Source organism: Nocardiopsis oceanisediminis (genome assembly GCF_048595525.1).
Classification (GTDB): domain Bacteria; phylum Actinomycetota; class Actinomycetes; order Streptosporangiales; family Streptosporangiaceae; genus Nocardiopsis_A; species Nocardiopsis_A oceanisediminis.
The window spans coordinates 6,370,897-6,425,631 of record NZ_JAFMZJ010000001.1; the positions used below are offsets into that span (position 1 = coordinate 6,370,897).

At 72.7% G+C, this 54,735-nt stretch carries 64 protein-coding genes (2 of these 64 cut by a window edge); 9 read left to right on the forward strand and 55 right to left on the reverse strand.

Annotated features, from left to right (window positions below):
- The 6 genes from J0910_RS27725 to groES all read right to left on the reverse strand — a co-directional run.
- Positions 1–514 carry the 5' portion of a lytic transglycosylase domain-containing protein gene (locus J0910_RS27725; protein ID WP_420161471.1) on the reverse strand. It extends 320 nt beyond the left edge of the window, so 514 of the gene's 834 nt are visible here — the first part of the coding sequence; the start codon lies at positions 512–514; the stop codon falls past the left edge of the window.
- Positions 515–664: 150 nt separating this feature from the next.
- Positions 665–1,771 (reverse strand): GuaB3 family IMP dehydrogenase-related protein, encoded by a 1,107-nt coding sequence (locus J0910_RS27730; RefSeq protein ID WP_420162111.1) that lies wholly within the window; start codon positions 1,769–1,771, stop codon positions 665–667.
- A 122-nt stretch (positions 1,772–1,893) separates the two neighbouring features.
- Positions 1,894–3,387 carry an IMP dehydrogenase gene (gene guaB / locus J0910_RS27735; protein ID WP_420161472.1) on the reverse strand — a complete coding sequence of 498 codons (1,494 nt, stop codon included), beginning with the start codon at positions 3,385–3,387 and terminating at the stop codon, positions 1,894–1,896.
- A 209-nt stretch (positions 3,388–3,596) separates the two neighbouring features.
- Entirely contained in the window at positions 3,597–4,217 is a 621-nt protein-coding gene (locus J0910_RS27740) for a sigma-70 family RNA polymerase sigma factor (RefSeq protein WP_420161473.1), read from the reverse strand.
- A gap of 154 nt (positions 4,218–4,371) precedes the next feature.
- Entirely contained in the window at positions 4,372–5,988 is a 1,617-nt protein-coding gene (gene groL, locus J0910_RS27745) for a chaperonin GroEL (RefSeq protein WP_420161474.1), read from the reverse strand.
- A gap of 122 nt (positions 5,989–6,110) precedes the next feature.
- Positions 6,111–6,422, reverse strand: a complete 312-nt coding sequence (gene groES / locus J0910_RS27750) for a co-chaperone GroES (protein ID WP_184392486.1) — start codon at positions 6,420–6,422, stop codon at positions 6,111–6,113.
- A 191-nt stretch (positions 6,423–6,613) separates the two neighbouring features.
- Between groES and J0910_RS27755 the strand changes: the two genes are divergently transcribed.
- Both J0910_RS27755 and J0910_RS27760 read left to right on the forward strand, forming a co-directional pair.
- Positions 6,614–7,882, forward strand: a complete 1,269-nt coding sequence (locus J0910_RS27755; RefSeq protein ID WP_420161475.1) for a THUMP-like domain-containing protein — start codon at positions 6,614–6,616, stop codon at positions 7,880–7,882.
- Between the two features lie 397 nt (positions 7,883–8,279).
- Positions 8,280–10,655 (forward strand): coiled-coil domain-containing protein, encoded by a 2,376-nt coding sequence (locus tag J0910_RS27760; RefSeq protein ID WP_420161476.1) that lies wholly within the window; start codon positions 8,280–8,282, stop codon positions 10,653–10,655.
- 1,193 nt (positions 10,656–11,848) lie between these two features.
- Here J0910_RS27760 and tsaD read toward each other — a convergent pair.
- From tsaD to J0910_RS27795, 7 genes are all read right to left on the reverse strand, one after another.
- Positions 11,849–12,889: a tRNA (adenosine(37)-N6)-threonylcarbamoyltransferase complex transferase subunit TsaD gene (tsaD, locus tag J0910_RS27765; RefSeq protein ID WP_420161477.1), complete on the reverse strand. Its 1,041-nt coding sequence runs from the start codon at positions 12,887–12,889 to the stop codon at positions 11,849–11,851.
- 205 nt (positions 12,890–13,094) lie between these two features.
- On the reverse strand, positions 13,095–13,589 hold the full coding sequence (gene rimI, locus J0910_RS27770; protein WP_420161478.1) for a ribosomal protein S18-alanine N-acetyltransferase: 495 nt from the start codon (positions 13,587–13,589) through the stop codon (positions 13,095–13,097).
- Positions 13,577–14,263 (reverse strand): tRNA (adenosine(37)-N6)-threonylcarbamoyltransferase complex dimerization subunit type 1 TsaB, encoded by a 687-nt coding sequence (gene tsaB, locus J0910_RS27775; RefSeq protein ID WP_420161479.1) that lies wholly within the window; start codon positions 14,261–14,263, stop codon positions 13,577–13,579. Before tsaB ends, rimI begins: the two co-directional genes overlap by 13 nt.
- Positions 14,264–14,274: 11 nt before the next feature.
- Entirely contained in the window at positions 14,275–14,748 is a 474-nt protein-coding gene (tsaE, locus tag J0910_RS27780; protein WP_420161480.1) for a tRNA (adenosine(37)-N6)-threonylcarbamoyltransferase complex ATPase subunit type 1 TsaE, read from the reverse strand.
- Positions 14,749–14,895: 147 nt separating this feature from the next.
- Positions 14,896–16,023: an alanine racemase gene (gene alr / locus J0910_RS27785; RefSeq protein WP_420161481.1), complete on the reverse strand. Its 1,128-nt coding sequence runs from the start codon at positions 16,021–16,023 to the stop codon at positions 14,896–14,898.
- Positions 16,024–16,074: 51 nt separating this feature from the next.
- Positions 16,075–18,297 (reverse strand): PrsW family intramembrane metalloprotease, encoded by a 2,223-nt coding sequence (locus tag J0910_RS27790; protein ID WP_420161482.1) that lies wholly within the window; start codon positions 18,295–18,297, stop codon positions 16,075–16,077.
- 129 nt (positions 18,298–18,426) lie between these two features.
- The gene (locus tag J0910_RS27795; protein WP_420162112.1) at positions 18,427–19,410 is read right to left on the reverse strand and encodes an endonuclease/exonuclease/phosphatase family protein; all 984 of its coding nucleotides are present in this window, start codon (positions 19,408–19,410) and stop codon (positions 18,427–18,429) included.
- A gap of 190 nt (positions 19,411–19,600) precedes the next feature.
- Between J0910_RS27795 and J0910_RS27800 the strand changes: the two genes are divergently transcribed.
- Positions 19,601–20,098 carry an NUDIX hydrolase gene (locus J0910_RS27800; protein WP_420161483.1) on the forward strand — a complete coding sequence of 166 codons (498 nt, stop codon included), beginning with the start codon at positions 19,601–19,603 and terminating at the stop codon, positions 20,096–20,098.
- On the opposite strand, the gene J0910_RS27805 is transcribed toward J0910_RS27800, so the two are convergent.
- Together J0910_RS27805 and J0910_RS27810 are read right to left on the reverse strand one after the other, a co-directional pair.
- Positions 20,037–21,536, reverse strand: a complete 1,500-nt coding sequence (locus J0910_RS27805) for an NAD(P)H-hydrate dehydratase (protein ID WP_420161484.1) — start codon at positions 21,534–21,536, stop codon at positions 20,037–20,039. The genes J0910_RS27800 and J0910_RS27805 overlap by 62 nt on opposite strands.
- A 4-nt stretch (positions 21,537–21,540) precedes the next feature.
- Positions 21,541–22,224, reverse strand: a complete 684-nt coding sequence (locus tag J0910_RS27810; RefSeq protein WP_420161485.1) for a Uma2 family endonuclease — start codon at positions 22,222–22,224, stop codon at positions 21,541–21,543.
- A gap of 170 nt (positions 22,225–22,394) precedes the next feature.
- Between J0910_RS27810 and J0910_RS27815 the strand changes: the two genes are divergently transcribed.
- Positions 22,395–22,925: a DUF4913 domain-containing protein gene (locus J0910_RS27815; protein WP_420161486.1), complete on the forward strand. Its 531-nt coding sequence runs from the start codon at positions 22,395–22,397 to the stop codon at positions 22,923–22,925.
- Positions 22,926–22,998: 73 nt separating this feature from the next.
- On the opposite strand, the gene J0910_RS27820 is transcribed toward J0910_RS27815, so the two are convergent.
- The 3 genes from J0910_RS27820 to coaA all read right to left on the reverse strand — a co-directional run bounded on the left by J0910_RS27820 (position 22,999) and on the right by coaA (position 25,655).
- Positions 22,999–24,165, reverse strand: coding sequence for a glutathionylspermidine synthase family protein (locus J0910_RS27820; protein WP_420161487.1), 1,167 nt, complete (start codon positions 24,163–24,165; stop codon positions 22,999–23,001).
- Positions 24,166–24,175: 10 nt separating this feature from the next.
- The gene (locus J0910_RS27825; RefSeq protein WP_420161488.1) at positions 24,176–24,556 is read right to left on the reverse strand and encodes a hypothetical protein; all 381 of its coding nucleotides are present in this window, start codon (positions 24,554–24,556) and stop codon (positions 24,176–24,178) included.
- A gap of 154 nt (positions 24,557–24,710) precedes the next feature.
- Complete coding sequence (coaA, locus tag J0910_RS27830) at positions 24,711–25,655, reverse strand: type I pantothenate kinase (RefSeq protein ID WP_420161489.1); 945 nt, start codon at positions 25,653–25,655, stop codon at positions 24,711–24,713.
- Between the two features lie 268 nt (positions 25,656–25,923).
- On the opposite strand from coaA, the gene glmS reads away from it, so the two are divergent.
- Positions 25,924–27,777: a glutamine--fructose-6-phosphate transaminase (isomerizing) gene (glmS, locus tag J0910_RS27835; RefSeq protein ID WP_420161490.1), complete on the forward strand. Its 1,854-nt coding sequence runs from the start codon at positions 25,924–25,926 to the stop codon at positions 27,775–27,777.
- Between the two features lie 214 nt (positions 27,778–27,991).
- Positions 27,992–29,497 (forward strand): M1 family metallopeptidase, encoded by a 1,506-nt coding sequence (locus J0910_RS27840; RefSeq protein WP_420161491.1) that lies wholly within the window; start codon positions 27,992–27,994, stop codon positions 29,495–29,497.
- Between the two features lie 103 nt (positions 29,498–29,600).
- On the opposite strand, the gene glmM is transcribed toward J0910_RS27840, so the two are convergent.
- From glmM to rplM, 3 genes are all read right to left on the reverse strand, one after another.
- Positions 29,601–30,944: a phosphoglucosamine mutase gene (gene glmM / locus J0910_RS27845; RefSeq protein ID WP_420161492.1), complete on the reverse strand. Its 1,344-nt coding sequence runs from the start codon at positions 30,942–30,944 to the stop codon at positions 29,601–29,603.
- A gap of 171 nt (positions 30,945–31,115) precedes the next feature.
- Positions 31,116–31,622 carry a 30S ribosomal protein S9 gene (rpsI, locus tag J0910_RS27850; RefSeq protein ID WP_420161493.1) on the reverse strand — a complete coding sequence of 169 codons (507 nt, stop codon included), beginning with the start codon at positions 31,620–31,622 and terminating at the stop codon, positions 31,116–31,118.
- A 37-nt stretch (positions 31,623–31,659) separates the two neighbouring features.
- Complete coding sequence (gene rplM, locus J0910_RS27855; protein ID WP_026120332.1) at positions 31,660–32,109, reverse strand: 50S ribosomal protein L13; 450 nt, start codon at positions 32,107–32,109, stop codon at positions 31,660–31,662.
- A 1,482-nt stretch (positions 32,110–33,591) separates the two neighbouring features.
- On the opposite strand from rplM, the gene J0910_RS27860 reads away from it, so the two are divergent.
- The 3 genes from J0910_RS27860 to J0910_RS27870 all read left to right on the forward strand — a co-directional run bounded on the left by J0910_RS27860 (position 33,592) and on the right by J0910_RS27870 (position 35,241).
- Positions 33,592–34,512: a hypothetical protein gene (locus tag J0910_RS27860; protein WP_420161494.1), complete on the forward strand. Its 921-nt coding sequence runs from the start codon at positions 33,592–33,594 to the stop codon at positions 34,510–34,512.
- Between the two features lie 118 nt (positions 34,513–34,630).
- The gene (locus J0910_RS27865; protein ID WP_420161495.1) at positions 34,631–34,945 is read left to right on the forward strand and encodes an antitoxin of toxin-antitoxin stability system; all 315 of its coding nucleotides are present in this window, start codon (positions 34,631–34,633) and stop codon (positions 34,943–34,945) included.
- Positions 34,942–35,241 (forward strand): hypothetical protein, encoded by a 300-nt coding sequence (locus J0910_RS27870; protein ID WP_420161496.1) that lies wholly within the window; start codon positions 34,942–34,944, stop codon positions 35,239–35,241. The genes J0910_RS27865 and J0910_RS27870 overlap by 4 nt, the downstream gene beginning before the upstream one ends.
- 15 nt (positions 35,242–35,256) lie before the next feature.
- Here J0910_RS27870 and truA read toward each other — a convergent pair whose 3' ends face one another.
- From truA to fusA, 34 genes are all read right to left on the reverse strand, one after another.
- The gene (gene truA, locus J0910_RS27875) at positions 35,257–36,129 is read right to left on the reverse strand and encodes a tRNA pseudouridine(38-40) synthase TruA (protein ID WP_420161497.1); all 873 of its coding nucleotides are present in this window, start codon (positions 36,127–36,129) and stop codon (positions 35,257–35,259) included.
- Positions 36,130–36,226: 97 nt separating this feature from the next.
- On the reverse strand, positions 36,227–36,727 hold the full coding sequence (rplQ, locus tag J0910_RS27880; protein WP_420161498.1) for a 50S ribosomal protein L17: 501 nt from the start codon (positions 36,725–36,727) through the stop codon (positions 36,227–36,229).
- Between the two features lie 68 nt (positions 36,728–36,795).
- Positions 36,796–37,812 carry a DNA-directed RNA polymerase subunit alpha gene (locus tag J0910_RS27885; RefSeq protein WP_420161499.1) on the reverse strand — a complete coding sequence of 339 codons (1,017 nt, stop codon included), beginning with the start codon at positions 37,810–37,812 and terminating at the stop codon, positions 36,796–36,798.
- A 143-nt stretch (positions 37,813–37,955) separates the two neighbouring features.
- Positions 37,956–38,363, reverse strand: a complete 408-nt coding sequence (gene rpsK, locus J0910_RS27890; RefSeq protein ID WP_017593376.1) for a 30S ribosomal protein S11 — start codon at positions 38,361–38,363, stop codon at positions 37,956–37,958.
- Positions 38,364–38,423: 60 nt separating this feature from the next.
- Positions 38,424–38,804: a 30S ribosomal protein S13 gene (rpsM, locus tag J0910_RS27895; RefSeq protein ID WP_017593375.1), complete on the reverse strand. Its 381-nt coding sequence runs from the start codon at positions 38,802–38,804 to the stop codon at positions 38,424–38,426.
- A 169-nt stretch (positions 38,805–38,973) separates the two neighbouring features.
- Complete coding sequence (gene rpmJ / locus J0910_RS27900; protein WP_017537997.1) at positions 38,974–39,087, reverse strand: 50S ribosomal protein L36; 114 nt, start codon at positions 39,085–39,087, stop codon at positions 38,974–38,976.
- A 69-nt stretch (positions 39,088–39,156) separates the two neighbouring features.
- Positions 39,157–39,378 (reverse strand): translation initiation factor IF-1, encoded by a 222-nt coding sequence (gene infA / locus J0910_RS27905; protein ID WP_017593374.1) that lies wholly within the window; start codon positions 39,376–39,378, stop codon positions 39,157–39,159.
- Between the two features lie 245 nt (positions 39,379–39,623).
- A complete protein-coding gene (locus tag J0910_RS27910) occupies positions 39,624–40,097 on the reverse strand; it encodes a DUF1707 SHOCT-like domain-containing protein (RefSeq protein ID WP_420161500.1) in 474 nt (157 codons plus the stop codon).
- Positions 40,098–40,193: 96 nt separating this feature from the next.
- Positions 40,194–41,036: a type I methionyl aminopeptidase gene (gene map, locus J0910_RS27915; protein WP_420161501.1), complete on the reverse strand. Its 843-nt coding sequence runs from the start codon at positions 41,034–41,036 to the stop codon at positions 40,194–40,196.
- A complete protein-coding gene (locus J0910_RS27920; protein ID WP_420161502.1) occupies positions 41,036–41,686 on the reverse strand; it encodes an adenylate kinase in 651 nt (216 codons plus the stop codon). The genes map and J0910_RS27920 overlap by 1 nt, the downstream gene beginning before the upstream one ends.
- On the reverse strand, positions 41,686–42,999 hold the full coding sequence (gene secY, locus J0910_RS27925; RefSeq protein WP_420161503.1) for a preprotein translocase subunit SecY: 1,314 nt from the start codon (positions 42,997–42,999) through the stop codon (positions 41,686–41,688). The genes J0910_RS27920 and secY overlap by 1 nt, the downstream gene beginning before the upstream one ends.
- Before the next feature lie 252 nt (positions 43,000–43,251).
- Positions 43,252–43,716 (reverse strand): 50S ribosomal protein L15, encoded by a 465-nt coding sequence (gene rplO, locus J0910_RS27930; RefSeq protein ID WP_420161504.1) that lies wholly within the window; start codon positions 43,714–43,716, stop codon positions 43,252–43,254.
- A complete protein-coding gene (gene rpmD, locus J0910_RS27935; protein ID WP_017593368.1) occupies positions 43,713–43,898 on the reverse strand; it encodes a 50S ribosomal protein L30 in 186 nt (61 codons plus the stop codon). Before rpmD ends, rplO begins: the two co-directional genes overlap by 4 nt.
- A gap of 1 nt (position 43,899) precedes the next feature.
- Positions 43,900–44,502 (reverse strand): 30S ribosomal protein S5, encoded by a 603-nt coding sequence (rpsE, locus tag J0910_RS27940; protein WP_017593367.1) that lies wholly within the window; start codon positions 44,500–44,502, stop codon positions 43,900–43,902.
- Positions 44,503–44,553: 51 nt separating this feature from the next.
- Positions 44,554–44,940 carry a 50S ribosomal protein L18 gene (gene rplR, locus J0910_RS27945; protein ID WP_420161505.1) on the reverse strand — a complete coding sequence of 129 codons (387 nt, stop codon included), beginning with the start codon at positions 44,938–44,940 and terminating at the stop codon, positions 44,554–44,556.
- 2 nt (positions 44,941–44,942) lie between these two features.
- Entirely contained in the window at positions 44,943–45,482 is a 540-nt protein-coding gene (gene rplF, locus J0910_RS27950) for a 50S ribosomal protein L6 (protein ID WP_017593365.1), read from the reverse strand.
- A gap of 16 nt (positions 45,483–45,498) precedes the next feature.
- Entirely contained in the window at positions 45,499–45,897 is a 399-nt protein-coding gene (gene rpsH, locus J0910_RS27955) for a 30S ribosomal protein S8 (RefSeq protein ID WP_420161506.1), read from the reverse strand.
- A gap of 254 nt (positions 45,898–46,151) precedes the next feature.
- Positions 46,152–46,337, reverse strand: a complete 186-nt coding sequence (locus J0910_RS27960) for a type Z 30S ribosomal protein S14 (protein ID WP_420161507.1) — start codon at positions 46,335–46,337, stop codon at positions 46,152–46,154.
- A gap of 10 nt (positions 46,338–46,347) precedes the next feature.
- Entirely contained in the window at positions 46,348–46,923 is a 576-nt protein-coding gene (gene rplE / locus J0910_RS27965; protein ID WP_420161508.1) for a 50S ribosomal protein L5, read from the reverse strand.
- On the reverse strand, positions 46,923–47,228 hold the full coding sequence (gene rplX, locus J0910_RS27970; protein ID WP_420161509.1) for a 50S ribosomal protein L24: 306 nt from the start codon (positions 47,226–47,228) through the stop codon (positions 46,923–46,925). The genes rplE and rplX overlap by 1 nt, the downstream gene beginning before the upstream one ends.
- A gap of 3 nt (positions 47,229–47,231) precedes the next feature.
- The gene (gene rplN / locus J0910_RS27975) at positions 47,232–47,600 is read right to left on the reverse strand and encodes a 50S ribosomal protein L14 (RefSeq protein WP_017593360.1); all 369 of its coding nucleotides are present in this window, start codon (positions 47,598–47,600) and stop codon (positions 47,232–47,234) included.
- 101 nt (positions 47,601–47,701) lie between these two features.
- A complete protein-coding gene (rpsQ, locus tag J0910_RS27980; RefSeq protein ID WP_017593359.1) occupies positions 47,702–47,980 on the reverse strand; it encodes a 30S ribosomal protein S17 in 279 nt (92 codons plus the stop codon).
- Positions 47,977–48,231, reverse strand: a complete 255-nt coding sequence (gene rpmC / locus J0910_RS27985) for a 50S ribosomal protein L29 (protein WP_017593358.1) — start codon at positions 48,229–48,231, stop codon at positions 47,977–47,979. Before rpmC ends, rpsQ begins: the two co-directional genes overlap by 4 nt.
- Complete coding sequence (gene rplP / locus J0910_RS27990) at positions 48,231–48,647, reverse strand: 50S ribosomal protein L16 (RefSeq protein WP_017593357.1); 417 nt, start codon at positions 48,645–48,647, stop codon at positions 48,231–48,233. Before rplP ends, rpmC begins: the two co-directional genes overlap by 1 nt.
- 3 nt (positions 48,648–48,650) lie before the next feature.
- Complete coding sequence (rpsC, locus tag J0910_RS27995) at positions 48,651–49,457, reverse strand: 30S ribosomal protein S3 (RefSeq protein ID WP_420161510.1); 807 nt, start codon at positions 49,455–49,457, stop codon at positions 48,651–48,653.
- Positions 49,457–49,810, reverse strand: coding sequence for a 50S ribosomal protein L22 (rplV, locus tag J0910_RS28000; protein WP_017593355.1), 354 nt, complete (start codon positions 49,808–49,810; stop codon positions 49,457–49,459). Before rplV ends, rpsC begins: the two co-directional genes overlap by 1 nt.
- A gap of 73 nt (positions 49,811–49,883) precedes the next feature.
- Complete coding sequence (gene rpsS / locus J0910_RS28005; protein ID WP_420161511.1) at positions 49,884–50,162, reverse strand: 30S ribosomal protein S19; 279 nt, start codon at positions 50,160–50,162, stop codon at positions 49,884–49,886.
- Positions 50,163–50,174: 12 nt separating this feature from the next.
- Positions 50,175–51,014 (reverse strand): 50S ribosomal protein L2, encoded by an 840-nt coding sequence (rplB, locus tag J0910_RS28010; protein WP_026120328.1) that lies wholly within the window; start codon positions 51,012–51,014, stop codon positions 50,175–50,177.
- A 63-nt stretch (positions 51,015–51,077) separates the two neighbouring features.
- Positions 51,078–51,368, reverse strand: a complete 291-nt coding sequence (rplW, locus tag J0910_RS28015) for a 50S ribosomal protein L23 (protein ID WP_017593352.1) — start codon at positions 51,366–51,368, stop codon at positions 51,078–51,080.
- On the reverse strand, positions 51,365–52,036 hold the full coding sequence (rplD, locus tag J0910_RS28020) for a 50S ribosomal protein L4 (RefSeq protein WP_420161512.1): 672 nt from the start codon (positions 52,034–52,036) through the stop codon (positions 51,365–51,367). The genes rplW and rplD overlap by 4 nt, the downstream gene beginning before the upstream one ends.
- 2 nt (positions 52,037–52,038) lie before the next feature.
- Entirely contained in the window at positions 52,039–52,689 is a 651-nt protein-coding gene (rplC, locus tag J0910_RS28025; RefSeq protein ID WP_420161513.1) for a 50S ribosomal protein L3, read from the reverse strand.
- Positions 52,690–52,702: 13 nt separating this feature from the next.
- Positions 52,703–53,011: a 30S ribosomal protein S10 gene (gene rpsJ, locus J0910_RS28030; protein WP_013156110.1), complete on the reverse strand. Its 309-nt coding sequence runs from the start codon at positions 53,009–53,011 to the stop codon at positions 52,703–52,705.
- Positions 53,012–53,229: 218 nt separating this feature from the next.
- Positions 53,230–54,423: an elongation factor Tu gene (gene tuf, locus J0910_RS28035; RefSeq protein WP_420161514.1), complete on the reverse strand. Its 1,194-nt coding sequence runs from the start codon at positions 54,421–54,423 to the stop codon at positions 53,230–53,232.
- 54 nt (positions 54,424–54,477) lie between these two features.
- On the reverse strand, positions 54,478–54,735 hold the 3' end of the coding sequence (fusA, locus tag J0910_RS28040) for an elongation factor G (protein ID WP_420161515.1). Its footprint extends 1,857 nt past the window's final position; the window shows 258 of its 2,115 coding nt (coding positions 1,858–2,115); the start codon falls outside the window, past its right edge — the gene reads right to left on this strand; it ends in the stop codon at positions 54,478–54,480.

A 54,735-nucleotide genomic window follows, 5' to 3' on the forward strand; every position in this document is an offset into this window, starting at 1 on the left:
CCGCGGTCCCGCCGGTCCCGTCCAGCGGGATGCCGATGATGTCGCCGGTGGTGCGGCCGTCCGGGCCGACCCCGCCGCCGTCCAGGGTGCCGTGCCGCGACTCCACCGCGCCGATGCCGGCCAGGGTGGGCCAGGAGACGCCGCACTCCGGGAGCTCCTCGGTGAGCGCCAGCTGCGCGGCGGCGTAGGAGAGCAGGGCGCGCTCGGGGAGGCCGGCCGCCTCGGCGGTCCGGGCCAGCCAGTCGCCGCTGGGCTCGTCCCGGGCCGGGCCGGGGCGGTCGTCGGCGGACTCCCCGGGCTCCGGGGATCCCTCCGGCGCGGCGGAGGCCCCCGGGGCGGCCTTCCGGGGAGCGGTGTCGATCGGCACGTCGGCGGCGCCCGGCGGGATGACCGCGGGTTCACCGCCCGCGCCTCCGGACCCCTGTCCGGCCAGCAGCACCGCCGCGGCGCCCAGGCCCGCCGCCGCGCCGACCGCCGACACGAGCGCGACCCCAGCCGCGACCACCGGTTTCACCCCTGTGCACCCTTCCCTCGGACCATCCGTCGGCAAACGCGGGGCAAACCTACTGGAAGGCCGGCGGCCGCTGCCAGGGGTCCCCCGGAAACGGCGGAGGGCGCCCCGCGGTCTGCGGGGCGCCCTCGGGCCGTTCCGGGCCGGTCCGGATCAGCGGTGCGGGTTGACCACGACCTCCACCCGCTGGAACTCCTTGAGGTCGGAGTAGCCGGAGGTGGCCATGGTCCGGCGCAGCGCGCCCATCAGGTTCATCGAGCCGTCGCTGGAGGAGGCGGGGCCGTGCAGGATGGCGCTGAGGTCGCCGATGGTGCCGACCTCCACCCGCTCGCCGCGGGGCAGCTCGCCGTGGTGCGCCTCGCTGCCCCAGTGGTAGCCGCCGCCGGGCGCCTCGGCCGCGCGGGCCAGCGGGGAGCCGACCATGACCGCGTCGGCTCCGCAGGCCAGGGCCTTGGCGATGTCGCCGCTGCCGGTCATCCCGCCGTCCGCGATGACGTGCACGTAGCGGCCGCCGGACTCGTCCAGGTAGTCCCGGCGGGCCGCGGCGACGTCGCCGACGGCGCTGGCCATCGGCACCGCGACGCCCAGCACGGAGCGGGTGGTGTGCCCCGAACCGCCGCCGAAGCCGACCAGGACGCCGGCCGCACCGGTGCGCATCAGGTGCAGGGCGGCGGTGTAGGTGGCGCAGCCGCCGACCACGACCGGGACGTCCAGGTCGTAGATGAACTGCTTGAGGTTGAGCGGCTCGGCCCGGCCGGAGACGTGCTCGGCGGAGACGGTGGTGCCGCGGATCACGAAGATGTCCACCCCGGCGTCGAGCACCGCCTTGTGGTACTGGGCGGTGCGCTGCGGCGACAGCCGGGCCGCGGTGACCACGCCGGCCTCGCGGATCTCCTCGATCCGGCGGCCGATCAGCTCCTCCTTGATCGGCGCGGCGTAGATCTCCTGCAGCCGCGCAGTGGCCGCGGAGTCGCCCAGCTCGCGGATCTCGGCGAGCAGCGGCTCCGGGTCCTCGTAGCGGGTCCACAGCCCTTCGAGGTCGAGCACGCCCAGTCCGCCCTGGCGGCCGATGGCGACCACCGTCTCCGGCGAGGCGACGCTGTCCATGGGGCTGGCGACCAGCGGCGTCTCGAACCGGTAGGCGTCGATCTGCCAGGCGAGCGACACCTCCTCGGGGTCGCGGGTGCGCCGGGCCGGCACGATCCCGATCTCGTCGAGCTCGTAGGCCCGGCGCCCGTTCTTGCCCAGCCCGATCTCCACCTGAGCCAACGCTTCGATCCCCTCTTACGTGCATGGCGGGCGGCGGGCGCCGCCCGCGGCGAGTGTATCCGCCGGGGCCGGGGGCGCCGCGCGGCCGTCCCGGGCCGCGCGGCGCGCCGCGGCTACTTGCGGCCGCTGTAGTTCGGCGCCTCGACGGTCATCTGGATGTCGTGCGGGTGGCTCTCCTTCAGGCCGGCCGGGGTGATCTGCATCAGCCGGCCCTTCTCCCGCAGCTCGTCGACGGTGCGCGCGCCGGCGTACCACATCGACTGGCGCAGCCCGCCGACCAGCTGGTGGGCGACGGCCTGCAGCGGGCCGCGGTAGGGCACCTGGCCCTCGATGCCCTCCGGGATGAGCTTCTCCTCGGTGGTGACCTCGGCCTGGGAGTAGCGGTCCTTGGAGAACGAGCGGCCGCGCATCGCGCCGAGCGAGCCCATGCCGCGGTAGCTCTTGTACTGCTTGCCGTTGATGAAGATCAGCTCGCCGGGGCTCTCCTCGACGCCGGCCAGCAGGCTGCCGAGCATCACGGCACCGGCGCCGGCCACCACGGCCTTGGCGATGTCGCCGGAGTGCTGCAGGCCGCCGTCGGCGATGACCGGGACGCCGGCCGGACCGGCCGCCTTGGCCGCCTCCATCACCGCGGTCAGCTGCGGGGCGCCCACCCCGGCCACCACCCGGGTGGTGCAGATGGAGCCCGGGCCGACGCCGACCTTGACCGCGTCCGCGCCGGCGTCGATCAGCGCCTGGGCGCCGTCCCGGGTGGCGATGTTGCCGCCGACGATGTCGACCTTGGTGTTGGACCGGAGCTTGGCGATCATCTCCAGCACGCCGGCCGAGTGGCCGTGCGCGGTGTCCACCACCAGGAAGTCCACCCCGGCCTCGACCAGGAGCCGGGCCCGCTCCTCGGAGTCGGCGCCGACGCCGACCGCGGCGCCGACGACCAGCCGGCCGTCGGCGTCCTTGGTGGCGTCGGGGAACTGCTCGCTCTTGATGAAGTCCTTGACCGTGATCAGGCCGCGGAGCCTGCCGTCCGCGTCGACCAGCGGGAGCTTCTCCACCTTGTTCTCCCGCAGCAGGCGCAGGGCCTCCTCGCGGGCGACCCCGACCGGAGCGGTGACCAGCGGCATCGGCGTCATGACGTCGCGCACCCGGCGGCTGTGGTCCACCTCGAACCGCATGTCGCGGTTGGTGACGATGCCGACCAGGCGGCCGTCGGCGTCGGTGACCGGGGCGCCGGAGATCCGGTAGTGGGCGCTGAGCCGCTCGACGTCGGCCAGGGTGTCGTCAGGGCCGCAGGTGACCGGGTCGGTCACCATGCCCGCCTCGGACCGCTTGACCAGGTCGACCTGGGCGGCCTGGTCCTCGGCGGAGAGGTTGCGGTGCAGTACGCCGGCGCCGCCCTGGCGCGCCATGGCGACGGCGGTGCGCGCCTCGGTCACGGTGTCCATCGCGGCCGAGAGCAGCGGGATGCGCAGCTCGATGTTGCGGGAGAGCCGCGTCCCGGTGTCCGCCTCCCCCGGCTGCAGATCCGAATAGGCCGGTACGAGCAGGACATCGTCGTAGGTCAGGCCGGGCGGCAGGACCTTGCCGCCCTCCCCCGTGTAAAGCTGCGTCATAACAATCCCGATCCACTCGCGCGTGTCCCCCCATCCTAGGTGCCTGACCACCGGGTTCACGCCCCGCTCCGGCGGCCTGCGGACGAGGATCACACGGCGGTGGCGGGGGCGGCGCGGCCGGTCACAGCGCGCAGTGCCGCCCGGGGCGGATCCGGGAGGGGCGGCGGCAGCCGCGGGGGCCGGGCCTGCGGGGGGCGTGGCCGGGCCGCTCAGAAGAGCCGGTTCGCCACGGCCACATGCCGAAGCCGAGCAAGAGCTCGGTGCTGGGCAACCCGTACCGCACCGGGCGACATTCCAAGTACATGTCCCGTTTCATCTGCAGAGAGTCCCGCAATCACGCGCATCACGAGCAGCCGCCGCTGCTGCTCTGGTAGTTCGGTGAGCAGGGCGCGCGCCCGCTCCGCTTCGACGCTGCGGACGGCGGCCTCCTCCGGTCCGGGCCCGTCGTCGGGCCGGTCCGGCACCGTATCGGTCGGCAGGTCCGCCCGGGTGCACGCGCGCAGCGCGTCGGCGACCTTGTGCGCGGCGATGCCGAACACGAAGGCGGCGAAGGGGCGGCCCAGGTCCTCGTAGCGCGGCAGGGCGGCGAGCAGCGCGATGCACACCTCTTGGGCGACGTCGTCGGAGTACTGGCCGTAGTACTGGCCGTAGGAGGAGGCGCGGGAGAGCCTGGCCCTGCAGTAGCGGACGACCATCGGGCGGACCTCGCGGATGAGCGAGTCCGCCGCGCCGTGGTCGCCCTGGACCGCCAGAGAGGTCAGCTGATGCAGTTCCGCGTCGTCCGCCGCCTCTCTGACCAGCGTCCCCCCGGCGGCGCGTTGATCCGTCACGCCTCGAATCATGCCCCGCCCCCGGCACCTGTACGTCACGTACCCCGGCTACAGAATGATCACATTCGACGGAAATGCCGGGTAAAGCATGCGTGCCCCGGGCCGGAACCCGGGGCACGCATGATAATGCACGTCGGCGCGGAAGCCGCCGGGATCAGTGCCCGTGGCCGTGCCCGTGGCCGGCCTCGGCGCCTTCCTCCTCCTCCGGCTTGTCCACGACCAGGGCCTCGGTCGTGAGCAGCATGCCGGCGATGGAGGCGGCGTTCTGCACCGCGGAGCGGGTGACCTTGACCGGGTCGATGATGCCCTGCGCCATCAGGTCGCCGTACTCGCCGGTGGCGGCGTTGAAGCCGTGCCCGACCTCCAGCTCCGCGGTCTTGTAGGTGACCACGTAGCCCTCGGCGCCGGCGTTCACCGCGATCCAGCGGGCCGGCTCGACCAGCGCGTTGCGCACGATGGAGACGCCGGTCGCCTCGTCGCCGGAGAGGCCCAGGTCGTCCAGGGCCGACGCGGCGTGCACCAGCGAGGCGCCGCCGCCGGCGATGATGCCCTCCTCGATCGCGGCGCGGGTGGCCGAGATCGCGTCCTCCAGGCGGTGCTTCTTCTCCTTGAGCTCGACCTCGGTGGCCGCGCCGACGCGCAGCACCGAGACGCCGCCGGCCAGCTTGGCCAGGCGCTCCTGGAGCTTCTCGCGGTCCCAGTCGGAGTCGCTGGCCTCGATCTCCTTGCGGATCTGGCGGATGCGGTCCTCGACCTCGGACTGCTCGCCGGCACCGTCGACGACCGTGGTGTCGTCCTTGGTGATGGTGACCCGGCGGGCCGAGCCGAGCACGTCGATCTCGGCGTTCTCCAGGCTGAGGCCGACCTCCTCGGCGATGACCTGGCCGCCGGTGAGGGTCGCGATGTCCTGCAGCATGGCCTTGCGGCGCTCGCCGAAGCCGGGCGCCTTGACCGCGGCGACGTTGAGCGCGCCGCGGATCTTGTTCAGCACCAGGGCGCCGAGGGCGTCGCCCTCGATGTCCTCGGCGATGATCAGCAGCGGCTTCTTCTGCTGGACGATCTTCTCCAGCAGCGGGAGGAGCTCGTTCAGGCTGGAGATCTTGCTCTGGTGGATCAGGATGAGGGCGTCCTCCAGGACGGCCTCCTGGCGGTCGCCGTCGGTGACGAAGTACGGCGAGACGTAGCCCTTGTCGAACTGCATGCCCTCGGTGAACTCGAGGGCGAGCCCCATGGTGGGGGACTCCTCGACGGTGATCACGCCGTCCTTGCCGACCTTGTCGAAGGCCTCCGCGATCAGGTCGCCGATCTGGGCGTCCTGGGCGGAGTTGGTGGCGACGTAGGCGATGTCGGCGCGCTCGCCGACCTCGCGGGCGCGGTCCAGCAGCGCCTCGGAGACCTTCTCCGCGGCCGCGTCGATGCCCTTCTTCAGCGACATCGGGGAGGCGCCCGCGGCGACGCTGCGCAGGCCCTCGCGGACCAGCGCCTGGGCCAGCACGGTGGCGGTGGTGGTGCCGTCGCCGGCGGCGTCGTTGGTCTTGGTGGCGACCTCCTTGACCAGCTGGGCGCCGAGGTCCTCGTAGGGGTCCTCCAGCTCCACCTCGCGGGCCACGGTGACGCCGTCGTTGGTGATGGTCGGAGCGCCGAACTTCTTGTCGATGACGACGTTGCGGCCGCGCGGGCCGAGCGTCACCTTCACCGCGTCGGCGAGGCGGTCGACGCCGCGCTCCAGCGAACGGCGCGCGTCGTCCTCGAACTCCAGGATCTTCGCCATGGCTTCGGGTTTCCCCAATCAGTGCAAGTACGTGGCCGGCGGTCGGCCGGTGAAGAGGAACGCCCCGGCCGGCATCGAGCCGGCCGGGGCGGTGTCACGGGGTGACGGACAGGACGGGAGTCCTACTTCTCGACGACCGCGAGCAGGTCGCGGGCGGAGAGCACGAGGTACTCCTCGTTGTCGTACTTGACCTCGGTGCCGCCGTACTTGCTGTACAGAACGACGTCGCCGACCTTGACATCCAGCGGGATGCGCTTGTCGCCGTCCTCGTCCCAGCGGCCCGGGCCCACGGCCAGGACCTCGCCCTCCTGGGGCTTCTCCTTGGCGGTGTCCGGGATGACCAGGCCGGAGGCGGTGGTCTGCTCGGCCTCGAGCGTCTTGACGACGACGCGGTCCTCAAGCGGCTTCAGGACGGTCTTGGTGGCGGTCGACACGGTTGTGACCTCCCCCTTCAGGTTCGATGATGCAGAACGGCATTCTTGTCAAAAGGGGCGACCACGGCGGCCTGCCGTCGCGGGTGCCAGACCGGCCTCGTCGCGGTTAGCACTCTACCTTCGAGAGTGCCAGTACCGAACACTAGCCCGGCTGCCCGGGTGCGTCAAACAACAGGTCACAGGGGGAAGACTTGCCGGAAAGCGAACCGGTCACGGCCTTTTCGAGCCTGCTCACACCGGCTGGGAGGAGGCTGCTGGAACAGGTCTGCGCACTGCCGGAGGGCGATCCGCTGGCCGCGGCGACCCGGGCCCGCGCCGCCGCGGAGGAGGCCGCCGCGGCCGGGCCCGGCGGCCTGGGGGCGCCGCCCGCCGACGCGGCGGCCGCCGCGCTCTCCCAGGCCCGGCTGCGCGCCCGGGCCCGGGCCAAGTTCGGCGAGCGCGCCGCGCGGATGTTCTTCACCCCGGGCGGACTGGAGCAGGCGACCCGCATCGAGGCCGCCCGGTACCGGGCCGCCGGGTTCGCCGCCGCGCTGCCGGCCGGCACCGAGGTCGCCGACCTGTGCTGCGGCATCGGCGCCGACACCCTGGCCCTGGCCGAGGCCGGAATGCGGGTGCGCGCGGTGGACGCCGACCCGCTCACCGCCGCGGTCGCCGCGGCCAACATCGAGGCGCTGGGGCTGGCCGACCGGGCCCGGGCGGAGGCCGGCACCACCGGGCCGGGCTCGGTCCCGCCCGGTCGGTACGGCGCGGTCTTCTGCGACCCGGCCCGGCGCGGCGCGCGCGGCCGGGTGTTCGACCCGGACGCCTACTCCCCGCCCTGGGGCGTGGTCGAGGAGCTGGCCCGGGCCGCCCCGGCCGCCTGCGTGAAGGCCGCGCCGGGCATCCCGCACGAGCGGATCGGCGGCGCCCGCGCGGAGTGGGTGTCGGTGGACGGCGAGGTGAAGGAGGCGGCGCTGTGGTTCGGGGCGCTGGCCGACGGCCCGGCGCGGCGGGCCGTGCTGCTCCGCTCCGGCTCGGCGGAGCCGCCGGCGGTGCTGGACGGCGGGGCCGAGGAGCGCCCGGCCCCGGTCGGCGGGGTCCGGCGCTACCTCTACGAGCCGGACGGCGCGGTGGTCCGGTCGCACCTGGTCGCCGAGGCGGCCGAGCCGCTCGACGGGGTCCTGCTGGACCCGCGGATCGCCTACATCGCCTCCGACCGGCTGGTGGACACCCCGTTCTGCTCCGCCTACGAGGTGCACGAGGCGATGCCGTTCTCGCTCAAGCGGCTGCGCGCCGCGGTGCGCGCGCGGAGGGCCGGGACCGTAACGATTAAGAAACGCGGTTCGGCCGTCGACGTCGAACGGCTCCGCCGCGATCTGCGCCCCTCGGGCCCGGAATCGGTGGTCGTCGTGCTCACCCGGATCGGCGAGCGCCCGTTCTCCCTGCTGTGTTCCGAGGTCAGCGCCACCCAAAGAACATAAAGAACATTTCGCCGGTTTTCCCGGGGGAGGGTTACCGGCGCGTTTTCCGAACGGGCTTCGGCCGCGCGGAGCCCGTTACCGGAAAGCGATCTTCCGGACTCGCCCGAAGTCGCCGTTGATCTTGTCGTTAAACTGGCCCCGCTGAATCCCGCTCCCTTTCCGCGGATTCGCCCTGCGGCGACCATCGGGGCTGCCGCCCCGGCGCCGGACGACCGGGCCCTCCCCTATCCACCGCCCTCACTCGACGCGCACACCCCCTGTCGGACCGTGAGGGCCTCATGGGCCCCCGACGCCGGCACGGCCCTCCCGCACCTGCCGCCGGATTTTCCGACTTCCCTCCGAACCCCCCGCGCGACTCCCGTCCGCACGGGGGCGCCCGAGCATAAGGAGCACCTCGGTGGACAAGACCGCTAACGACTTCCTCAACGGAGGAGGTCAGACCGGGATCTCCGACCGCATGCGCGACCTGCTCTCCAGAGCCGCCCAGGAGCAGGTCTCCGAGCAGAAATCCCAGGGCGCAGTGACCGAGGAGATGCGCCAGCGCCTGGAGGGCATGGAGTGGCTCCTGCGCGAGATGCGCGAACGCGAGTTCACCGCGCTCTCCGAGTCGATCGCCGCGGTGCAGGGCCGCGTCGACGACCTCACCTCGCGGGCCCCGGAGTGGGCCGAGACCCTCGCCGAGCACATCGAGATGGTCGGCCAGCGGGTCAAGCCGCTCTCCGAGATCCCCGCGCTCCGCTCCGACGTCCGCGGCGTCTCCGACCACGTGACCACCGCCCTGGACCGGATCCGGGCGCTCACCGAGGCCGGCACCCGCACCCACTCCCGGCTGGAGGGCGTCGCCGGCCACCTGGAGCGCCTCTCCACCGCCTCGGAGGAGCGCTTCGAGGCCCTCGGCGCCCGCCTGGACACCCTGGAGTCCACCGTCCAGGAGACGCTGGCCGGGCTGGGCGAGGCGCTGGAGCGCCGGGACGGCGCGTCCTCCGCCGCCGACGCCGAGCGGCACGAGGTGCTCAGCACCGCGGTCGCCGAGGGCCGGGCCGCCCTGGAGCAGGCCGTCGCCGAGGGCCGCACCGCCCTCGCCGAGACCCTGCGCGAGCAGCAGGAGGCGCTGGCCGCGCTGGCCGCCGCCGAGGAGGAGCGGCACACCGCCCTCACCGGTGCCGTCGCCGAGGGCCGGACCGCCGTGGAGCAGGCCGTCGCCGAGGGCCGCACCGAGCTGGCCGAGGCCCTTCGCGAGCAGGGCCGCGAGCAGCAGGAGGCCCTCACCGGCCTCGGCACCGCCGGAGAGGAGCGGCACACCGCCCTCACCGGGACCCTGCAGGAGCAGCGGGAGGCGCTGGCAGCGCTGGCCGCCGCCGAGGAGGAGCGGCACACCGCCCTCACCGGCACCGCGGCCGAGGACCGCGGCGCGCTGGAGCAGGCCGTCGCCGACGGCCGCGCCGCCCTCGCCGAGGCCCTCCGCGAGCAGCAGGAGGCCATCGCCGGCCTCGGCACCGCCGAGGAGGAGCGGCACGCCGCGCTCAGCGCCGCGGTCGCCGAGGGCCGGGCCGCCCTGGAGAAGGCGGCCGAGGACGGCCGCGGCTCTCTGGCCGAGAGCCTGCGCGAGCAGCAGGAGGCGCTGGCCGCGCTGAGCGCCGCCGAAGAGGAGCGGCACACCGCGGCCGCGGCGCGGGCCGCCGAGGACCGCGAGGCCCTCACCGCCGAGCTCGGCCGCGCGCTGACCCGGCTGACCACCCAGGCCGACGAGAACCACGCCGAGGCCGCCGCGGCGGTCGCCGACGCCACCGCCGCCGTCGCCAAGCTCTCCGGGGACACCGAGGCCCGCCTGGGCGACCTGCGCGGGCACCTCCGCGACCGCCTCGCCGAGCTGTACGAGCAGCTCGAGCTGAGCCGCTCCGAGCTGCGCGAGCGGGACGACCGGCAGCGCGAGGACCTCGCCGCCCGGCTGGAGGAGACCGCCGCCGCGCTGCGCTCCGCCGCCGACGGGGACCGGGCCGCGGCCGCCGCGGACCTGGCCGCCCTGCGCACCGCCCTGGACCAGGCCGTCACCGGCCTGGAGGAGAAGGGCGAGGCCCGGAGCGCCGCGCTGACCGCGCTCTACGAGGAGCACCGCGCGTCGGTGGAGGAGCGCATCGAGGCGCACCTGACCGCCGTCACCGGCCGGTTCGAGCACGGCCTGGGCCGGCTCAGCGACCGCTTCGACGGCTTCGAGGGCCACTTCGACGGCGGCTTCGACGGCCTCACCGGCCGCCTGGACGGCCTGGACGGCCGGCTCACCGGCGTCGAGGGCAAGTTCGAGGGCGTGCACGGCCAGCTGGACGGCGTCGACGGCCAGCTCGACGGGGTCGACGGCCGCCTGGAGGCGGTGGACGACCGGCTGGAGGCGGTCAACCAGCGCCTCGCCCAGCTGCCCGCCTCGCTGGAGGTGGCCGAGCTGCACCGGCGCCTCACCGAGCTGGTCGAGCGCCCGGTCGTCGCCGACCACGGCGACAAGCTGGACGCGCTGGAGGAGCGGCTCGGCGGAGCGCTCAAGCCCCTGGCCGAGCTGGACCCGCGCACCAAGGAGATCGCCAAGGAGATCCAGGGCCGCCCGGACCGGCACGAGCTGGAGGAGGCGCTCACCGAGGCGGTGGAGACCTCCCACGACGACATCACCAAGCGCCTCGCCTCGCTGGAGGAGACGATGCTCGCCCTGGCCGAGGCGCTGCTCCGGCCGAACCGGGACGGCAAGAAGAAGCGCCGCCGCGACGACGACGAGGACGACGAGTAACCCGCCGGTCCCACCGGCGTCCGAGGGCCGCTCCCGCACAGGGGCGGCCCTCGCCCATGTCCGGGCGCGGCGCCCCACGGGGTAAGGGTTCAGGCCGGCGGCGACGGCACAAGCAGGGCCGGGGCCGGGCGTCTCGGCCGGGTACGGCGTCTCGCGGAGTCAAGGCCCAGACGGGCGGCGACGGCGGGAAGGGGCACCGGCCGGTCGGTCGGGTGCGGCGCCCCACGGGGTAAGGGTTCAGGCCAGCGGCGACGGCACAGGCAGGGCCGGGGCGGGGCGTCTCGGCCGGGCGCGGCGTCTCGCGGAGTCAAGGCCCAGACGGGCGGCGACGGCGGGAAGGGGCACCGGCCGGTCGGTCGGGTGCGGCAGGGCGGGCCGGGGCGGCCAGATCACCGCGCCCGCGCCGCCGCGGCGCCGAGGCCGGCCGCCCCGGAAACCGCCACCCTCGCCCTGACCTGCATGAATACGCACGGTGATGGTGCTGGGGGGCGCCCTGCGTACCGCGAGAGCACCCCGGTGATTCCGGGGCGCGCATCCCGGGCCGGATCGGCCCGTTCGAGGCCCGGGCGGCCCCGATCAGGCCGGTGATCGGGGGTTGGAGCCGCCTGGAAGGCCGGGAAGCGGGGGGCCGGAATCCGGGGAGGGGCGACACGGGGGCGGTATGTCGCTTTCGTCCTCCCAAGGGACCCTGCTTTCGCCACTCTGGGTAATCGGCGAGGGGGTGGGGTGGTCCTCAGGGGTTACTACTCGCTGGTAGATGTAGTTCGGGGTGCCGCGCAGGTGCGCAGGGCGCGCCCGCCCCGCCCGGCCCCCGCCGGTGACCCGGCATATCGGGCATGGCCCCCTGGGCGGCGCGGGCGGGCCCGGCCCCGCCACCGGGGCGCCGCTTCCTCCCTCCGGGAGTGCGGGCCGGGCCGGCTAACGCGGTGCCCACCCCGCTCCCGCCCTCGCTGCCCGCTTGAACCACGGCCCCGTGGGGCGCCGCGCCCGGCCGAGACGCCCGGCCCCGGTCCTACCTCTGCCGTCGCCGCCGGTCTGAACCCCGACCCCGTGGGGCGCCGCGCCCGGCCGAGACGCCCCGCCCCGGCCCTACCTCTGCCGTCGCCGCTGGCCTGAACCCCCACCCTGTGGGGCGCCGCACCCGACCGGCCGGACTCTCGTTCCTCTTCGTTCCGCCGGTGCTCGCCGGTGCGCTACGGCGCCAGCGGGACGCTCACCGGGAGGGAGGTGTCGGTGGCCAGGTCCAGCCGGGACGGCGGGAGGCCGGCGGCGACCACCTCGGCGCCGAGGGCGGCGATCATCGCGCCGTTGTCGGTGCACAGTTTGGGGCGGGGCACCCGCAGGGTGATGCCGGCCGCGGCGCAGCGCTCCTCGGCCAGCGCGCGCAGCCGGGAGTTGGCCGCCACGCCGCCGCTGATCACCAGGTGCTCCACGCCGTGCTCGCGGCAGGCGTCCACCGCCTTGCGGGTGAGCACGTCCACCACCGACTCCTGGAAGCCCGCGGCGATGTCGGCGACCGGGATCGCCTCCCCCGAGCGGCCGGCGTTCTCGACCCAGCGGGCCACCGCCGTCTTCAACCCGGAGAAGGAGAAGTCGAAGGTGCCGTCCCCCCACTTGCCGCGCGGGAAGCGGATCGCCTTCGGGTCGCCCTCGCGCGCGGCCCGGTCGATCGGCGGGCCGCCCGGGTAGGGCAGGTCCAGCAGCCGGGCGACCTTGTCGTAGGCCTCGCCGGCGGCGTCGTCCACCGTGTCGCCCAGCGAGCGCACGTCGGTGGCCAGGTCGTTGACGAGCAGCAGCGAGGTGTGGCCGCCGGAGACCAGCAGCGCGACCGCGGGCTTGGGCAGCGGGCCGTGCTCCAGCTGGTCCACCGCGACGTGGCCGACCAGGTGGTTGACCCCGTAGAGCGGGACCCCCAGCGCCATCGCGTAGGCCTTGGCCGCGGAGACGCCCACCAGCAGCGCGCCGGCCAGGCCGGGGCCGGCGGTGACCGCGATCGCGTCCACGTCGGAGGCCTTCACCTCGGCGGCGTCCAGCGCGCGGCGCACCGTGGGGACCATCGCCTCCAGGTGCGCGCGGCTGGCGACCTCCGGGACGACGCCGCCGAACCGGGCGTGCTCGGCCACGCTGGAGGCCACGTCCTCGCCGAGCAGCTCGCAGCCGCGGACCAGGCCGACGCCGGTCTCGTCGCACGAGGTCTCGATGCCCATGATCAGGGGGAGGTCGGTACGGCTCATCGTGTTCCTCCGGAAAGGGTCCCGGCGGCGCCGGCCGCCCCCGCCGGAGCGGGGGTCGTGCCGGCCCGTCCGCCGGGGAGCGTGCTGGTCCCTCCGCCGGGGAGCGGCGGGCGGGCCTCCGGGGCCGCCGCGCGGGCGGCGGGCCGGGAGGCGGGGGCGCCGCCGCGCGGGGCGCGGCGCCCGGTGGTCCGGGCGGGGGCGGCGGTCACCGGATCCGCTCCTCCCCCGCGCGCTCGGCCACGGTGGCGGAGCGGCGCATCACGATCGCGTCGGCGTCCCGGTAGTACCGGCGGCGCATCCCGATCTCCTCGAAGCCGAACCGGCGGTACAGCTCCCTGGCGCGCGGGTTGTCCGAGCGGACCTCCAGGAACATCTCGGTGGCACCGCGGTCCAGGGCCTCGCCGAGCAGCCGGGTGAGCAGCGCGGCGCCGATGCCGCGGCCCTGGGCGTCGGTGCGCACCGCGATGGTCTGCACGTCGCCCTCGGGCGGGACCGAGCGCAGCCCGGCGTAGCCGATGACGGTCTCCGGGGCGCCGGGCTCCACCGCGACGTAGTACCGGCGGGTCGGCTCGGCCAGCTCGGAGCGGAGCATCTGCTCGCTCCAGGCGTCCTTGGGGAACAGCGCCCGCTCCAGCTCCATCACCGGGGCGACGTCGGCCTCGGCCATCGGGCGGATCCGGGCGGGTCTCACGCCTTCCACTGCCGCACCTTCTTCGGGGCGCCGGGCTCCACCGCGTCCGGGCGCCGCAGGTACACCGGCCGGGGCGCGGGGAGCTCCTCGCCGGCCAGCAGCCGGCGGGCGGCGAGCTCTCCGAGGGCGGCGGCGGTGGGGTGCAGCGGGGCGGCCGACTCCTCGTCGGCGCCGAGCAGCCCGCCGTAGAGCGCGGCGCCGTGGCCGATCACCGGCAGGCCGCCGGTGTCCAGCTCGGCCGGGCGGTCCACCGCGATGTCGCCGACGCGGGTCGCGGCGTCGGCGTAGCGGGCCCAGAACACCTCCTTGCGGCGGGCGTCGGTGGCCGCGATGAACGGCGTGGTCCGCCCGGAGGCGAACGCCAGCGCGTCCAGGGTGGCCACCCCCACGCACTCGATGCCCAGCGCGTCGGCCAGGGAGAGCGCGGTGGTCAGGCCCACCCGCAGGCCGGTGTAGGGGCCGGGGCCGATGCCCACCGCGATGTGGGTGAGGTCGGACAGGGCCGCTCCGGCCCGGTCGACGACGTCGGCGATGCCGGGGGCGAGCAGCTCGCCGTGGCGCCGGGCGTCCACCGAGGCGGTGCTCGCGGCGACGGCGACGGAGTCGGGGGCCCCCGCGTCGGGGGCGGTGCAGACCGCGGCGGTCACGGCCGGGGTCGCGGTGTCGAAAGCCAGGAGAAGCACGGTCGTCCAGCCTACAGCCGCAGATCGGCCCAGCGGGGGCCGAATCCGGTGAAGAGCAGTGCGCGGGTGTCGTCGGGGCGCCGCTCCAGGGCGACCTCCAGGCGCTCTTCGGAGAGCTCCTCGGCCAGGCCCTCGCCCCACTCCACGACGGTGACCGAGTCCGCGAGGGTCGCGTCCAGGTCGATGTCGTCGAGCTCGGCGGCGTCGCCGAGCCGGTAGGCGTCCACGTGCACCAGCGCCGGGCCGTCGCCCAGCGGGGGGTGGATGCGGGAGATCACGAAGGTCGGCGAGGTGATCGGGCCGCGCACCTTGAGGCCCTCGGCGATCCCCTGGGTGAGGGTGGTCTTCCCGGCCCCCAGCGGCCCGGACATGATGAGCAGGTCGCCGGGGGCGAGCCGGGCGGCGAGGCGGGCACCGAGGGCGCGCATCGCCCCGTCGGTGGCGGCCTCGGCGCGCACCGTGGTGGTTCGCACTGTGTCGGTCATCGCCTTCTCAGCTCGGACGGGATCCGGGGGACGGGCTCCAGGGTAGTCGGAGTTCGGGGCGCCCGAGGTCAGCACGGTGATCTTGACGTCGCGGGGGGATCAGAGCGCTCTGATGCCCCCGCGACGCCAAGATCACCGCAGGAGGGGTCAGGGGGCGCCGGGGCCGGTGTAGACCCGCGGCACCCGGGCCCCGATCCGGGTCACGATCTCGTAGGGAATGGTGTCCAGCACCTCGGCCCAGTCCTCGGCGCTCGGCTCGCCCTGCCCGCCGCCGAACAGCACCGCGTACTCCCCCGCCTCGACCGGGTCCTCCCCGACGTCCAGCATGAACTGGTCCATGCAGACGGTCCCGGAGACGGTGCGGATCCGGCCGGCCGCCAGCACCGGGCCCCGGTTGGTGGCGGCGCGCGGAACCCCGTCCCCGTAGCCCAGCGGGACCAGCGCCAGCCGGGTGTCCTTCTCGGTCCGGTACCGGTGGCCGTAGGAGACGCCCTCGCCCGCGGGGACCCGCTTGACCAGGGCGATCCGGGAGCGCAGCGTCATCGCCGGGCGCAGTCCGGGCACCTTCAGGCCGGGGATCGGGCTCAGGCCGTAGCTCGCCAGGCCGGGCCGGACCAGGTCGTAGTGGCTCTCCGGGAGGGTGAGCGTGGCCGCGGAGTTGGCCAGGTGCCGCACCCGCGGGCGCAGCCCGGCCTTCTCCGCGACCTCCAGCGCCTCGGCGTAGCAGGCGAGCTGGGCCCGGATCGACGGGTGGCCCGGCTCGTCGGCGCAGGCGAAGTGGGAGAAGACGCCGGTGACCCGGATCTCCCCGGCCGCCTCGGCCTCCGCCGCGGCGGCGACGGTCTCCGGCCAGTCGGCCCGGGTGACGCCGCCCCGGTTCAGCCCGGTGTCCGCCTTGAGGTGCACCGACGCCGGGCGGCCGGCCTCCCGGGCCGCCGCGGCCGCCCGCCGGAGCACCTCCGGGTCGCTCACCCCGAGGTCGACGTCGGCGGAGACCGCCGCGGCCAGCGGCGCACCGGGCGGCAGGATCCAGGAGACCGCGGGCGCGGTGATCCCGGCCGCGCGCAGCTCCAGCGCCTCCTCGACGAAGGCGGTGCCCAGCCAGGTGGCCCCGCCGGCGAGCATGGCGCGGGCCGCGGGCACCGCGCCGTGGCCGTACCCGTCGGCCTTGACCACGGCCATGGTCTCGGCGCCCGGGGCCCTCTCCGCGAGCAGCGCGATGTTCTCGGCGATCGCGCCCAGATCGACGCGGGCCTCGGCGAATGTCGGTGGCATGGCTTCAGTCTGGCACGCGTCCGGCGCCGGTGAGCGCGGTTGTCGCCGAGGTCACGCGGCGTCCGCCGGACTCCGGACCCGTCCGGCGGGGGACGGCTTGAGCACCCGCCCGGCCGCCGCGGGCAGCGCCGTCCCGAGCAGCGCCAGCGCACCGTAGCCCAGCTGCCCCGGGGCGGCCGAGCCGAGCAGCACCACCGCCTCCGCTCCGGGCCGGCGGAGCAGCGCGCGGGCGTCCGGCGGCGACCAGGGCACCGACCAGCCGGTGGAGGCCAGGAGGAGCAGGGCGGCGCCGGCCGCCGCCGCCCACGCCTGGGAGCCGGCCGGGAGCCCGTCGAACCAGGCCATGCCGGTCTGCAGCGCGGCCAGCGCGTAGCCGGGCTCGCCCGGCCCGCCGGGGAGCCGGGCGGGCGCGGCGAGCGGCACCGCGGCGACCAGCGCGGCGGCGGCGCCCACCGCGCCCACCGCGCCCGCCGCGGTGCCCGGCCGGGCCGGCTCCAGCAGCAGCCGGGTGGCCTCCAGCCGCTCCCGCGCCGGGTGGCGCCGCCACGGCCGGCCGCCCGCGCGCGCCGCACCCATCGCGTGCGCGCGGCGCCAGCGCAGCAGCCGCCAGGCGGCGAAGAGCGCGGCCGGGCCGCGGCGGGCCGCGGCGACCTGCACCGCGAGCTCGTGCAGCATCGTGGAGAGCCCGCAGGCCAGGGTGGTCGGAAGGCGGATCCAGGCCAGGGCGGTGCGGCGGAAGACCGGGGCGATGTCGCCGGGGACCCGGACCCGGGCGCGCACCGCGCGGCCCAGCGCCGCCCGGCGCAGCCCGGCCAGCGGCTCGGCGCCGGGCAGCGGCGGGGTGGTCTCCGCGGTGAGCCGGGCCAGCCGGTGGTCCATCAGCACCGCGCCGGCCAGCAGCAGGAGCAGCAGCCAGCGGGTGAGCGCGCCGTTGCCGGTGAGCGCGGCGAAGAACGCGGTGGCCGGGGCCAGGTCCACGCCGGCCAGGTCGGCGTTGTAGTGCATGTGGTCGACGGCGGCGACGGCCACCGCGAGCGGCGGCAGCGCCCAGACCCAGGGGCCGTGGTGCCGCCGGCCCACCGCGGCCACCCCGAACGCGCCGGCGATCAGCGCGGTGGTGACGGCGTGCCCGGCGAAGACCGTTCCGGTCGCCGGGACCTCGGACCAGCCGGGCAGCAGGGTGAACAGGCCGTAGTGGGTGGAGGCGGGCGCCAGGCCGGAGGCCGCGGCGGACAGCCCGCGCTCGGCCAGGTGGAACCCGGCCCCGGCGGCGGCGCCGAGCAGCAGGTGGTCGGCGGCGGACATCCGCTTCACCCGGCGCCGCGCGAGCAGCCAGACCAGCAGCAGCGGCGCGAGCTTGCCCGCCTCCTCCACCGGAACCGCGACGTAGGTGGGTCCGGTCCAGTCCGGGATGCCGGGGCCGAGCAGGCCGAGGACGGTCTGCTCGGCGAAGGCGACCGGCCAGACCGCGAGCGCGCCGAGCGCCGCCACCCGGAGCAGGGTGGCGAAGCCGACGGTGCGCGAGCGCGCCGGCAGTGCGAGCTGGATCAGCAGCCAGAGCATGCCCAGCGCCACCGGGACCACCGCGCCCACCCCGGGGACGGCCACCGCGGCGGCGGCCAGCACGGCCACCGCCAGCCAGCCGGCCGCGCCGCGCACCGCGCGCAGCGCGCGGACCGCCCCGGGGGAGCCCTCCCGGAAGGCGTGCGCCCGCTCGGCCAGCCGCTCGGCGGTGTCCGGCCCCGGTCCGCGGTTGCCGCGCGCGTGCCGCCCGCCGATCTCCAGGCAGCCGTAGCGCTGCGCCGCGCGGAGCAGCTCGGGGTCGCGGCCGAGCCGCGCCTGCTCGCCGAATTCCGCGCGCGCCTCGGGTATGTCGGCGCCGGTGAAGGCGCGGACGAAATCGTCGGGCCCGGCGGCGACGGTGAGTTCTTCGGCGGTGATGATCACCGCCGCGGAAAGGTCCTCGACCACGATCAGCACATCGGTCGGCTCATCGCCCCAGCCGCGGATGACGTCGACGATCCCGGCGGTGTTCGCCGGCGCGTCGGTCACCGGTTCATAGGCGAATTCGGCCCGGGTCCGGCAGATCAGCAGGCGGTTCACCCCGACGTCCGCGGCCGCGGCCACCACCGCGTCGATCAGCGCGGTGTCGCGGGGTGCGAGGAAGGGGACCGCGGCCTTGCTCTCGGCCGCCGTCCACCCTTCGTCGAACTCGGTGGAGTTGGCGCACACGCGCAGCACGAGATCGCGTGTGAGCATGGGCTGGACGTCCATAGGCTCCCTTGTGCGCTTTCCGGGGGTTCACGGCGCCGCGGCGATTACGCCCGAGGAATGGCTTACGTTATCGCGTCCATTGCCCGGAAAGAATGGGCGGAGCACCGGTCCGGCGCCGGATTTCCGGATTCAGGCCGCGGGGAGCACCAGTTCGGCGAGGACCGCCCGGTGGTCGGTACCGGGGACCTCGTGCACGGTCACTTCGCGCACCCCGATCCGCCGGTCGGCGAGCACGTGGTCGATGGCCACCCCGGGCAGCCCGCCGCCGGCCGGCCAGGTCGCCTCCAGGCCGGCGCCGACCTCCGAGGCGGCGTCCACGTACCCGGTGGACAGCAGCGACCGCAGCTCGGCGTGGTCCAGGGTGGCGTTGAAGTCCCCGGCGAGGATCCGCGCCGGGCCGCCGGGGTCGGCGGGCGGCACCTCGGCCAGCGAGGCCCGCCAGTCGGCGATCGCGTCCGCGGAGACCGGCGGCACCGGGTGCGGCACGGCGACCTCCACCGCGGCGGCGCCGGGCACCTCCAGCGCGGCCCAGGGCATCGCGAAGAACCGGCCGCCGGCCCCGTCGCCGTCGATCCGCTTCAGCGGGTGGGCGGAGAACAGGGCGCCGCCGACCGGCCCCGGGGCGGCGTAGGAGAGCAGGTTGGGCGCGGCGGCGCGCAGCCCGGCCCGGACCAGCGCGTCGACGCCCTGCGGGGTGGCCTCCTGCACCCCGAGCACGTCCACGTCGTACCGGCGGACCAGGGCGGCCACCGCGTCCGCGTCGGCCTGGCCGAACGCGGAGTTGACGCTGAGCACCCGGAGCCGCGGGCCGTCCCCCTCCGGTGCGGCGGCGCCGATGATCCGCGGCAGCACGCAGGCGGCCAGGGCGACCGCCGCGGCGGCCGCGAGCAGCCCGGCCCACCGGGCGCGCAGCAGCACCGCGACCACCACCGGCAGCACCGCGGTCCCGGCCGCGTACGGGGTGTAGCTCATCAGCGGGACCAGCGGGAAGCCCGCCTCCAGCCCGAAGCAGCGGACGGCCGCCCACAGGGCCCAGGGCAGTGCCAGGGCGAAGGCGGCCCAGGCCGCCCAGCGCCGCCGGCGGGCCCCCAGGCCCGCGGCGCGGTCCCCCACGGTGCTCAACTCCCCTGTACCGCCGTGCAGCTGCATATGCGCGGGATGAAGGTAACCGCGCTCGGCGGTCCGAAACATGCTCCTGGTCAGCACGGTACGGTCGGGGGCAGCCCCGGGGAAGGCCCAGTCCGCAAAGGGCCGCGCCGGACCCGGTCCCCGCCCCGCCCGGGGCCGCCGCGGAAGGAGCCCGATGACCGGAATCGAGATCGCCGAGGACATCGTCCTGCCCGACACCGGCGACGGCCGGTGCTGGGTGGTCGGCGCGGTGGTGGTGGACGAGCGGGGCCGCGCCTTCGCCCAGCGCCGCTCCCCCGACCGGAAGGTCTTCCCGCACTGCTGGGACGTGGTCGGCGGGCACGTCGAGGAGGGCGAGGCGGTGCCCGAGGCGCTGGCCCGGGAGGTCGCCGAGGAGACCGGCTGGCGGCTGACCGCGATCGAGGCGGAGCTGTTCCGCCTGGTGTGGACGCCCGACGACGGGGTGCCCCGGCACGAGGTGGACTACCTGGTCCGGGTGGAGGGCGACCTGTCCGCGCCCCGGCTGGAACCGGGCAAGCACACCGAGTTCGCCTGGGTCGGCGAGGACCGGCTGGACCTGCTGCGCGACCACCGCGACCCGGGCGAGTACTTCATCGCCGATATCGTCCGGCTCGGCCTGCGGGCGGCGCGGAACCGCCCGCGAGCGCGCTGACCTCGGCCACCGCCCGCGGCACCGCCTCCACCAGGTCGCCGGCGGAGACCGGGGCGCCGCCCCGGGCCAGCCGCGCCGCCAGCCCGTGCAGGTGGGCGGCGGCCAGCGCCGCCTCGCGCGGCCGCAGCCCGGAGGCGAGCAGCGCGCCGGCCATCCCGGAGAGCACGTCGCCGCTGCCCGCCGCGGCCAGCAGCGGGGTCCCGGTCAGGTTGGCCGCGGCCGGGCGGCCGGGCTGGGCGACCACGGTGGTGGAGCCCTTCAGCAGCACGGTGCAGCCGTACTCCTCGGCGGCGCGCTCGACGTGCTCCAGCCGGCGCTCCTCGACGGCGGCCCGGTCGGTTCCGGGCAGCAGCCGGGCCAGCTCCCCGGCGTGCGGGGTGAGCAGGGTGGGCGCCGAGCGCTCCTGGAGGGCGCGCGGGTCCTCGGCGAGCAGGGTGATCGCGTCCGCGTCGACCAGCACCGGGAGGCCGGTCTCCAGGACCTCCTCCAGCTCCTCGCGGGACTGCTCGCCGGTGCCCCGGCCGGGGCCGACCGCCCACGCCGCCACCCGCAACCCCGGGTCGGAGGCCGAGACCACCGCCTCCGGCCAGCGGTCGAGCACCCGGGAGCAGACCCCGCTCGGCCCGGCGTAGCGGACCATGCCCACCCCGGTGCGGAGCGCGCCGCCGACGGCCAGCACCGCCGCGCCGGGGTAGGCGTCGGACCCGGCGGCGATGCCGAGCACGCCGCGCCGGTACTTGTCCGACTCCCGGGCCGGGTGCGGCAGCAGCGCGGCGACGTCCGCGCTCTGCAGGCACTCCAGCCGGGGCGCGGGCAGCTCCGGCCCCAGGCCGATGTCGACCAGGTGCACCGCGCCCGCGCGCTCCGCGCCGGGGTCGACGAAGAGGCCGGGCTTGCCGGTGCCGAAGCAGACCGTGGCGTCGGCGGTGATCGCGGCGCCGGGCACCTCGCCGGTGTCCGCGTCGATCCCGCTGGGCAGGTCGACCGCGAGCACCGGGCCGGGCGCGGCGTTGGCCAGCGCGGCCAGGCCGGCGTGCGGTTCGCGCAGCCCGCCCCGGCCGCCGATGCCGACCAGCCCGTCCACGATGAGGTCGGCGGCGGCGATCTCGGCGGCGGCCTCCTCCCCGGGGGCCAGCGTCCGCCCGCCGGCGGCCCGCAGCGCCGCCAGCCCGCCGGGGTGGATCCGGGACCCGGCCGCGACCGCCCGCACCGCGGCCCCGCGCCGGGCCAGCCGTGCCCCCGCGTACAGCGCGTCGCCCCCGTTGTCGCCGCCGCCGACCAGCAGCACCACCCGGGCGCCGTAGACCCGGCCGAGCATCCGCGCGCCCGCCACCGCCAGCCCGGCGGCGGCGCGCTCCATCAGCGCCCCTTCGGGCAGCCGGGCCATCAGCTCGGCCTCGGCGGCTCGGACCGCCTCCACGGTGTGCGCGCGGCGCATGGGCTCACATCCTGTCGATCTCGGTCAGGTCGATGTCGATGTCGAAGGGGACGGGCAGCTTGAGCCGGCCCCGGTGGACGCCGTTGGCCACGTAGGCCTTGGTGGCGGGGTCGAGCTCGTAGACGTAGACGACGGCGGCGGCGCCCTCCTTCTCCACCCGCCAGAAGTGCTTGATCCCGGCTTCGGCGTAGAGCTGCGGTTTCCGCTTCCGGTCACGCTCCTCGGACTCCGGGGAAACCACCTCCACCACCAGCACCACCGCCTCCGACGGGAACGAGGTCTGGTCCAGTCCGGAGATCGCGTCCGCTCTGACCACCATGGCGTCGGGCTCTGGACGGTTCCTCGGTCCCAGTGTCACGGTCATCTCGTGGCGCGGACGCAGGTCTTCCGGCGCCTGTGCTCGAAAAGCCGCCGTGAACAGTTCGACCAGCACTGCGTGGAAATTCTTTTGCGGACTCACCAGGATCAAGCTCCCGTCGATGAGCTCTGTGTGCGGAGGAAGGTCCGCGATCCGGTCGAGGTCGTCCGACATCCATCCCCTCTCGGGAGGAAGAGGGATCGGCCAGCCCTTCGTGGGGAACTCCGCCGGGGGGTGCTCCCCCGTCGCCGGACGCTCCTCGGTCGCAGGGGGAGCACTCATGTCATCGCCTCCAGCAGTCGAATCGCGATCGTCGCCGAGAGTAGCCATCCCTGCCCTCCTGTGACGGGGTTTCCTGCATTCTCGCACCCGGTGGGCCTCCCGGCCCGGACACGCCGCCGGTGCACCGCCGCGCGGGCGCCACTGGTTTACTGGCTCGAACGGCGATGAATCCCCCGCAACGCAGAGCAACACGGGACGATCAGCACAGGACCTTCGGCATGACCTCGATTGACGAGCGCCTCGCGTCGGACGACGCCCTCACCAAGCGGGTGGCGCACCTGCAGAACGCCATGCACAAGCTCGGGGCGGACGTGATCAGGCTGCAGACGCAGCTGACCGAGTTCGCCGCGGCCCCCGCGGAAGAGGAGGAACCGGGCGACGCCCCGCCCCCGTTCATCTTCAACATGTCCCGCGAGGACTACAAGGCCGAACTGGCCGCCCTGGTGAAGTGGGTGGACGACTTCCTGGTGCCGGTCTACGTCGGCGAGGACGCCGACTGGTGCCCGGTGTGGTGGGAGCACCACGAGGCGGTCGGCCGGCTGCACGCGCTGCGGCTGGCCTACACCGATCTCTCCGACACCGGCTCGGCCGGGGCGTCCGGGCCGGCCCGGTGGCACCGCGACCACCTGGACCCGGCGCTGGACCGGCTCCGCTCCGGGCAGGGGCCGTTCGCCCGCTGCCTCGGCGGGGCCGGGCACGTCGAGCGCCGCCGCCCCGAGCCCGCCGCGGACCGCCCGCTGACGCGCTGATCCCGGCGCCCCGGGCCCGCCGGGGAGGCGGGAGGGCCGGGGCGCCGGGACCGCGGGGCCGCCGCGCCCGGGGTCAGCCGCGGATCACGTGCGGCACGAACGAGGAGGTGTCGTCGGTGATCAGGTTGGAGGTCTCCCGGATGCCCAGGCCGGCCGAGCCGTCGCCGACCACCCAGGCGCCCAGTACCGGGCGCTGCCCCTCGAACTCCGGCAGCTCCAGGAACTCCTGGTAGAGGTAGCCCTCCGCGCCGTAGCCGCCGGGGCGCCGCTCCAGTTCGCCGCCGGGGGTGACGATGCTCATGCCGGCGCCCTCCCGGCCCAGCAGCGGCTTGGCGATGTAGGAGTCGAGCGGCCCGGGGGCGCCGAGGTAGGCGGGGAGCAGGTTGGGGTGCCCGGGGTAGAGCTCCCAGAGCACCGCCAGCAGCGCCTTGTTGGACAGCAGCATCTTCCAGATCGGCTCGACCCAGGGGACGCGGTCGAGGTTCTGCAGTACCAGCGCGCCGAACCGGTCCTTGACCAGCCACTCCCACGGGTACAGCTTGAACGCCGCGGTCAGCGGCGCCTCCTGCAGGTCGACGAAGGCCTGGCGGCTCTGGTCCCAGCCGACGTCCTCCAGGGCGACCTCGCGCACCGGCAGGCCCGCCTGGGCCGCGGTCTCCTGGATGTAGGCGGTGGTCAGCGCCTCTTCGCCGGTCTCGTCCTCGTTGGTCCAGGCGAAGTGGACCAGCCCGCCGCCCAGCCGCGGGCCGATCTCGGCCCACCGGTCGACCAGCCGCTCGTGCACCGAGTTCCACTGGTCCAGGCCGGGGTGGACGTCCTGCATCCAGTGCCACTGGGCGACCGCCGCCTCCACCAGGCAGGTGGGGGTGTCGGCGTTGTACTCCAGCATCCGGGCCGGCCCGGTGCCGTCGTAGTGCAGGTCGAAGCGGCCGTAGAGGTAGGGGTCGGCGCGCTTCCACGAGTCGCGGATGAAGGGGGCCGCCCACTCCGGGACGCCGAAGTCGGCGTAGCGCTCCTCGGCCACCACGTGCTCCACGGCGGCCAGGCACATCCGGTGCAGTTCCTCGACGGTCCCCTCCAGGGCCAGCACCTCGGCCATGGTGAACTCGTAGTGCACCGACTCGTCCCAGTAGGGCCGGGTGAGGTGCTCGGGGTGGACCGAGACGTGGAAGCCGAGGCCCTGGCTCTCGACGATGTCCGGCCAGCCGGGCCGGACCGGGTTCCCGCTGCTCCTGATCAACGCCGCTCCCTCAGCTTCCGCCGCTGCCGCCGCGGCCGCCCATGCCGCCGCGCTGGATGACGTTGCCCCGCTCGGTGACGATCTTGGAGCCCGAGGGGCGGCTGGTGCTGCCGCCGCTCACCCGCGACCCGCTGGCGCTGCCGCCGTAGTAGAAGAAGTAGCCGCCCCCGCCGCTCGAGTAGGACGACGAGGACGACGAGTCGTCGTCGCACCGGTCCTCGTCGACGACCCGGTAGGAGCCGTCACTGAGCCGGTCCTCGTCCACGCAGCGCGCGGTCACCGTGTCCGGGCTGCTGCATCCGGCCGCCACCGCCAGGGACAGCGCCCCGATGGCCCCGGCCACCACCGTTCTCGAACTCTTTCTCCCGGCCACCTTGAACTCCGAAGCCATGGCCCCTCCGTCCTCCGATACCGCCCGCACGGCGGCGGTTTCCGTCTCGGAGTGGGACGCGGCCCGGACCGGAGGCGTTCCGGCCGGCGGGCACGGCGGCCGGATCCGGCCGCGCTCCGGGGAACCCCGGGCGGACCGGGGGCGTTGGGGGCGCTCAGGTCTTCCGCAGCCGGACCCGGCGCACCCGGTGGTCCTCTCCCTTGTGCAGCACCAGGGTGGCGCGGGCCCGGGTGGGCTGGATGTTCTCCACCAGGTTGACCTCGTTGATGCTGCGCCAGGTGTTCATCGCGAACTCCTTGGCCCGCTCCTCCTCGACGGTGGTGGCCATCGCGTGGAAGTAGGAGCGCGGGTCGGAGAAGGCGGTGCGGCGCAGCTCCAGGAACCGGTCCAGGTACCAGCGGCGGACGTGCTCCACCTTGGCGTCGACGTAGATGGAGAAGTCGAAGAAGTCGGAGACGGCCAGGTGCCCGGCGAGCGGCGGCTGGAGCACGTTGATGCCCTCGACGATGAGGATGTCCGGCCGGTGCACGGTCTGCACGCTGCCCTGGAGGATGTCGTAGGCGAGGTGGGAGTAGATGGGGATGTCCATCTGCGCCGCCCCGGCCTTCATCTCCGAGACGAACCGGACCAGCGCGCGCCGGTCGTAGCTCTCCGGGAACCCCTTCCGGTTCATGATGCCGCGCTCCTGCAGCACCCGGTTGGGGTAGAGGAAGTTGTCGGTGCTGACCAGCTCGACGTCGGGGTGGTCCGGCCACTGGGCGAGCAGGGTGCGCAGCAGCCGGGCGGTGGTGGACTTGCCGACGGCGACGCTGCCGGCGACGCCGATCACGAACGGGGCCGGGCGGTCGTCCTCGCCGAGGAAGGCGCGGACCGCGCCGTGCCGCTGGCGGGTCGCCTTCACGTACAGGTTGAGCAGCCGGGACAGCGGCAGGTAGATGTCGCGGACGTCGTCCAGCGACGTCGGGTCCGCGATGCCCCGCAGCACGTCGAGCTCGGCTTCGGTCAGGGAGAGGGGGGTCGCGTCGCGCAGGGCCGCCCAGGCCGGGCGGTCCAGTTCAACGTAGGGCGATGAGAAGCCGTTCTTCGTCGCTTGTGACACGTCTGCCCACTTTAAGGGAGGGTGAACAGGGCTCCGGGCACCGCCCCCGCCGGGAGGGCTCCGGCGGCGGCGCGCCGATTGTGGCCAGTCTCTTCTTTTTCCCGGCTTCGCCCGGTTCCGCCGCCTCCGGCGGCCGCCGACCCCCCTCCCCACCTGGGGCTCCACCGCCGGGGCCGCCAACTGGTCTATACCGCTACCTGCGAAAACGGCGATTGGTCCACACCACAGAAGGCGGCGATGGGCCCCTCCGTGAACTACGCTTGCGCCCATGTGCGGAATCGTTGGCTACGTCGGGCCGCAACCGGCGCTCGAAGTCGTCGTTGACGGCTTGGCAAGGCTGGAGTACCGCGGATACGACTCCGCGGGCGTCGCCGTCCTCTCCGAGGGCCGGCTGGAGACCGAGAAGCGCGCCGGAAAGCTGGAGAACCTGCGCCGCGCGCTGGAGGAGGCGCCGCGCTCCGCGGACGGGATCGGGATCGGGCACACCCGGTGGGCCACCCACGGCGCCCCCACCGACCTCAACGCCCACCCGCACGTGGACAACGACGGCCGGGTCGCGGTGATCCACAACGGGATCATCGAGAACTTCGTCGCACTCCGCACCGAGCTGGAGGAGCGCGGCTGCAAGTTCGCCTCCGAGACCGACACCGAGGTCGCGGCGCACCTGCTCTCCGAGGAGCTCAAGGAGCGCGGCGACGACGACCTGGCCGCCGCGATGCGCTCGGTCTGCCGCCGCCTGGAGGGCGCGTTCACCCTGGTCGCCACCTACGTCGGCGCCCCCGACCTGGTGGTGGCCGCGCGCCGCAACTCGCCGCTGGTGGTGGGCCGCGGCGACGGGGAGAACTTCCTCGCCAGCGACGTGGCCGCGTTCATCGCGCACACCCGCGACGCCATCGAGCTGGGCCAGGACCAGGTGGTCGAGCTGCGCCGGGACTCGGTCGCGGTGACCGACTACGACGGCCGCCCCGCCGAGGTGCGCGAGTACCACGTCGACTGGGACGCCTCCGCCGCCGAGAAGGCCGGCTACGACTACTTCATGCTCAAGGAGATCGTCGAGCAGCCGAAGGCGGTCGCCGACACCCTGCTCGGCCGGGTCGGCGCGGACGGCACGCTCTCCCTGGACGAGATGCGGATCGCCCCCGAGGAGCTGCGCGAGATCCACAAGATCGTCATCATCGCCTGCGGCACCTCCTACCACGCGGGCCTGATCGCCAAGTACGCGATCGAGCACTGGTGCCGGATCCCGTGCGAGGTGGAGGTCGCCAGCGAGTTCCGCTACCGCGACCCGATCCTGGACCGGCGGACCATGGTCATCGCGATCTCCCAGTCCGGCGAGAGCATGGACACCCTGATGGCGGTCCGGCACGCCCGCGAGCAGCAGGCCCGGGTCCTGGCGATCTGCAACGTCAACGGCTCCACCATCCCGCGCGAGTCCGACGGCGTGCTCTACACCCACGCCGGCCCGGAGGTCGGGGTGGCCGCCACCAAGACCTTCCTCACCCAGCTGGTCGCCTGCTACCTGATCGGCCTCTACCTGGCCCAGGTCCGCAACCTCAAGTTCGGCGACGAGGTGAACGCGGTCATCTCCCAGCTCGCCACCATGGCCGAGCAGGTGGAGCGGGTGCTGGACACCGTCGGCCCGGTGCGCGAGCTGGCCCGCTCGCTCAGCGGCGCCGAGACCGTGCTCTTCCTCGGCCGGCACGTGGGCTACCCGGTGGCGCTGGAGGGCGCGCTCAAGCTCAAGGAGCTGGCCTACATGCACGCCGAGGCGTTCGCCGCCGGCGAGCTGAAGCACGGCCCGATCGCGCTCATCGAGGACGGCCTGCCGGTCGTCGTGGTGGTGCCCTCCCCGCAGGGCCGCAGCGTGCTGCACGACAAGATCGTCAGCAACATCCAGGAGATCCGGGCCCGCGGCGCCCGCACCATCGTCATCGCCGAGGAGGGCGACGAGGCGGTGCGGCCGTTCGCCGACGAGCTCATCGAGATCCCGGCGGTGCCCACCCTGCTGCAGCCGGTCGTGGCCACCGTCCCGCTCCAGGTGTTCGCCTGCGAGCTGGCCCTGGCCAAGGGGAACGACGTGGACCAGCCGCGGAACCTCGCCAAGAGCGTGACCGTGGAGTAGCGCCCGGTCCGCGGAGCGGACCCGGCGAGGGGGCGGCCCGGTGCGGGGCCGTCCCCTCATTCCGTTCCGGCGCCTTTCCGGGCAGGTCGGGGGCGGCGTGGCGGGTGGGCCGGATGTGGCCGGTTCGCCGATCATGGCCCCGGGGTAAAGCGGTTACCGCAGTGCGAAACGTGACCGCCCCCGGTCACGCCGTCCCTCCAGGAAGGTATCCCCCATGCGACGCACTCTGCTGCGCGGCGGCGCCGGTGCCGCCGCGGCGGCGCTGCTGCTCGCCGCGGCGCCGGTCGCCTCGGCCGATCCGGCCGGCGGCATCGGCGACCCCTACTTCCCCGACTACGGGAACGCCGGCTACGACGTCGGCCACTACGACCTGCGGCTGGACTACGCCCCGGACACCGACCGGCTCAAGGGCACCGCCACCCTGGTCGCCACCGCCACCGAGGACCTGGACTCCTTCACCCTGGACTTCCTGCTCGACGTGGACTCGGTCCGGGTGAACGGGCGGAAGGCCGACTTCTCCGCGGCCGGCGAGCACAAGGTGGAGGTCGTGCCGCGCACCCCGGTCGCCGAGGGCGACCGGCTCACCGCGGTGGTCAAGTACTCCGACGTGCCCTCCTCGGTGAAGTGGGGGGACGGCTCGGTGACCGGGTGGAACCGCACCCCGGACGGCGCGATCGCGCTCGGCGAGCCCGAGGTGGCGTGGTGGTGGTTCCCCTCCAACGACCACCCGCTGGACAAGGCCACCTTCGACGTCCGCGTCGCGGTCCCCGAGGGGTACCGGGCGATCAGCAACGGCGTGCTCACCGGTGAGCGGACGGTCGGCGGGAAGACCGCCTACACCTGGCGCCAGGACCGGCCGGCCGCCACCTACCTGGCCACCCTCGCGGTCGGCGAGTACGAGGCGCACGAGGGCGAGACCGACTCCGGCCTGCCGGTCTACGACGCCTACGCGGAGAGCCTCGGCTCGCTGGCCGGCCCGGCCAAGGCCAGCATCGAGCGCGGGCCGGAGATCCTGGAGTTCCAGGAGGAGTCCTTCGGGCCCTACCCGTACAACGCCCTGGGCGGGGTGGTGGCCGGCCCCGACGCCGACCTCGGCTTCGCGCTGGAGACCCAGACCCGGCCGGTCTACAGCCACGCCTTCTTCCGGCGCGGCTCCAACACCTACGTGGTCGCGCACGAGCTGGCGCACCAGTGGTGGGGCGACCACGTCTCGGTCGAGGGCTGGGACGACATCTGGCTGAACGAGGGCTTCGCCAGCTACGCCGAGTGGATGTGGTCCGAGCACGAGGGCGAGGGGACCGCCCAGGAGCTGGCCGAGTACACCTACCACTCCTACCCGGCCGGCGACCCGTTCTGGGACGTGGCCCCGGGCGACCCCGGCGCGGAGAACGTGTTCCACTCGGCCGTCTACGACCGCGGCGCGCTGGCGGTGCACGCGCTGCGCACCGAGATCGGCGACGACGCCTTCGGCGAGCTGCTCCGCTCCTGGCAGGAGAAGAACGCGCACGGCAACGGGACCGTCGAGGAGTTCATCGAGATGTCGGAGCAGGTCTCCGGCAAGGACCTCGGCGGGCTCTACGACACCTGGCTCTACTCCGAGGGCCGGCCGCCCGCCCCGCCCGGGGCCGAGGGCTCCGCGGCGACCCTGAAGGCCGCCCCGGAGGAGCCGGACTCCTGGGAGGCCATCGAGCGCAACCGGGAGCTGCTGCACCGGCACTGACCCGGTGCCGTCCCGTCGGACGGGCGGCGCCGAGCGGAAACGGGTGCGGCCCCCGTCCGGATGCTCCGGGCGGGGGCCGCGCCGCGTCCGCGGGCCGGCGGGGTCAGACCGCCAGTTCCGCCTCGACCACGGCGGCCAGCCGCTCGGCGATCGCGCGGGCCTGGGCCTCCTCGGCGGCCTCGACCATGACCCGGACCATCGGCTCGGTGCCGCTGGGCCGGAGCAGGACCCGGCCGGACTCGCCCAGCTCGGACTCGGCCACCGCCACCGCGGCCGCGACCTTCGCGTCGGTCGACGCCCGGGCCTTGTCCACCCCGCGCACGTTGACCAGCACCTGCGGCAGCCGGGTCATCACCTTGGCCAGCTCGTCCAGGGCCAGCCCGCGGCGGGAGACCGCCGCCAGCAGCCGCAGCCCGGTGAGCAGGCCGTCGCCGGTGGTGGCGTGGTCCAGCAGCACGACGTGCCCGGACTGCTCGCCGCCGAGCGAGAACCCGCCCTCGCGCATCGCCTCCAGCACGTACCGGTCGCCGACCGGGGTCTCCACCACGGTGATCCCGGCCTCGGCCATCGCCAGTTTGAGCCCCAGGTTGCTCATCACGGTGACGACCAGGGTGGAGTCGGCGAGCAGGCCGGCCTCCTGCAGCTCCAGCGCGAGCACCGCGAGGATCTGGTCGCCGTCGACGACCGAACCGTCCGCGGCGACCGCCAGGCAGCGGTCGGCGTCGCCGTCGTGCGCGATGCCGGCGTCCGCGCCGTGCTCGCGCACCGCGGCCTGCAGCGCCTCCAGGTGGGTGGAGCCGCAGCCCTCGTTGATGTTGAGGCCGTCCGGCTCGGTGCCGATCGCGACCACCTCGGCGCCGGCCCGGCGCAGCGCCTCGGGCGCCACCCCGGAGGCGGCCCCGTGCGCGCAGTCCACCACGACCTTCAGCCCGTCCAGGCGGTTCGGCAGCGACTCCAGCACGTGCCGGACGTAGCGCTCCGCCCCGTCCGCGGCCTCGGTCACCCTGCCCACCGCGCTGCCGACCGCGCCCTCGGCCGGCTCGGCCAGGGCCGCCTCGATCCGGTCCTCCACCTCGTCGGGGAGCTTCTGCCCGCCGCGGCCGAAGAACTTCACCCCGTTGTCCGGCGCGGGGTTGTGGCTCGCCGAGAGCATCACGCCGAAGTCGGCCTTGAGCTCGTCGGTGAGGTGGGCGACCGCCGGGGTGGGCAGCACGCCGAGGCGGACCACGTCGACGCCGGCGCCGGCCAGGCCGGCCACCATCGCCGCTTCCAGGAACTCCCCGGAGGCCCGGGGATCCCTGCCGACGACCGCCAGCGGGCGCGGGCCCGCGGTGCCGTCCTCGGTCAGCACCCGTGCGGCGGCGTTGGAGAGGTCCAGGGCCAGGCGGGCGGTGAGGTCGCGACCGGCGACCCCCCGCACCCCGTCAGTACCGAACAACCGAGCCACGTGGCATTCGCCCCTTCGTTGGGAAGCGGATACTTGTCTGTGAGGGGTAGGGGTCCCCGGCCCGGGGACCCCGGAAAACAGCTATGGCCCGCACTGGCCACCCCTGGGACGGGGGACCGGCGGGCCGTAGCATGTGCCGGGCGAACCGGCGGGCGTTCCCGGGAGCGCGGGTCAGCGCTTGGAGAACTGCGGAGCCTTGCGGGCCTTCTTGAGACCGGCCTTCTTCCGCTCGACCTCGCGGGAGTCGCGGGTGAGGAAGCCGGCCTTCTTCAGGGTCGGACGGTTGTTCTCCGGGTCCAGACCGGCGAGGGCGCGGGCGATGCCGTGACGCAGCGCACCGGCCTGGCCGCTGGGGCCGCCGCCGTGCAGCCGGGCGAAGACGTCGTAGGCGTCCTCGAAGCCCAGCGCGACCAGCGGCTCCTTGATCTCCTGCTGGTGGACCTTGTCCGGGAAGTAGGTCTCCAGCGGCTTGCCGTTGATCTTCCACTCACCGGCGCCCGGGGTGATCCGGACGCGGGCCACGGCCTGCTTGCGGCGGCCGGTGCCGGCGCCGGGGCCGGAGGCGGTGGGGACATAGGCCGCGCCCGTCTCCGGGGCGGACTCGCTGGTGTACTCGGCCGGGAACTCCTCGCTCCCGTCGAATTCCTGGACGTCTTCGATGCCGGTGGGCTCGACCACGGTTCTCCTCGTAACTTCCTGTAGCTCTCGCGAACGCCTAGGCGGGCTGGTCGATCTTGGTGATTTCGAACGGCACCGGCTTCTGGGCCTGGTGCGGGTGCTCCGACCCGGCGTAGACCTTCAGCTTCTTGGCCATCTGGCGACCGAGAGAACCCTTGGGGAGCATGCCCTTGACGGCCTTCTCGATGGCCCGCTCGGGGTGCTTCTCGAGCAGGTCGCTGTAGGCGACGGAGCGGAGACCGCCCGGGTAGCCGGAGTGCCGGTAGGCCCGCTTCTGCTCCCGCTTGCGACCGGTCAGCGCGACCTTCTCGGCGTTCACGACGATCACGAAGTCGCCCGTGTCGATGTGGGGCGCGTAGTAGGTCTTGTGCTTGCCTCGGAGCAGCGTTGCGACGTGGCTGGCCAGCCGGCCGAGCACGACATCGCTGGCGTCGATGACGTGCCACTGACGCTGGACATCGCTGGGCTTGGGGCTGTATGTGCGCACGATCGTAAGCCTTCGTCTCAGTCGGCGTGGTCCACCCCTCCGCGAGGAGGAATGGAGGACTCGTATTCCTTGCCCGGGTCCCCGGTGTACTGCCTGCAGGGGGTGGTCCGGTGTTGAGTGCGCAGACGATGATGCGTGGTCGGCGCCCAACGGGATGTCAAGGGAGCCCACGGCAACTCAACGCACAACGACGGAGCATCATATCGCTGCAGTGCACCGCAGGTCAAAGCGGCCCGCGCCGAAGCGGGGCCGACCGGCGGTGGCGCCACGACAGGTGACTACTCCTACATCTCATTATGCCCCGCGTGGGGAGTGCTTCGTCCGGTCCCCGGCGCGTCGCCCGGAGGGCGGCGGTGCCCGATGCCCGCTTCCGCCGGGCTTTTCGCGCTCTGGAAGGCGGCTCTACCGGGTCTTCCGGGAGATTACCGTCATACCGCCACCTCATAGGTGCGAACCGGACGCTAGAGTCGGCAGTGAGCATAGCGCGTCCCTCCCGCGCCCCGGCGCACGAGGCGCCCCCCTGCGGGACCGCTCGGTCCCCTGAACCCGACCCGAGGCCCCGTTTTCCGCCCGGCGCACGCCCCCCGCGTCCGCGCCGCGCCTCAGGACAGGCAACGGAGTAGTCCCATCACACCGCATCCGAACGACCCCAGCGCAGGACGCCCCGGCCCCGACGAGCGGCCGACCGGGCGTCCCGAGGCCGACCCGCCGCACGGCGCCCCCCGGCCCCCTCAGGCACCCCCCGTGCCGCCCCACCCCCAGCAGGGCGCCCCCCGGGACCCCCGGTACGGGCGCCCCGGCCCGGCCCCGCAGGCCGGAGCCCCCACCGGCGGGCAGCGGCCCCCGGCGGGCCCGCCGCAGGGCCCTCCCCCCGGTCCCGGCCGCCCGCCGCAGAGCCCTCCCCCGCCCGGAGCGCCGACCGGCGGCCAGCACCCCCCGATGAACCGGCCCACCGGCGGGCAGCGTCCCCCCATGGGCGCCCCCACCGGGGGGCAGCGCCCGCCGATGAACGCTCCCACCGGCGGGCAGCAGCCTCCGGCGAACCGGCCGACCGGCGGCCGGCGGCCGCCGATGGGCGCCCCCACCGGCGGGCAGCGGCCTCCGATGGGGCCGCCTCAGGGACCCCCGCCCGGCGGGCCGCAGCCCCCGCCCGGACCGCCGCAGGGCGGCCCGCAGGCCCCTGCCCCGGGCGCCCCCGCCCGCCCGGGTGCCCCGCGCGCCCTCCCCGGCGCCCCCGCGGAGGCACCGCAGGGGCCGCGTCAGGGCGCTCCGGCCGGCCCCCCGCACGCCCCGCACGGGCACCCCGCCGCCCTCGGGCCCGCCGCCCCGGCGCCGGGCGCTCCCCAGGCGCCGCCGCACGGCGGGCCGCAGGCGCCCTCCGGCGCCCCCCAGGGGCCGCCCCCGGGCGCACCGCAGCCTCCTCCCGGGCCGCAGCCCGGCGCCCCCCGGGAGACCCCGCCGGACCGGCCGCTGCGCGGCCGGGTGCTCGGCCCGACCGACGTCGCCGACGGCGCCGTCCCGGTGGAGGACGAGCCGTACTTCCCCGATGACGCCGGCGGGGCCACCCAGAACATGGCCGCGGTCGGCTCCGAGGACGCCACCCAGGCCGTGCCGCGGGTCTCCGAGGAGTTCGGCGGCCGCCCGATGTTCCGCGACGAGGCGCCCCCCGGCGGGGCCGGCGCCACCGCCGAGATCGACCTGTCCGGGCTCGACGACTTCGACGACGAGCCGCCGCGCCGCCGCTCCCGGGCCGGCCGCGCCGGAACCGGCACCAAGGTGCTGATCGGTGTGGGCTTCGTCGCCCTGCTCGCGGCCGGCGGAGGCGGGGCGTTCCTGCTCGCCACCGGCGGCGGGGAGGACGAGGCCGGGCTCTCCTCCGGCGGGACGGCCGCGCCCCCGGAGGCCCCGGCGGCGCTGGAGTCCGGCGGGCTGTTCCCGGAGAGCCTCACCGTCGAGGGCACCGAGTACGAGCTGGCTCTGGTCGACGACACCGAGGACTGCGCCACCGTGGGCCAGGGCTCCTACGGAGAGGTGCTCGAGGAGAACGGCTGCCGCCAGGTGATCCGCGCGACCTACGTGGACGCCGACGGGGCGGTCGCGGTCACCGCGGGCGTCGCCGCCATGGACTCGGCCGAGCAGGCCGCCGCGGCCCTGGAGGCCCAGGACCTGGGCGCGAACCAGTGGTTCGCCGGGCTGAAGGGCAAGGAGGGCAGCGGCGCCGAGCAGCTGGACCGCTCCGCCGGCCAGGGCAGCGGCGGCCAGTGGGGCCCCTACCTGCTGTTCAGCCTGGCCGCCAACTCCGACGGCAGCGCCCCCGGCGGGGGCGGGGCCGACCTGGAGGAGGTCGGCGGCGGCTTCGTCGACACCACCCTGGACTCGCTGGCCGAGCAGACCGCCGGGTAATCGCAGCACGCCCCCCGGAAGTCGGACAAGGGCGGCCGCCAGGATCGGCGGCCGCCCTTTCCTCTTCGCCATGGTGGCGATATCGGCGATCTTGGCGTTGTCGGCGCGCACCGGATTCATGAACGCCACCACCGAACTCAGCGTCGCCCAGGCCCGTGACCACTTCTCCGACGCGGTGAACCGCGCTGCTTACGCCAGCGAGGTCACCTACGTCACCCGCGGCCGCGGCCGAACCCGGGCCGCAGCCATCGTCCCTGCTCATCTGGTGGACGAGCTCGAAGAACTGCGCCGCGAGCGGGATCGAAGAGAGGTCGCCGAACTCGCCTCGGCCGACGCGCGCGGCGAGATCGCCTGGCACACCTCTGCGCCCGCCCCCGCCGACCGCACCGAGCTACTGGCCGGACTCGATCAGGACCTAGGACTCACCGAGTGAGCGCCCCCTTCATCCGCGAAGTCGTCTGGGCGCCTGAAGCACTCAAAGCCGCTCAGGCAGCGCCCGCCGAACATCGTCGACGACTCCGTGACGTCCTGGCGGCCCTGGCGATCGGTCCCGTACCGCCGGCCCCTGAATCGAATGCACTGCCCGACCTCGAGCTCCCCGACACTCACCACCTTCGCACCGAGGCCATGCGGCTCGTGGCGGGCGTCTATCCCGACCGGGTACGGGTCTGGCTGATCCGTCCTCGCCGACCCTCCGCCCGCCATGCCGCGGCGGCCTCGGCGGTGTGATCGACGGCCTCGTGCTCACCCCAGGGGCTGCCGCGGTTCCGGGGCCGGCAGGGTGCGGACGCGGCGGGTGAGCCGGGCGCGGGCGGCGAGGTCGGCGTCGGGCGGGTAGGCGACCTCCTCCAGGCTCAGCCCGTGCGGGGCGACCACGTGCACCGCGGGGTCCCGGACCCCGGCGGCCAGCACCTCGGCCGGCCACTCCTCCGGGCGGCGGCCGTCGCCGACCGCGAGCATCGCGCCGATCAGCGCGCGGACCATGTTGTGGCAGAAGGCGTCCGCCTGCACGGCGGCCGCGCAGCGGCCGCCCTCCTCCCGCACCCACTCCAGGCGCTGCAACTCGCGGACGGTGGTGGCGCCCTCCCGGCGCTTGCAGAACGCCGCGAAGTCGTGCTCGCCGAGGAGCAGCGCCGCGGCGCGGTTCATCCGGTCGGCGTCCAGCGGGCGCTTGTGCCAGAGCACGTCGTGTCGGCGGAGCGGGTCGACCCCGCTCGGGGTGTCGTCCACCCGGTACACGTAGCGCCGGTACAGCGGGGAGAACCGGGCGTCGAAGCCGTCCGGGGCGGGCCGGACCGCGGTGACCCGCACGTCCGGCGGCAGCACCCCGGCCAGCCGGCGCGGCACCCGCTCCCCCTCCGCGGCCCAGACCGCAGCGGGCAGGTCGGCGTGGGCCGCCTGGCCGCGGGCGTGCACGCCCGCGTCGGTCCGCCCGGCGACGGTCAGCTGCACCTCCGGCACCCGCAGCACCCGGGCCAGGGCCTCCTGCAGCACCCCCTGGACGGTGCGCAGCCCCGGCTGCACCGCCCACCCGGAGAAGCCGGATCCGTCGTAGGCGATGTCCAGGCGGATCCGGACCTCCTCCGGACCGCCCCCGGCGGCGTCTTCCGTGGGCATCGGTTCCCCTCCGTGCGGCGTCGAAAGAACGGTGGAAAGCAGCGGTGCCCGGCCCCCAGACGGGGACCGGGCACCGGCAGCCCGCAGTGCGCGGAGCCTACTTCTCGTCGGCCTTCGCCTCGGCCTGCTCCTCGGGAGCCTCCTCCGCGGGGGTCTCCTCGGCGGCGGTCTCCTCCGCCTTCGGAGCCTCCTCGGCCTTGGGGGCCTCCTCCGCCTTGACCGTCTTGGCGGCCGGGCGGTTCAGCGCCTCGACCAGCTCGATGACGGCCATCGGGGCGTTGTCGCCCTTGCGCGGCCCGATCTTGGTGATCCGGGTGTAGCCGCCCTCGCGGTTCTCGAACCGCGGACCGATCGCGGTGAACAGCTCGTGCACGACGGCCTTGTCGGTGATCGTGCGCAGCACCTGGCGGCGGGCGTGCAGGTCGCCGCGCTTGCCCAGGGTGATGAGCTTCTCCGCGTACGGACGCAGGCGCTTGGCCTTGGCCTCCGTGGTCTTGATGCGGCCGTGCTGGAACAGCGAGGTCGCCAGGTTCGCCAGCATGAGCCGCTCATGAGCCGGCCCGGAGCCCAGGCGGGCCCCCTTCGTTGGCGTGGGCATGTGTGGTTCTCCTAGTGATGCGGTCCGCAGCCCGGCACACGGCCGCCGCAGACCATGGGCGACGTCTTCTAGTACTGCTCGGTCTCGACGTAGGACTGGTCGTCGTCGGAACCGTAGGAGTCCGCCGCGCTGCTCGGGTCGAATCCGGGCGGGGAGTCCTTCAGCGAGAGGCCCATGTCGATGAGCTTCTGCTTGACCTCCTCGATGGACTTGGCACCGAAGTTGCGGATGTCCAGGAGGTCCTGCTCGGAGCGGGCGACCAGCTCGCCCACGCTGTGGATCCCCTCCCGCTTGAGGCAGTTGTAGGAGCGAACCGTCAGGTTGAGGTCCTCGATCGGCAGCGCCAGGTCGGCGGCGAGCGCGGCGTCCGTGGGGGACGGGCCCATGTCGATGCCCTCGGCGTCGACGTTGAGCTCCCGCGCCAGCCCGAACAGCTCGACCAGCGTCTTCCCGGCGCTCGCGACGGCGTCGCGCGGCCGGATGCACGGCTTGGTCTCGATGTCCAGGATCAGCCGGTCGAAGTCGGTGCGCTGCTCGACACGGGTGGCCTCGACCTTGTAGGTGACCCGCAGGACCGGCGAGTAGATGGAGTCGATCGGGATGCGGCCGATCTCCTGGCCGGGCTGCTTGTTCTGGGTCGCCGAGACGTAACCGCGGCCGCGCTCGACCGTCAGCTCCATCTCCAGCTTGCCCTTGCCGTTGAGGGTGGCGATGTGCAGGTCGGGGTTGTGCACCTCGACCCCCGCCGGCGGGGCGATGTCCGCTGCGGTGACGACACCGGGGCCCTGCTTGCGCAGGTACATCAGAACCGGCTCGTCGTGCTCGGAGGAGACGACGAGGCCCTTGAGGTTCAGGATGACCTCGGTGACGTCCTCCTTGACGCCGGGCACGGTGGTGAACTCGTGCTCGACGCCCTCGATGCGGATGCTGGTGACGGCCGCACCGGGGATGGAGGAGAGCAGGGTCCGCCGGAGCGAGTTGCCGATGGTGTAGCCGAAGCCCGGCTCCAGCGGCTCGATGACGAACTTGGACCGGAGCTCCGACAGGCTCTCCTCGGAGAGGGTCGGACGCTGAGCGATCAGCATGTGACGGTTTTCCTTTCCCACGGCCGCCCGCTATATGACGGCCACTGGACGGCTCCGCGGCCGCGGAGCCTCTTCAACTGCCTACCCGCTCCGCGGGGGCCCGTATCGGGCCCCGCGGGCGGCGCGGCGCGGCGCTGCCCGGCTCAGACCCGGCGGCGCTTCGGCGGACGGCAGCCGTTGTGCGGCACCGGCGTGACGTCCTGGATGGAGCCCACCTCCAGGCCGGTGGCCTGGAGCGAGCGGATGGCGGTCTCGCGGCCGGAGCCCGGACCCTTGACGAAGACGTCGACCTTGCGCACCCCGTGCTCCTGGGCGCGGCGGGCGGCGGCCTCGGCGGCCATCTGCGCGGCGAACGGGGTGGACTTGCGCGACCCCTTGAAGCCGACCTGCCCGGAGCTCGCCCACGAGATCACCGCACCGGTCGGGTCGGTGATGCTCACGATGGTGTTGTTGAACGTGCTCTTGATGTGAGCATGCCCGTGGGCGATGTTCTTCTTTTCCTTGCGGCGCACCTTGCGCGCGGCGCCCTGCTGGCGGCCCTTAGGCGGCATTCCTTCACTCTCCCAAGATCATCGATCCGTACGGCTCACGTGCGTGCGGAGCCGGGCGGACTACTTCTTGCCGGCCTTCTTCTTGCCGGCCACGGTCTTCTTCTTGCCCTTGCGGGTGCGGGCGTTGGTCTGCGTGCGCTGACCGTGGACCGGAAGGCCGCGGCGGTGACGGATGCCCTGGTAGCAGGCGATCTCCATCTTGCGGCGGATGTCGGCCTGGACCTCGCGCCGCAGGTCGCCCTCGACCTGGTAGTTCGCGTCGATCCAGTCGCGCAGGCGGCCGAGCTCGTCCTCGGTGAGCTGGTGCACGCGGGTGTCGGGGCTGACCCCGGTGTTCTTGAGGGTCTCGATCGCGCGGGTGCGGCCGATCCCGAAAACATAGGTGAGAGCGATCTCCACGCGCTTGTCGCGCGGGAGGTCGACGCCGGAAAGGCGTGCCATGTGGGCGAAGCTCCTTCGTGCTGTGCGGAGGTCTTACCCGTTCCACTGCCCTCTCGTCGCCCTTTCGACGAGGCCCCGGCCTCCGACCGGGGGTTGTCCCCGCGCACCGCGGGAACCGGAACAGGCCTTCTTCAAACGCTTTGCGCCGGGAAGAGCCGGCGCCGGGGGTCTAGCCCTGGCGCTGCTTGTGGCGCGGGTCCGAGCAGATGACCATGATCCGGCCGTGGCGGCGGATCACTCGGCACTTCGCGCAGATCTTCTTGACGCTCGGCTTGACCTTCATGGTGTCTCCGAACTCGGGCCGCCTTGGCCGTCCCCGGGGGACCGGGGCGGCGGCGGGCGGCCTTGGTGGCTACTTGTAGCGGTAAACGATGCGCCCGCGGGTGAGGTCGTACGGGCTCAGCTCCACCACGACGCGGTCGTCGGGGAGGATGCGGATGTAGTGCATCCGCATCTTGCCGCTGATGTGGGCAAGGACCTTGTGCCCGTTGTCGAGCTCCACTCGGAACATCGCGTTGGGTAGGGACTCGATAACGGAGCCCTCGATCTCGATGGCGCCGTCTTTCTTAGCCATATCCTCCACGCTTCAGGAATCGCCCCCGGGCGGAGCCGGGGAAGCATAAGACCGGTCGGCCCGGATCGGGCCGACGGGGCACACTGCTGAATCGAACATTGACAATCAGGTCAACTGCGACAGCATACGCACTGATCCCAGCGGATGCGAAAGAAGGCAGCCGGACCCAACAACCCGAGTGTGGGCATGGCCAGTCTATCCTGTCCGCACCACTGCCCGGTCACCCGCGGCGCGGCGGCGGGAGGTCACTCCCCCGCCTCCTCGGCCTCACCGCCGCCCCGCTGCAGCAGGGCCAGGGTGATGGTGATGAAGAGCATCACGATCCCCCACGGGAAGAGCACCCAGAGGAACCACGGGTAGCCGACCTCCCCGGTGAGGAAGAGGATCAGCCAGATGACGAAGCACAGGGTGTTCACCCCGGCCCACAGCCCCCACGGGATGAGCAGCGCGGGGTCGCGGAGGACCCCCCGCTCCGGCGGCAGTGCGGCGGCGGGCTCGGCGCGGACCGCCGCCGGCTCCGGCGCGGCCGCCTCCCCGTCCGGGAGGTCGCCGGTCACCGCCTCCAGCTCGCGCCGGGTGCGCGCCCGGTAGGCCGACTCCAGCCGGGAGCTGAACTCCCCGCTGTCCAGCCGCCCCTGCGCGAAGCTCTCCTGGAGGAACTTGGCGACCCGGTCCCGCTCGCCGTCTCCGGCCCTCAGGTCGAGGGGGTCATCGACCACGGATCCACCGCCCTCGCCCGAAAAAGCCCGCCCTTACGCTGACGGGCCCATCCTATAGGGAGGGGCCCGCCCGCGGATTCCGGTCCGATTCCGGTCCTACCGGCCCGGGTCGGGGAAGCCCCGGCGGGCGATGTCGTCCCGGTCGTCCTCCCGGGCGGTGAGCACCAGCGGGCCGTCCGCGGTGACCGCGACGGTGTGCTCGAAGTGCGCGGAGCGGGCCCCGTCCCGGGTGACCACGGTCCAGTCGTCCTCCAGCACCGCCACGTGCCGGGTGCCCCGGTTGGTCATCGGCTCGATGGCGAGGACCACGCCCTCCACCAGTTCGAGCCCCTTGCCGGGCCGCCCGTGGTTGAGCACGTGCGGCTCCATGTGCATCTCGGTGCCGATGCCGTGCCCGCCGTACTCCTGGACGTTGCCGTAGCGCCCCTGGGAGCGCATGTAGGAGTCGATGGCGTGGCCGATGTCGCCGAGCCGGCGCCCGGGGCGCAGCTGGTCGATCCCGCGCCACATGGACTCCCGGCAGACGTCCATCATCTTCCGGTCCGCCTCGGAGACCTCGCCGACCGCGATCGTGATCGCCGAGTCGCCGTGCCAGCCGTCCAGGATCGCCCCGCAGTCCACCGAGACGGTGTCGCCCTCGCGGAGCACCCGCTCGGCCCGCGGGATGCCGTGCACGACCTCCTCGTTGACCGAGGCGCAGATGGAGCCGGGGAAGGCCGGCACCCCGCCGCCGCCCCCGTAGCCCTTGAAGGAGGGGATCGCGCCGGCCTCCCGGATCACCCGCTCCGCGACCGCGTCCAGGTCGAGCGTGGAGACCCCGGGGGCCGCGGCGGCGCGCACCTCGTTGAGGGCGCGCGCCACCACCTTGCCGGCCTCGCGCATCTTCGCGATCTGCTCCGGGGTCTTGACCTGGATGTCCGGCCGGGCCTTGCGGAACATCAGGACCCGGTTCCGAGCGCGCTCAGCGCTCTGCCGGTGACCTCGGTGACCTCGGCGACCGCCTCGATCGTCACCAGCACGCCCTGCTCCGCGTAGAAGGCGACCAGCGGCTCGGTCTGCTCCCGGTACACCTGGAGGCGGTGCCGGATGACGTCCTCGCGGTCGTCGTCGCGCTGGTAGAGCTCGCCGCCGCAGGCGTCGCAGACGCCCTTCTTCGCCGGCGGGTCGTATTCGAGGTGGTAGACCCGGCCGCACTCCCGGCAGGAGCGGCGCCCGGAGAGGCGCTTGACCACCTCGTCCTCGTCGACCTTGAGCTCCAGGACCGCGTCGAGGGCGGTGCCCATCTCCTTGAGCATGCCGTCCAGCGTCTCCGCCTGGGCGACATTGCGCGGGAACCCGTCGAGCAGGAAGCCCTCGCGGGCGTCCGGCTCACCGAGCCGGGCGCGCACCATCTCGTTGGTGACCTCGTCGGGGACGAGGTCGCCGCGGTCCATGTAGCTCTTGGCACGCTTGCCGAGCTCGGTACCGCCACTCACGTTGGCCCGGAAGATGTCACCGGTGGACACCTTGGGGATGGACAGTTCTGACGCCAGGAGCTGGGCCTGGGTGCCTTTCCCGGCACCCGGGGGACCCACAAGTACGGCACGCACTATCGCAGAAAACCTTCGTAGTTCCGCTGCTGGAGGTGAGACTCGATCTGTTTCACCGTGTCCAGCCCGACACCGACCATGATCAGGATGCTCGTACCGCCGAACGGGAAGTTCTGCGACGCGCCGGACGCGCCCAGAGCCACCATCGGCAGCAGAGCGATGACCCCGAGGTACAGGGATCCGGGGGTCGTCAGCCGGGTCAGGACGTAGTCCAGGTACTCCGCGGTCGGACGCCCGGGCCGGATACCCGGGATGAACCCACCGTACTTCTTCATGTTGTCGGCGACTTCAGCGGGGTTGAAGGTGATGGCCACGTAGAAGAACGCGAACCCGATGATCAGTACGAAGAACGTGGCCATGTAGACCGGATGCGTGCCCCCGACGAAGTACTCGTTGAGAAACTTCACAACGGGGTTGTCGGAGTTCTGCCCGAACAGGCCGATGGCCAGCTGCGGGAGGTAGAGCAGCGAGGAGGCGAAGATGACCGGGATGATGCCGGCCTGGTTCACCTTGAGCGGGATGTAGGTGGAGCTGCCGCCGAACATCCGCCGGCCCACCATCCGCTTGGCGTAGTGCACCGGGATCCGGCGCTGCGCCTGCTCGATGAAGACGACCCCGGCGATCAGCACGATGCCGGCGACGCAGATGAGCACGAAGACCCAGGTGTCCTGCTCCTGCCAGATGGTCCCGATCGAGGACGGGAACATCGCGACGACCTGGGTGAAGATCAGCAGGGACATGCCGTTGCCGACGCCGCGCTCGGTGATCAGCTCACCGAACCACATGATGACCGCGGTCCCCGCCGTCATGGTGAACACCATGGTGATCAGGGTCAGCAGGTCGTCGTTGGGCATGTAGGTCTGCACCGGGATCTGCTGCTGGAACAGCTGGCCGCTGCGCGCCATCGCGATGAAGCTCGTGGACTGCAGGACCGCCAGCGCCAGCGTCAGGTACCGCGTGTACTGGGTGATCTTGGCCTGGCCGGCCTGGCCCTCCTTCTTGAGGGCCTCCAGCCGCGGGATCACCACGGTCAGCAGGTTGATGATGATGCTCGCGGTGATGTAGGGCATGATGCCCAGCGCGAACACCGTCAGCTGCAGCAGGGCCCCGCCGCTGAACAGGTTGATCAGGGAGTAGATCCCCGAGTCGTCGGCGGACTGCACGGCCTCCAGCTGGTCGCGGATGGCCGCCGAGTCGATCCCCGGCGCCGGGATGACCGATCCCAACCGGAAGACGGTCAGGATGAAAATGGTGAACAGCAGCTTGTTACGCAGGTCGGGCGTGCGGAACGCACGAACGAACGCACCTAGCACGTCTCCTCCTGCGCGGCTTCGGCGGCGGAACCGGTTCGAGACATCGCGGCCGATCCTGAATCGTCGTAGGTCGTCGGCACCGGGTGCGCGCCCGGAACCCTGGAGTCATCGGTCAAGCAGTAAGGCACTGTAACAGCCAATCGCCCGTCTGGCGGGCCGCGGAAGCGCTCGGGGGCGCCCGCCGGTACCCAACCTAATGGGTTCTACCGGCGAGCGCCCCCGCATCGCTTCACTGCCCGGGATCGGATCCCTCTACAGCTCGGTGGCGGTGCCACCGGCCGCTGCGATCTTCTCCTTGGCCGAGGCGGAGAACGCGTCCGCGCTCACCCGCACCGCCACGGAGATCTCCCCGGTGCCCAGCACCTTCACGAGCTGGTTCTTGCGAACCGCGCCCTTGGCGACCAGGTCGGCGACGGTGACCTCGCCGCCCTCCGGGTACAGCTCCGCGAGCTTGTCCAGGTTGACCACCTGGTACTCCTTGCGGAACTTCGCGTTGCTGAAGCCCTTGAGCTTCGGCAGCCGCCGGATCAGGGGCATCTGGCCGCCCTCGAAGCCGACCGGCACGGTGGAGCGGGCCTTGGTGCCCTTGGTGCCGCGACCGGCCGTCTTGCCCTTGGACGCCTCGCCGCGGCCCTTGCGGACCTTGGACTTGTTGGCGCCGGGGGCCGGACGCAGGTGGTGGAGCTTGAGCAGCTCGTCGGTGTTGTTCTCGCTCATTCGCCGACCTCCTCGACGGAAACGAGGTGCGCAACGATCGTGATCTGGCCGCGGACCTCGGGGCGGTCCTCGCGGACGACGGAGCGCCCGATCTTGCCCAGACCCAGCGAGCGCAGGTTGTCGTGCTGCTTCGCGGTGCCGCCGATCTTCGAGCGGACCTGCGTGATCTTCAGCTTCGCCATGTCAGGCACCCGCCTTCGCTTCCGCGCGGGCGCGCAGCATGGCGGCCGGGGCGACGTCCTCGACCGGCAGGCCGCGGCGGGCCGCGATCTCCTCCGGGCGGTTCAGGCCCTTCAGCGCCGCCACGGTGGCGTGCACGATGTTCAGCGGGTTGGACGAGCCGAGCGACTTGCTGAGCACGTCGTGGATCCCGGCGCACTCCAGCACGGCGCGGACCGGACCGCCGGCGATCACACCGGTACCCGGGGCGGCCGGGCGCAGCAGGACGACGCCGGCGGCGTCCTCACCCTGCACCTGGTGCGTGATGGTGCCCTGGATGCGCGGGACGCGGAAGAAGTTCTTCTTCGCCTCCTCGACACCCTTGGCGATGGCGGCCGGAACTTCCTTGGCCTTGCCGTAACCCACGCCCACCATGCCGTTGCCGTCGCCGACGACGACCAGCGCGGTGAAGCTGAACCGCCGGCCGCCCTTGACGACCTTGGCGACCCGGTTGATGGTCACGACCTTTTCGATGTAGGAGACACCCTTGTCTGCGGCGCCGCCGCGGCGATCGTCACGGCGGTCACGCCGCTCGCCACCGGCGCCGCGCCGCGGAGCTGCAGCCATCAGTGGTTCCTCTTCCCGTCGATTTCGATGCTTCGGACCGAGTTCGTCACCTTAGAACTCCAGCCCGCCGGAGCGCGCACCCTCGGCGAGGGCGGCGATGCGGCCGTGGTACCGGTTGCCGCCGCGGTCGAAGACGACGGCGCTGACACCGGCGTCCTTGGCGCGCTGAGCGATCAGCTCGCCGACCTTCTGCGACTTCTCGGTCTTGGTGCCCTCCGCAGAGCGCAGCGAGGCGTCCAGGGTGGAGGCGGACACCAGGGTGTGGCCCTTGGTGTCGTCCACGATCTGGGCGACGATGTGCTTGGAGGAGCGGGTGACCACCAGGCGCGGACGCGCCTCGGTGCCGGAGACCTTCTTGCGGACCCGCAGGTGCCGGCGGGCCCGGGAGGCCGTGCGCGCGGCGGTGCCCTTGCGGACCGCGGTCGAGCTCTTCGCCATGCTTACTTACCAGCCTTCCCCGCCTTGGAGCGGATCTGCTCGCCCTGGTACCGCACGCCCTTCTTCTTGTACGGGTCGGGCTTGCGCAGACCGCGGATGTTCGCGGCGACCTGGCCGACGAGCTGCTTGTCGATGCCCTCGACGTGCAGCAGGGTCGGCTTCTCCACCCGGAAGGTGATGCCCTCCGGGGGCTCGATCACGACGGGGTGGCTGTAGCCCAGGGAGAACTCCAGGTTGGAGCCCTTGGCCTGGACCCGGTAGCCGACGCCGTGGATCTCCAGGGTCTTGGTGAAGCCCTTGGAGACGCCCTCGACCAGGTTGGCGATGAGTGCGCGGTTGAGGCCGTGCAGCGAACGGGTCTCCGGCTTGTCATCCGGCCGGGCCAGGACGACGCGGCCGTCCTCCTGGGTCTCGACCGTGATCGGCTCGGTCACCGTGTGGTGCAGCGTGCCCTTCGGCCCCTTGACAGTGACGTCTTGCCCGTCAATCGTGACTTCGACGCCCTTGGGGGCCGAGACCGGCAGTCGACCAATACGCGACATGCTGAAATCTCTCCCTCTACCAGACGTAGGCGAGGACTTCGCCGCCCACGCCGCGCTTCTTGGCCTGCTTGTCCGTCATCAGGCCACCGGACGTCGAAATGATCGCCACGCCGAGGCCGCCCAGGACGCGCGGCAGGTTCTCCTTCTTCGCGTAGACCCGCAGGCCCGGCTTGGAGACCCGGCGGACGCCGGCGATGGAGCGCTCCCGGGTGGGGCCGTACTTCAGCTCCACCACGAGGTTCTTGCCCACCGGGGCGTCCTCGGTGCGCCAGCTCTGGACGTAGCCCTCCTGCTGGAGGATCTCGGCGATGTGCGCCTTGATCTTGGAATACGGCATCGTCACGGAGTCGTGGTAAGCCGAATTCGCGTTGCGCAGACGCGTCAGCATGTCTGCGATCGGGTCGGTCATTGTCATGGCCGATAGGCCCTTCCTCGCCGTGGTTTCCCCAAGGACAGGCGGGTCCATTTCCCGTCTGCTCCCCCGCCTGCGGCGGAGGTTCCTCTAGGACCTACGGCGTGGTCGTGGGCACCGCTCCGGACGTACCGGTGCCGTGCCCTGTCGTATGCGTCGAATTGCTTCCGGAGCGGACTCCGGGAGGGGAGAGGGGACGGGGCCCGCCGCGCGGAGCGCGGCCGGGGCCCCGTTCGGCCCCTGCTGCCGGCCGGTTGCTACCAGCTGGACTTGGTGATGCCCGGCAGCTCGCCCTTGTGCGCCATCTCGCGGAAGCAGATGCGGCACAGGCCGAACTTCCGGAACACGGCGCGCGGACGGCCGCAGCGCGAGCAACGAGTATACCCGCGGACAGCGAACTTCGGCTTCCGGTTCGCCTTGGCGATCAGTGCCTTCTTAGCCATACCCGCTCCCTCAGGCTTCCTTGAAGGGGAAACCGAGCCGCTTGAGCAGGCTGCGCCCCTCCTCGTCGGTGGTCGCGGTCGTGACGACCGTGATGTCCATCCCGCGCTGGCGGTCGACCTTGTCCGGGTCGACCTCGTGGAACATGACCTGCTCGGTCAGGCCGAAGGTGTAGTTGCCGTTCCCGTCGAACTGCTTCGGGGAAAGGCCCCGGAAGTCGCGGATCCGCGGCAGCGCCAGGGAGAGCAGCCGGTCGAGGAACTCCCACATCCGGTCGTTGCGCAGCGTCACGCTGGCGCCGATCGGCTGCCCCTCGCGCAGCTTGAACTGCGCGATGGACTTCTTGGCCCGGTTGAGCTTGGGCTTCTGGCCGGTGATCGCGGTGATGTCCGCGATGGCGCCCTGGATCAGCTTCGCGTCCCGGGCGGCCTCGCCGACACCCATGTTGACCACGATCTTGGTCAGACCGGGGACCTGCATGATGTTGGCGTAGCCGAACTCCTCGCGGAGCCCGGAGACGATCTCCTCGCGGTACTTCGCCTTGAGCCGCGGCAGCGCCGGAGCCTCGATGTCGTTGGTGACCGTCATCAGATGTCCTTACCGGTACGGCGGGAGATCCGAACCTTGGTGCCGTCTTCCTCGAAGCGGTAGCCGACGCGGCTGGCCTTGCCGTCCACCACGATGGCCACGTTGCTCACGTGGATCGGGGCCTCCTTGGTGACGACCTCACCCTGCTGGCCGCCGGCCGGATTCGCCTTCTTGTGCTTCTTGATGAGGTTGACGCCCTCGACGACGACACGCTGCTCCTTGGGAAGGGCCTTGAGGACCTTCCCGGTGGCACCCTTGTCCTTGCCGGCGATGACGATGACCTCGTCGTCCTTTTTGATCTTCATCGCCTAGAGCACCTCCGGCGCTAGCGAGATGATGCGCATGAACTTCTTGTCCCGCAGCTCCCGGCCGACCGGACCGAAGATGCGGGTGCCTCGCGGGTCCCCACCGTCCTTGATGAGCACGGCGGCGTTCTCATCGAAGCGGATGTAGGAGCCGTCGGGCCGGCGGCGCTCCTTGGTGGTGCGCACGACAACGGCCTTGACGACATCGCCCTTCTTCACGCCCGCGCCGGGAAGGGCGTCCTTCACCGTCGCCACGATCGTGTCGCCGATGCCCGCGTAGCGCCGACCCGAGCCGCCGAGGACACGGATGGTCAAGATCTCCTTGGCCCCCGTGTTGTCGGCGACCTTGAGTCGCGACTCCTGCTGAATCACGTCTGCTCCTGATATATGCGCGCGGACGCACTGTCCGCACTGCTAGGTGGTCTCACCCCTTGGGCGGCCGATCTCCACCAACCGGCCGCCGAGGCAGGGGTCTACTTAGCCTTCTCCAGGATCTCCACGACGCGCCAGCGCTTGGTCGCCGACAGCGGGCGGGTCTCCATCAGGCGGACCCGGTCGCCGACGCCGCAGATCTCGGCCTCGTCGTGGGCCTTGTACTTGGTGGTGCGGCGGATGACCTTGCCGTACAGCGCGTGCTTGACGCGGTCCTCCACCTCGACGACCACGGTCTTCGACATCTTGTCGCTGACCACGAGGCCTTCGCGCACCTTGCGGTAGTTGCGAGCGGTCTGCTGCTCGTTGGTCTCGCTCATTCGGCTGCTTCCTTCGTCTTCTCAGCCGACTCGCCTGCCAGCGGCATGATGCCCAGCTCGTGCTCCCGCAGGACCGTGTAGATGCGGGCGATCTCGCGCTTGACGATCCGCAGTCGACCGTGGTTGTCCAGCTGCCCGGTGGCAGCCTGGAAGCGCAGGTTGAACAGCTCTTCCTTCGCCTCCTTGAGCTTGCCGACCAGGTCCTCGGCGGACTGGTCCCGCAGCTCCTGGGCGGTCGTGGACTTCGCCATTACTCCCACACCTCCCGCTTCACGAACTTGCACCGCATCGGGAGCTTGTGCATCGCCCGACGCAAGGCCTCCTTGGCCACCGGCTCCGGCACGCCGGCCAGCTCGAACATGACGCGTCCGGGCTTGACCGGGGCCACCCACCACTCGGGGGAGCCCTTACCGGAACCCATGCGGGTCTCGGCCGGCTTCTTGGTCAGCGGGCGGTCCGGGAAGATGTTGATCCACACCTTGCCGCCGCGCTTGATGTGACGGGTCATGGCGATACGAGCGGCCTCGATCTGCCGGTTGGTGACGTAGGCGGCGTCCAGGGCCTGGATGCCGTACTCACCGAAGTTGACCGTCGTGCCACCCTTGGCGCGCCCGCGCAGGTCCGGGTGGTGCTGCTTGCGGTACTTGACCTTCCGGGGAATGAGCATCGGTCAGCTCCCCTCGTTCCCGGACTTCTCGGCGCCCTGAGTCGCCTCGGCGGGCGCGCTGGACTTGCCCTCGGCCTGCTGGCCCTGGCCGCCGCGGCGGCGGCGCTGCGGACGCTCGCGGCGCTGACCGCCGCCACCGCCCGGGGCGCGCTGCGCGGCCTGCTTGGCCTCGCGCTCGGCGCGGGTGGCCGGGGCGTCGCCCTTGTAGATCCACACCTTGACGCCGATGCGGCCGAAGGTGGTGCGGGCCTCGAAGAAGCCGTAGTCGATGTCGGCGCGGAGCGTGTGCAGCGGCACACGGCCCTCGCGGTAGAACTCCGACCGGCTCATCTCGGCGCCGCCCAGGCGGCCGCCGCACTGGATGCGGATGCCCTTGGCGCCGCTCTTCATCGCGCTCTGGATCGCCTTGCGCATGGCGCGCCGGAAGGCGACCCGGCTGGCCAGCTGCTCGGCGACGCCCTGCGCGACGAGCTGGGCCTCGGTCTCGGGGTTCTTGACCTCGAGGATGTTGAGCTGGACCTGCTTCTTGGTCAGCTTCTCGAGGTCGCCCCGGATCCGGTCGGCCTCGGAGCCGCGCCGGCCGATGACGATGCCGGGGCGGGCGGTGTGGATGTCCACCCGCACGCGCTCACGGGTGCGCTCGATCTCGACCTTGGCGATTCCGGCCCGCTCCATGCCGCGGTTGAGCATGCGGCGGATGGCCACGTCTTCCTTGACGTAGTCCTTGTACTGCTTGTCGGCGTACCAGCGGCTCTTGTAATCCGTGGTCACCCCGAGCCGGAACCCGTGCGGGTTGATCTTCTGCCCCACTATCGGGTCCTTTCCTTCGTCTCACTGGGCTCGACGACCACGGTGATGTGGCTCGTGCGCTTGGTGACGCGGAAGGCACGGCCGAAGCCTCGCGGGCGGATGCGCTTGAGGGTCGGGCCCTCATCCACCCATGCAGCGCCGACGACCAGCGTCTCGCGGTCGAGCTTGTCGTTGTGCTCGGCATTGGCGATGGCGCTCGCGAGCACCTTCCCCACCGGCTCGCTCGCCGCCTGCGGCGCGAACCGGAGAACCGCCTGTGCCTCGTCAGCGGGCAACCCGCGAATAAGGTCCACCACCCGGCGGGCCTTGCGGGGCGTGACGCGGACGAACCGCGCCTGTGCCCTCGTTCCCATCGCTTTTCCCTCGCTCACGGAAATCTCCTCCCCACGCACCGTGGGGACATGGTTCATCTTGGATCTGCAACCGCTAACGGCGGCTACGGCGGTCTTCCTTGACGTGGCTCCGGAAAGTACGCGTGGGAGCGAACTCGCCGAGCTTGTGGCCGACCATCGCCTCGGAGACGAAGACCGGGACGTGCTTGCGGCCGTCGTGCACGGCGAGCGTGTGCCCGATCATCTCAGGGATGATCATGGAGCGGCGCGACCACGTCTTGATGACGTTCTTGGTGCCCTTCTCGTTCTGGTCCTCCACCTTCTTCATCAGGTGGTGGTCCACGAAGGGGCCCTTCTTAAGGCTACGTGGCATCAGACGTGCTCCTTACCGCTTCTTCTTGCCGCTGCGCCGACGCCGCACGATGTACTTGTCGCTGGCCTTGTTCTTGCTGCGGGTACGGCCTTCCTTCTTACCCGCGGGGTTCACCGGGTGGCGGCCGCCGGAGGTCTTGCCCTCACCACCACCGTGCGGGTGGTCCACCGGGTTCATGACCACACCGCGGACGGTCGGGCGCTTGCCCTTCCACCGCATGCGGCCGGCCTTGCCCCAGTTGATGTTGGACTGCTCGGCGTTGCCGACCTGTCCGACCGTGGCGCGGCAGGTGATCTCCACCATCCGCATCTCGCCGGAGGGCATGCGCAGCGTGGCGTAGTTGCCCTCCTTCGCCAGCAGCTGGATCTGCGTGCCGGCGGAGCGGCCGAGCTTGGCGCCCCCGCCCGGCTTGAGCTCGACCGCGTGCACGAACGTACCCGTGGGGATGTTGCGCAGCGGGAGGCAGTTGCCGGGCTTGATGTCCGACGTGGGGCCGTTCTCGACCCGGTCGCCCTGCTTCAGGCCGGCCGGCGCGAGGATGTAGCGCTTCTCGCCGTCCACGTAGTGGAGCAGCGCGATGCGGGCGGTCCGGTTCGGGTCGTACTCGATGTGAGCGACCTTGGCCGGAACGCCGTCCTTGTCGTGCCGGCGGAAGTCGATGATGCGGTAGGCACGCTTGTGGCCGCCGCCCTGGTGGCGGGTGGTGATGCGGCCGTGCCCGTTCCGCCCGCCCTTGGAGTGGAGCGGACGCACCAGGGACTTCTCCGGCTCGGAGCGCGTGATCTCAGCGAAGTCGCTCACGCTGGAGCCGCGACGACCCGGTGTCGTCGGCTTGTACTTACGAATGCCCATCTTCTTCGTGCATTCCTTTACATGTGTTGCTGGTCGAAGCGGTCGGACGCCGCGACGCCCGGATCAGACGCCGAAGATGTCGATCCGGTCGCCGTCGGCCACCGTGATGATGGCGCGCTTGGTGTCCGGGCGCTTCCCGTAACCGAAGCGGGTCCGCTTCCGCTTGCCCTTGCGGTTGACCGTGTTCACGGAGTCGACCTTCACCTCGAAGATCTTCTCCACCGCGATCTTGATCTGCGTCTTGTTGGCGTCGGGGCGGACGAGGAAGGTGTACTGGTTCTGGTCCTGCAGCCCGTAGCTCTTCTCGGAGATCACCGGTTCGATGATGATGTCCCGAGGGTCGGGGATCCTCACTGCTCGTCCTCCTCCGGCTTCGCGGCCTGCGAGGCACCCGAAGCGTGCGCCAGGAACTCCTCGTAGCCGCGCTCGGTGAAGACCACGTCGTCGGCGTAGAGGACGTCGTAGGTGTTCACCTGGTCCGCGTCGAGGATGTGCACCTCGCCGAGGTTGCGCAGCGCGAGGCGGTTGGTCTCGTCGTTGCGGTCCAGGACCACCAGCACCTTGTCGGAGTCGGTGACCTGGCGCAGGGCCTTCAGCGCGGTCTGGGTCCGCTTGCTGGTGACGTCGTCCCCGACGAACCCGGAGAGGACGTGCACCCGGCCGTGGCGGGCCCGGTCCGACAGGGCGCCGCGGAGCGCGGCGGCCTTCATCTTCTTCGGGGTCCGCTGGGAGTAGTCCCGCGGCTGCGGGCCGTGCACCGTGCCGCCGCCCTTGAACTGCGGAGCGCGGATCGAGCCCTGGCGGGCCCGGCCGGTGCCCTTCTGCCGGTACGGCTTCTTGCCGCCGCCGCGGACCTCGCCGCGGGTCTTGGTGGCGTGCGTACCCTGGCGGCCCGCGGCCTGCTGGGCGATGACGACCTGGTGCATCAGCGGGATGTTCGCCTGCTGGTCGAAGATCGCCTCCGGGAGCTCAACGCTCCGGCCGGCCGCGCCCTCGGGTCCCTTGACCTCGATGGTCGCCATTGTCAGTTCTCCCCCTTCACGGCGGTGCGGACGAGCACCAGCCCGCCGTTGGGGCCGGGCACCGCGCCCTTCACCAGGATGAGGCCCTTCTCCGCGTCGACCCCGTGCACCTTGAGGTTCTGCACGGTCTTGCGGGCGTTGCCCATACGGCCGGCCATCCGCATGCCCTTGAACACGCGGCCGGGCGTGGCGCAGCCGCCGATCGCACCGGGCTTGCGGTGCACCTTGTGCGCACCGTGCGAGGCCTTCATACCGGCGAAGCCGTGCCGCTTCATGACACCGGCGAAGCCCTTGCCCTTGGTCTTGCCCGTGACGTCGACCAGCTGGCCGGCCTCGAACACGTCCGCGGTGAGCTCCTGGCCGAGGGTGTACTCGGTGGCGTCGGAGGTCCGCACCTCGACGTAGTGCCGGCGCGGGGTCAGCTCGTGCTTGCGCAGGTAGTCGCCGAGCGGCTTGTTGACCTTGCGCGGGTTGATCTGCCCGTAGCCGAGCTGGACGGCGGTGTAGCCGTCGGTCTCCGGGGTCCGGACGCGCGTCACGACGCACGGACCGGCCTTCAGGACCGTCACGGGCACGATCTTGCCCGATTCGTCGAAGACCTGGGTCATGCCGAGCTTCTCGCCCAGGACTCCCTTGATCTGCTTGGTGGCCATGTCTGTGCGTCCCTTAAAGCTTGATCTCGATGTCGACGCCGGCCGGGAGGTCGAGCCGCATGAGCGAATCGACGGTCTTCGGCGTCGGGTCGATGATGTCGATCAGCCGCTTGTGCGTGCGCATCTCGAAGTGCTCCCGCGAGTCCTTGTACTTGTGCGGAGAGCGGATGACGCAGTACACGTTCTTTTCCGTCGGCAACGGCACCGGGCCAGCGACCTGCGCGCCGGTCCGCGTCACGGTCTCGACGATCTTGCGAGCCGAGCTGTCGATGACCTCGTGGTCATAGGCCTTGAGCCGAATGCGGATCTTCTGTCCCGCCATGGTGGCCTTTTCGTCCTTCGCTTCAGTGTCCGTAGAGGCTGGTCCCGGCTGCCCGGTCCCGTATACCCCCATCAGGGGCGCCCTGTGAGGCTCTATTCACCTGAGAAACCGCTGCAGGGCTTTCCCCTGAGGTGCATCACCGCTACAGAGCCCGATGACGTCGTTCATGGTGTGGCGGCCGGGCCGGCCAGGCGGCCCGACCGCCACATACGGTCGTGCTACTTGATGATCTTGGTGACGCGACCGGCGCCGACAGTCCGGCCACCCTCGCGGATGGCGAACTTCAGGCCCTCCTCCATCGCGACCGGCTGGATCAGCTGGACGGTCATCCCGGTGTTGTCGCCGGGCATGACCATCTCGGTGCCCTCGGGGAGGGTCACGACGCCGGTGACGTCGGTGGTCCGGAAGTAGAACTGCGGGCGGTAGTTGTTGAAGAACGGGGTGTGGCGGCCGCCCTCGTCCTTGGAGAGGATGACGACCTGGCCCTCGAACTCCGTGTGCGGGGTCGTGGTGCCCGGCTTGATCACGACCTGGCCGCGCTCGACGTCCTCGCGCTTGATGCCGCGGAGCAGCAGGCCGACGTTGTCGCCCGCCTGGCCCTGGTCGAGGAGCTTGCGGAACATCTCCACACCGGTGACGGTGGTGGTCTGCTTCTCCTCCTTGATGCCGACGATGTCAACGGTCTCGTTGACGTTGACGACACCCCGCTCGATGCGGCCGGTCACCACGGTGCCGCGGCCGGTGATCGAGAAGACGTCCTCGATCGGCATCAGGAACGGCTTGTCGGTGTCGCGCTGCGGCTCGGGGATGTTCTCGTCCACGGCCTTCATCAGCTCGAGGACGGAGTTGCCCCACTCGGAGTCGCCCTCGAGCGCCTTCAGAGCGGAGACCTTGACGACCGGAACGTCGTCGCCGGGGAACTCGTACTCGTTGAGCAGCTCGCGGATCTCGAGCTCGACCAGCTCGAAGATCTCCTCGTCGTCGACCATGTCGGCCTTGTTCAGCGCGACGACGATGTAGGGCACGCCGACCTGGCGGGCCAGGAGCACGTGCTCCTTGGTCTGCGGCATCGGGCCGTCGGTGGCGGCGACCACCAGGATCGCGCCGTCCATCTGGGCGGCACCGGTGATCATGTTCTTGACGTAGTCGGCGTGGCCGGGGCAGTCGACGTGGGCGTAGTGCCGGGCCTCGGTCTGGTACTCGACGTGGGCGACGGAGATGGTGATACCGCGCTCGCGCTCCTCAGGAGCGTTGTCGATGTCCTCGAACGGGGTGAACGGGTTCAGCTCCGGGTACGCGTCGTGCAGCACCTTGGTGATCGCGGCGGTAAGAGTGGTCTTGCCGTGGTCGATGTGCCCGATGGTGCCGATGTTGACGTGCGGCTTGGTCCGCTCGAACTTGGCCTTAGCCACTGGATCTCTCCTAGACGTACAGAGTTTCTAGCTGACTGGTTACGCGTTCGCGGTTTATTCGCCGCGGACCTTCGCCACGATCTCCTCCTGGACGCTGGAGGGAACCTCCGCGTAGGAGTCGAAGACCATGGTGTAGTTGGCCCGGCCCTGCGTACGGCTCCGCAGGTCCCCCACGTAGCCGAACATCTCCGACAGGGGCACCAGGGCCTTGACGACCCGGACACCGGAGCGCTCGTCCATCGACTGGACCTGACCGCGCCGGCTGTTCAGGTCGCCGATCACGTCGCCCATGTACTCCTCGGGCGTCGTGAC

Coding starts and splice junctions, on each gene's coding strand:
- guaB (WP_420161472.1), bottom strand. CDS start 3,387: ATGACGCAGCTTTACACGGGGGAGGGCGGCAAGGTCCTGCCGCCCGGC.
- groL (WP_420161474.1), bottom strand. CDS start 5,988: ATGGCGAAGATCCTGGAGTTCGAGGACGACGCGCGCCGTTCGCTGGAG.
- tsaD (WP_420161477.1), bottom strand. CDS start 12,889: ATGAGCCGTACCGACCTCCCCCTGATCATGGGCATCGAGACCTCGTGC.
- tsaE (WP_420161480.1), bottom strand. CDS start 14,748: ATGACCGACACAGTGCGAACCACCACGGTGCGCGCCGAGGCCGCCACC.
- alr (WP_420161481.1), bottom strand. CDS start 16,023: ATGCCACCGACATTCGCCGAGGCCCGCGTCGATCTGGGCGCGATCGCC.
- J0910_RS27790 (WP_420161482.1), bottom strand. CDS start 18,297: ATGGACGTCCAGCCCATGCTCACACGCGATCTCGTGCTGCGCGTGTGC.
- J0910_RS27800 (WP_420161483.1), top strand. CDS start 19,601: ATGACCGGAATCGAGATCGCCGAGGACATCGTCCTGCCCGACACCGGC.
- J0910_RS27805 (WP_420161484.1), bottom strand. CDS start 21,536: ATGCGCCGCGCGCACACCGTGGAGGCGGTCCGAGCCGCCGAGGCCGAG.
- J0910_RS27810 (WP_420161485.1), bottom strand. CDS start 22,224: ATGGCTACTCTCGGCGACGATCGCGATTCGACTGCTGGAGGCGATGAC.
- J0910_RS27815 (WP_420161486.1), top strand. CDS start 22,395: ATGACCTCGATTGACGAGCGCCTCGCGTCGGACGACGCCCTCACCAAG.
- J0910_RS27825 (WP_420161488.1), bottom strand. CDS start 24,556: ATGGCTTCGGAGTTCAAGGTGGCCGGGAGAAAGAGTTCGAGAACGGTG.
- glmS (WP_420161490.1), top strand. CDS start 25,924: ATGTGCGGAATCGTTGGCTACGTCGGGCCGCAACCGGCGCTCGAAGTC.
- J0910_RS27840 (WP_420161491.1), top strand. CDS start 27,992: ATGCGACGCACTCTGCTGCGCGGCGGCGCCGGTGCCGCCGCGGCGGCG.
- J0910_RS27865 (WP_420161495.1), top strand. CDS start 34,631: ATGAACGCCACCACCGAACTCAGCGTCGCCCAGGCCCGTGACCACTTC.
- truA (WP_420161497.1), bottom strand. CDS start 36,129: ATGCCCACGGAAGACGCCGCCGGGGGCGGTCCGGAGGAGGTCCGGATC.
- rplQ (WP_420161498.1), bottom strand. CDS start 36,727: ATGCCCACGCCAACGAAGGGGGCCCGCCTGGGCTCCGGGCCGGCTCAT.
- J0910_RS27885 (WP_420161499.1), bottom strand. CDS start 37,812: ATGCTGATCGCTCAGCGTCCGACCCTCTCCGAGGAGAGCCTGTCGGAG.
- rpsK (WP_017593376.1), bottom strand. CDS start 38,363: ATGCCGCCTAAGGGCCGCCAGCAGGGCGCCGCGCGCAAGGTGCGCCGC.
- rpsM (WP_017593375.1), bottom strand. CDS start 38,804: ATGGCACGCCTTTCCGGCGTCGACCTCCCGCGCGACAAGCGCGTGGAG.
- rpmJ (WP_017537997.1), bottom strand. CDS start 39,087: ATGAAGGTCAAGCCGAGCGTCAAGAAGATCTGCGCGAAGTGCCGAGTG.
- infA (WP_017593374.1), bottom strand. CDS start 39,378: ATGGCTAAGAAAGACGGCGCCATCGAGATCGAGGGCTCCGTTATCGAG.
- map (WP_420161501.1), bottom strand. CDS start 41,036: ATGTTCCGCAAGGCCCGGCCGGACATCCAGGTCAAGACCCCGGAGCAG.
- rplO (WP_420161504.1), bottom strand. CDS start 43,716: ATGAGCGAGAACAACACCGACGAGCTGCTCAAGCTCCACCACCTGCGT.
- rpmD (WP_017593368.1), bottom strand. CDS start 43,898: ATGGCGAAGCTGAAGATCACGCAGGTCCGCTCGAAGATCGGCGGCACC.
- rpsE (WP_017593367.1), bottom strand. CDS start 44,502: ATGGCTGCAGCTCCGCGGCGCGGCGCCGGTGGCGAGCGGCGTGACCGC.
- rplR (WP_420161505.1), bottom strand. CDS start 44,940: ATGGCGAAGAGCTCGACCGCGGTCCGCAAGGGCACCGCCGCGCGCACG.
- rplF (WP_017593365.1), bottom strand. CDS start 45,482: ATGTCGCGTATTGGTCGACTGCCGGTCTCGGCCCCCAAGGGCGTCGAA.
- rpsH (WP_420161506.1), bottom strand. CDS start 45,897: ATGACAATGACCGACCCGATCGCAGACATGCTGACGCGTCTGCGCAAC.
- J0910_RS27960 (WP_420161507.1), bottom strand. CDS start 46,337: ATGGCTAAGAAGGCACTGATCGCCAAGGCGAACCGGAAGCCGAAGTTC.
- rplE (WP_420161508.1), bottom strand. CDS start 46,923: ATGACGGTCACCAACGACATCGAGGCTCCGGCGCTGCCGCGGCTCAAG.
- rplX (WP_420161509.1), bottom strand. CDS start 47,228: ATGAAGATCAAAAAGGACGACGAGGTCATCGTCATCGCCGGCAAGGAC.
- rpsQ (WP_017593359.1), bottom strand. CDS start 47,980: ATGAGCGAGACCAACGAGCAGCAGACCGCTCGCAACTACCGCAAGGTG.
- rpmC (WP_017593358.1), bottom strand. CDS start 48,231: ATGGCGAAGTCCACGACCGCCCAGGAGCTGCGGGACCAGTCCGCCGAG.
- rplP (WP_017593357.1), bottom strand. CDS start 48,647: ATGCTCATTCCCCGGAAGGTCAAGTACCGCAAGCAGCACCACCCGGAC.
- rplV (WP_017593355.1), bottom strand. CDS start 49,810: ATGGGAACGAGGGCACAGGCGCGGTTCGTCCGCGTCACGCCCCGCAAG.
- rpsS (WP_420161511.1), bottom strand. CDS start 50,162: ATGCCACGTAGCCTTAAGAAGGGCCCCTTCGTGGACCACCACCTGATG.
- rplB (WP_026120328.1), bottom strand. CDS start 51,014: ATGGGCATTCGTAAGTACAAGCCGACGACACCGGGTCGTCGCGGCTCC.
- rplD (WP_420161512.1), bottom strand. CDS start 52,036: ATGGCGACCATCGAGGTCAAGGGACCCGAGGGCGCGGCCGGCCGGAGC.
- rplC (WP_420161513.1), bottom strand. CDS start 52,689: ATGGCCACCAAGCAGATCAAGGGAGTCCTGGGCGAGAAGCTCGGCATG.
- rpsJ (WP_013156110.1), bottom strand. CDS start 53,011: ATGGCGGGACAGAAGATCCGCATTCGGCTCAAGGCCTATGACCACGAG.